Origin of the sequence: Leisingera aquaemixtae (genome assembly GCF_001458395.1) — a bacterium.
GTDB classification, from domain to species: domain Bacteria; phylum Pseudomonadota; class Alphaproteobacteria; order Rhodobacterales; family Rhodobacteraceae; genus Leisingera; species Leisingera aquaemixtae.
The window spans coordinates 221326-276003 of sequence record NZ_CYSR01000010.1 but is presented as its reverse complement, the minus strand read 5'-3'; the positions used below and the strand labels follow the sequence as shown (position 1 = coordinate 276003).

Below are 54678 nucleotides of genomic sequence, written 5' to 3'. Positions count from 1 at the left end.
TCCGGAAATGCGCCATTGGGACTGCCAAGGGCGCGCAGACAGCGCCGCTGCTGCCTTCCCTTTGCGGCTCGGCGCAGAAACGTCTAGCGCGGAAGTGAGCGTTCTCCGCGCGGCTTTCAAGATGCGGCGGCGGTCATTTCTGCAAGCGGGAGAGGCAAGGCCGCCACAGGATCCGGGAGCCTGCCCGGACGCTCAGAACCTGCGCGGAATTTACGTTTCCTTATCGGCACTCGTGTAACGGTTCCCGGCATCACGCCTCTCCCATTGGCGGTGCAACCGCGAAAAATTGTTCCTAACGCGTGCCGACGCCCGCGCCAGATAGAAAGACAGATACAGCTCATGGCAATGCCAGACTGGGTAAAAGACCTTATCGCCAGCAAGAAAGGCACAAAAGGCGACGATTTGATGGACGGAACCACCGGTGACGACACGATCGACGCGGGTGCGGGCCAGGACACCGTCGCCGGTGAAGAAGGCAGCGACATTATTGATGCCGGTAAGGGCGATGACGTTGTCTATGGGGACATGGGCGACGGATTCGAGCAGGGCGCGGACGCCTCGCCGCTGGTGCTGGACATCAACAACATCCAAACGGTGTCGCACGACGGCTATACCGGGTCGGCGGGCGACTACGCCGTCTTCAGCGATATCGCCGTTCTGGAAGACGGCACCAGTGTCTGGGGCAGGCTGGTTCTGGTCGAAAAGTCCAACGATTACATGTCGGTGCAATTCGGGTACGACACTGGCGCGGAAATCCTGCTGAACGGCGATTCTCCCGGGGACCGGGCCACGTTCCGGCTGGAGTTCTTCGATCCCGCCACCGGAGAGCCGGTCTACCTGAACTCTACCGCCACCTTCAACGACGTTGATGACAACAGCAGCTATGGCGATGCCGAGGCGGTCATCATTGACGGCAACAGCTTCACCAGCTTCGGGGTAGCGGAGGACACCTCGCTTGGCACGGCAATTGACGGCAGCATGGTCACGGCCACCGGATCGGAGAAGAATGACTACACGGATCAGGACGCCTGGTTCTCCGCCGCCTTCGAAGACCGGTCCTCGATCGAGTTCACGCTGCAGACGCGCGACGGCCTGGCCGGTTTCACGCTGTCCGGCGATGTGATCGAAGATGCCGTTGTCACGCCCATCGAACAGGGCAACGACACCGTTCTGGCGGGGGATGGCAACGATGTGGTCTACGGCCAGGGGGGCAACGATGTCCTGTATGGCGAAGACGGCGACGACAGCATGGAAGGCGGCGCCGGTGACGACATCCTGGAAGGCGGCGCAGGCGCCGACACGCTGATTGGCGGCGACGGCGGCGACACTCTCTCCGGCGGCGATGGCGACGACTACATCGAAGGCGGCGCCGGCAATGACAGCCTGACCACGGGCCTCGGCAACGACACGCTGATCGGCGGCGAGGGCGACGACACCCTCAGAAACTCTGCCGGCGACGACAGCCTGGTCGGTGGCGTCGGCAATGACAGCATCATCGCGACCGACGGCAATGACACGCTGGAAGGCGGCGACGGCAACGACACCATGTACGGCGGCAATGACAACGACCTGCTGGTTGGCGGCGCCGGCGATGACCTGATGTATGGCGAAGCCGATGCCGACACCTTCAAGATGTCGGACGGGTTCGGCAATGACACCCTGGAAGGCGGGGAGGCGGGGAACGACTACGACACCGTCAACTTGTCCGATGTCACCACCGGCGTGACCGTTACCTACACCGGGGATGAGGCCGGCACGATCACCGACGGCACCGACACGATCACCTTTTCCGAGATCGAGTTGCTGAACCTGACGGATCAGGGCGACATCGTGAATGCCTCGGCTGACAGCGCCGGGGTGACGATCGACGCCGGCAAGGGCGACGACACCATCACTATGGGCGCCGGCGACGACCTGATCACAGGCGGCGAAGGCTATGACCAGCTGATACTGACCGGCGGCGGCGGCACCGACACCGTCAGCGACTTCAGTGTTGGCGATGACGACGCCGACGGCTTTTACAACGACCAGCTTGATGTGTCCGGGCTGACCGGCGGCACCGGCCCCGGCGGCGCCATCCGCGCCTGGGACGTTTCCGTCACCGACGACGGGTTCGGCAATGCGCTGCTGACATTCCCCACAGGCGAGAAACTGGTTCTGCAGGGGGTTGCACCGGCACAGCTCTCCACCGCGCCGCAGCTTTACTCCGCGGGCATCCCCTGCTTCACACCCAATGTTCTGCTGGCCACCCGGCGCGGTGCGGTCCCGGCCGGGCAAATCCAAGTGGGCGACATGCTGCAGACCGCTGACAACGGGTTCCAGCCGGTCATCTGGACCGGCAAGCGCACCCTCAGCCCGGCGGAACTCGCGCTGCGCCCTCATCTGCGGCCCTATTGCGTCCGCCCGGGCGGTCTGCTGCGGCCGGAACGGCCGATGCTGCTGTCGCCGCAGCACCGCCTGCTGACGGGGCGGCAGGCCTTTGACCGGGAAACCCCGTTCGGCGAAAGCTTCCTGTCCGCGAAACTGCTGGCGGAGATCGACCCGAACTGCTCCCGGCAGCCGGTTGCGGACGGCCCTGTCACCTATGTGCATCTGATGACAGAGCGGCACGAGGTGATCTTTGCCGAAGGCATCGCAACGGAAACCTTCTGGCCCGGACCCGAGGCAATGCGCGGGTTGTGCGCTGCGGACAAACGGGAGCTGTTCAGCCTGTTCCCCGAACTGGCGGCAGTTCACGGCCTGACAGGCGAACAGGGCCGGGAGCAGGTGCGCGGTGTCTACGGCGGCCTTGCCCGCCTGCCGCTCAAGCGGCGCGACCTGAAGGATCTGCGGGCCGCCTGATCCCAAGCCTTCCGGAGCGCCTTGCGCTTTGCCAGGGCCGGAGCGCAGCGCCGCGCCCGGCCCTTTTTGCGCCCTGCCCCTCCTGCTTGACCTGCTCCGGCAGCCAAGGCGCCGGCGCCTTTCTGATGGCCGCCTCTGTGGTGGTTCAGCGGAGCGGCTGCGCGGCTTCTCCTTGCGAACAGCCTGCCCGATAACGGAAAAGGGCCGCCCGATGGGCAGCCCTTTCCTAGGTCTTCTGCAACCCGGTCCGGCTTATTCGCCGCCGCCCAGCTGGTGGACATAGGCCGACACGGCGCGGATCTGCGCTTCGGTAAGGCGGGTGTTCCAGGCCGGCATCACGCCATAGCGCGAGTTGCTCACGGTCTCGGTCAGGGTGGCGTAGTCGCCGCCATAGAGCCAGATCGCGTCGGCCAGGTTCGGCGCCCCCTGCGCGCGGTCGCCGGTGCCGTCTTCCATGTGGCAGGAGGCACAGTTGTCAGCGAAGACAACCGACCCGGCCTCAACCTTGGAGGCGTCCTGCGGCTCACCCGACAGCGACATCACGTAGTTGACCACCTGGGAGATTTCTTCCTTCTCCAGAAGCTCATCGCGGCCGAAGGCAGGCATCTCGGAATAGCGCGCTTCATCGCTGTCCTCGTTGCGGATGCCGTGGGCCACCGTGGCGTGGATGTCCTCCACCGAGCCGCCCCAGAGCCAGTCGTCGTCCAAGAGGTTCGGGTAGCCCTTGGCGCCGGCAGCACCGGAGCCGTGGCACTGGGCGCACCAGGTCTTGAACACGGCGGAACCGGCAGAGACCGCATAGGTGTTCAGTTCCGTGTCGTCCGCGATGGCGACCAGCTCAGCCGCTTCCAGCTTGGCGTTGACCGGCGCGTTGGCTTCTTCCACCGACGCGATTTCAGCCGCCACGTCGCCGCGGGTGGACCAGCCCAGGATGCCTGCCGTGGCCGAGTTGACCAGCGGCCAGGCCGGATAGGCGATGGTGTAAAGAACACCCCAGATGATGGTGGCGTAGAAGGTCCACAGCCACCAGCGCGGCATCGGGTTGTCGAATTCCTCGATCCCGTCCCACTCGTGGCCGGTGGTCTTCGGATCGCCCTCGAACTTTTGCGATTTCTTGCTCATACCCTCGCCTCCTTAGTCGCGGCGGGTTTGTCGCCCCTGCGGGGCGCGGCTGTCTCGTCGCCCTTGCGGGGCGCAGGTGCATCGACGTGGCGGAACGGGATGTTTGCGGTATCCTCGTAAGCCTTGGTGCTGCCTGGGCGGAACGCCCAGACAATGATGCCGATGAAGACGGTGAACAGGAACAGCAGCATCCAGCTGTCTGCGAATTCCCTGAGGAGCGTATAGAGTTCCATCCTATCCTCCCTTACCGGCTTGCATCCGGGGTGAAGGTCGAGAAGTCGACCAGCGTGCCCAGCATCTGCAGGTAGGCGATCAGCGCATCGGCCTCGGAGACCCCCGGCTGACCATCGAAGTTGCGCACGTTGACCTTGTCGCCATAGCGCTCCAGCAGCCCGTCATAGTCGCTGTCCGGATCCGCCTGGGCGCGGAAGTCGGCCTGTGCGGTTTCGATCATGTCCTCGCTGTAGGGCGTGCCCAGCAGCGCGTTGGTGGCCATGATGTCGCCGATGTATTTGCCGTCGATCTTCTTGTCTTCGAGGAAGCCGTATTTCGGCATCACCGATTCCGGCACCACGGCCTGCGGGTCGCGCAGGTGGTCGACGTGCCAGTCATCCGAGTAACGGCCGCCCACCCGGGCCAGATCCGGCCCGGTCCGCTTGGAGCCCCACTGGAACGGACGGTCGTACATTGACTCCGCCGCCAGCGAGTAGTGGCCGTAGCGTTCGACCTCGTCGCGCATCGGACGGATCATCTGGCTGTGGCAGACATAGCAGCCTTCCCGGATGTAGACCTCGCGGCCCGCCAGTTCGAGCGGGGTGTAGGGACGCATGCCCTCCACCTCCTCGATGGTGTTTTCCAGGTAGAACAGCGGTGCAATCTGCACCAGTCCGCCGATGGTCACGACCAGGAAACTGCAGATCAGCAGGAGGGTCGCGTTGGTCTCGAGGATCTTATGTTTGTCGAGAATAGCCATTGCTCCGGCCCTCCTTATTCAGCCGGGACCTGAACCGACAGGCTGGCCTCTTTGGCCGGGGCCCGGCGGACGGTCATCCACAGGTTGTAGCACATGATGAGGGAGCCCGCGAGGAACATGCCCCCGCCCAGACCGCGCACCACATACATCGGGAACTTCGCTGCCACGGTGTCGGCAAAGGAGTTCACCAGGAAGCCGTTGGCGTCCACTTCGCGCCACATCAGGCCTTCCATGATACCGGTCACCCACATCGACGCGGCGTAAAGAACGATGCCGATGGTGGCGAGCCAGAAGTGCCAGGACACGAGGCTCAGCGAGTACAGGCGCTCACGCTTCCACAGCACCGGCACCAGATAGTACAGCGCGCCGAAGGTGATCATGCCGTTCCAGCCGAGCGCGCCGGAGTGCACGTGGCCAATGGTCCAGTCGGTGTAGTGCGACAGCGAGTTCACCGCGCGGATCGACATCATCGGGCCTTCGAAGGTGGACATGCCGTAGAAGCCGACGGAGATCACCATCATCCGGATCACCGGGTCGGTGCGCAGCTTGTCCCAGGCGCCAGACAGCGTCATCAGGCCGTTGATCATGCCGCCCCAGCTGGGCATCCACAGGATCACCGAGAACACCATGCCCAAGGTCGAGGCCCAGTCAGGCAGCGCGGTGTAGTGCAGGTGGTGCGGACCCGCCCAGATGTACAGGAAGATCAGCGCCCAGAAGTGGATGATCGACAGCTTGTAGGAGAACACGGGACGTTCGGCCTGCTTCGGGATGAAGTAATACATCATGCCCAGGAAGCCTGCGGTCAGGAAGAAGCCCACGGCGTTGTGGCCGTACCACCACTGCACCATCGCATCTTGCACGCCCGGCCAGACGATCACGGACTTGGAGCCCCAGATCGACACCGGGATGGTCGCGTTGTTGACCAGGTGCAGCATGGCAACGGTGACGATGAACGACAGGTAGAACCAGTTCGCCACGTAGATGTGGGGTTCCTTGCGCTTGATGATGGTGCCCAGGAAGACGGCCAGATAGGCGACCCAGACAATGGTCAGCCACAGGTCAACGTACCATTCCGGCTCCGCGTATTCCTTGGACTGGGTGCCGCCCAGCAGGTAGCCGGTTGCCGCCAGCACGATGAACAGCTGGTAGCCCCAGAACACGAACCACGCGAGGTTGCCGCCCCACAGGCGCGCGGCAGAGGTCCGCTGCACCACATAGAAGGAGGTTGCGATCAGAGCGTTGCCGCCAAATGCAAAAATCACTGCGGAAGTGTGCAGCGGGCGCAGACGGCCGAAATTGGCAAACCCTTGCGCCCAATCGAAATTCAGCGCCGGAAAGGCCAGCTGGAACGCAATGAAGGTCCCGGCCAGAAACCCGACCACGCCCCAAAGGGCGGTTGCAATTGCACCAGCGCGCACAACGCTGTCGAAATACTCATTTTCCACACCTGCAACTGCCTTTTTCGGCTCATTGGTGTGGCGCAAAGTATAGAGGAACAGCCCGCCAGCCACGATCATCACGATGACCGCATGCACCTGGTAAGCCAGATCCCGCGCGTAATTGGTACCGATCATCGCAAACAGCGTGACCAGACCAAGCGCTATCAGCTTGATATAGTTAGACATCTTGCGTCCCTTTGCCGTGCCCCCGCGAATCCTGCGGATACGGGGACGTTAATAGACCGCGCTCTTCTTGCAAAACGCGCCTCTCTCCTGCCTTGATCTGCATCAAGACGCTTCCCGCCGACATGTGACACTTCTTCCCGTGCTTTGAAAATCCCTTCGCCGGGGCCATGGGGGCCCGCGGCGCAGACCCCGCCGGGAGGTGTCATGTCCTACAAATCCTTGCTTACTGTCCTTACGGCTGCGGAAACCGCAACTGCGCCTCTGGCGCAAGTTGCGGCTTTGGCAGAGGAATTCGGTGCCCATGCCGATGCGCTCTGCCTCGGCGTCGACCGCACCCAGACAGGCTATTACTATGCAGGCGCCAATGCGATGGTGCTGCAGGAAACCCTGGCCCGCGCCCAGGAAGAGGCCGAAGCGATCCAGGCCGGCGCCGTGGAAACGCTGCAGCGCGCAGGCGTGCCTTTTGCCACCGACAGCGGTGTTGCGCAGATCGCGGACCTTGGCCGCCACGTGGCGCGCCACGCGCGGTTCTCCGACCTGGTGGTGCTGGGCAAGCCCTATGGCAAGGAGAAGCGCGCCGAGGCCGAGCCGATTGTCGAATCGGCCCTGTTCGAGGGCCGCGCACCGGTGCTTGTGGTGCCGGACAAGGGCGAGCCCCTGCGCCGGCCCAAGACAGTGCTGGTGGCCTGGAACGAGAGCATCGAGGCGATGACCGCGATCCGCAGGTCGCTGCCCTTCCTGACCGGTGCCGACTTGGTGCGCATTGCGGTCATCGACCCGCCGCAGCACGGGCCGGAACGCTCCGATCCGGGCGGCATGCTGGCGCAGATGCTCTCCCGCCACGGCGTCACCTGCGAGATCGACGTGCTGAGCAAGACGCTGACCCGGGTGTCGGACATCCTGAACCGCCATGCGGCCGATACAGCCGCTGACCTGATCGTGATGGGGGCATACGGCCATTCCCGCTTCCGCGAGGCCATTCTCGGCGGCGCCACCCGCAACATGCTGGAACAGGCGGCGGTCCCGGTGCTGATGGCGCATTGACGCCCTGGCCTTTCCAGCCGGATGAAGCGGCAAAAGGCGCCCCCGCAGGGCGCCTTTTCCAGTTCCGTGCGCCAGCAGCCTAACGGGCCTTGCGGATGAGGCCGATCAGGAACAGCAGGATCACCGCCCCGATCGTGGCATGGACCAGCGACCAGAAAAATCCGCCTCCCGCCGCAAAGCCCAGCGCCGGAAAGATCATCCCGGCCAGAAAGGCGCCGACCACGCCGACGATGATATTGCCCAGGAGGCCAAACCCCCGCCCCTGCATGATTTTGCCCGACAGCCACCCGGCCAAGGCTCCGATGATCAGCATCCCGATCAGGCTTCCAAACTGCATTGCCGCCTCCGTTTTTGTGGTGCTGCCAGTAGATCACAGTCCTTTTGCCGGGTCACGCCCTGGCTTCAGGTTGCCGGAGTCCGGATTTCTGCCAAACGCACCCCGTAGCACTCCCGCCCGTCGTCTGCCCTTCCTGTTGGAAGGGCTTCCTCCCGTTGGGCATGGCACCGCTGCGCGGTGCCGGGCCCAAGGCCGCCAGCGGGTCCGGCTCAGCCGGGTATGCGCGGGCGCGGGAGATCCCCGCCTGCCCTCTTGCATCAAACGGCTTAGGTCACGCGGGTTTGGCCGCAGCGCAGACCCGCGCCGACGGGCCGCCCGCAACCGGCGGCAGGTGAATCAGGGAATGCTCAGAATGCCGCCCGCGCCCTTAGCCCAGGAAGCCGCCGTCGCTGTCGTCGCCGGCCTCTTCCATCAGGCGGCGCATGTCGGGCACGGTCACATGCCGCTTGCCCTCCAGTTCGATGATGCCGTCCTTCTTGAGCGCCGAGATCTGGCGGCTCACGGTTTCCAGCGTCAGGCCCAGGTAATCGGCCATCGCCTCGCGGGTCAGCGGCAGGTCGAACACCATCCGGTTGGTGGCGCCGCCCGGCGTCAGAGTGGCATCGCGCCGCGCAATGATCGCCAGCAGGCTCGCGATCTTTTCGCGCGCGGTCTTGCGGCCCAGCACCAGCATCCACTCCCGCGCCGCGTCCAGCTCGTCCAGCGTCATCTCCAGAAGCCGGTGCGCAATATGCGGCGTGCGCTCCATCAGCTCCTCGAACGGCTTCTTGCGGAAGCAGCACATCACCACATCGGTGGTCGCTGCCACATCGTAGGCCGCGCCTTCGCGGCCGGGGCGGCCGACAAAATCGCTGGGCAGCAGCAACCCCACCATCTGGGTGCGCCCGTCCTCCATTGTCTGGGTCAGAGACGCAATGCCTGACACCACCGAGCCGACGAAATTCATCACGTCGCCCGACCAGATGATCGGCTGCCCCGCCTCATAGGTGCGGTAGTATTTGATGGCGTCCAGCTCCTCCAGCTCATCCGCATTGCAACGCGCGCAGACGGCACGGTGGCGGATCGGGCAGTCCCCGCATCTGGACTGTGACAGGATAGGAGCGTTCATTTCGGGGGTCCGGTTGATCTGGGTCAAGGATTGGGCTCGCGCGTACCCTTAACGGTAATGGAATGGATCAGAAAGCTCAATTGGCCAAACTCGGATTGTTTGACGCCAGAGTGCCGCGCTATACGAGTTATCCGACAGCGCCGCATTTTGGCAAAGCAACCGATTCCGCACAATTTTCCAATTGGATATCCAGTGTTCGCGCGGGCAGCAAAATTTCCTTGTATGTGCATGTGCCTTTCTGCCGCAGATTGTGCTGGTTCTGCGCTTGCCGCACCCAGGGCACCCAATCGGACGCGCCTGTAGCGGCCTATGTGGAGGTTCTGAAGGCGGAGATCGCCTTGCTCCGCCGGCAGCTGCCAGAGGGTATCACCCTGTCGCGCCTGCATTGGGGCGGCGGCACCCCGACCCTGCTGAACGCCAGCCAGATCCGGGATCTGGCCGCAGCGATTACCGGCGCATTCCCGCTGGCGCCTTATGCCGAGTTCTCGGTCGAGATCGACCCGAACGAGGTCGGCGACCGGCGCCTGGATGCGCTGGCCGGGGCGGGCATGAACCGCGCCTCTGTCGGAGTGCAGGATTTCGACAGCACCATTCAGCAGGCGATCGGCCGGATCCAGAGTTTCGAGACCACCAAGCGGGCCATCGACATGCTGCGGGCACACGGGATCGGCAGCCTCAATGCCGATATCCTGTTCGGGCTGCCGCATCAGACCCCGGAGCGAATGACCGAAAGCGTGCAGAAGCTGCTGTCGCTCACCCCCGACCGGGTGGCCGTCTACGGCTATGCCCATGTGCCCTGGATGGCTGGGCGCCAAAGCATGATCCGCTCCGACACGCTGCCGACGCCGGAGGCGCGGCTGGAACTGTTTGAGACCGCCCGCCAGCTGTTCCTGTGGGACGGCTACCGGGAGATCGGCATCGACCATTTCTCGCGGCCCGCGGACGGGCTGGCCATTGCCCAGCGCAGCGGCCGGTTGCGGCGCAATTTCCAGGGTTATACCGACGATCCCTCAGACGTGCTGATCGGCATCGGCGCCTCCGCCATCTCAAGGTTCCCGCAGGGCTACGCCCAGAACGCCCCAGGCACCTCGGATTACATCCGGGCCATCCGCGCAGGCCAGTTTGCCACCGTCCGCGGCCACGTCTTTCAGGACGAGGACTTGCTGCGGGCGCGTCTGATCGAAGCGCTGATGTGCGATTTCCGGATCTGCCGCCAAGAGATCCTGTCCCGCTTCGGAGTTTCTCCGGACCGTCTCGACGCGCTGCTGCGCAGCACCGCAGAGGCGTTTCCCGGCATGCTGGAGCTGTCGCCTGCGGGTCTGGCCATCATGCGGGAGGCCCGGCCGCTGACCCGGATGATCGCCCGCAGCCTTGATGCCTATGAACTGAGCAAAGCAGGGCACAGCCCGGCGATCTGAGGTCCCGGCCAGAGGTCCATATCGGTATCGATAGCTGGCGCAGGCTGCTGTCTGATTGCATAATGGATTTGCGTTCCGGGATTCCCCATCGCAGCGCAAACGCAGGCCTTTCCGCGTTTGCAAGCGTTGTTCCTCCCGGAACGCGACGAGGCTGCAGACGCAGCCGTTTCCAGCGGGCCGTTTCAACCCGCTCTGGTACTCGGGTACGGGACGGGACCGGAATTTCAGAACCGAACCATTTGAGAAAGGCCGGGATGCCAGTCCCGGCCTTTTCAAAAGTCCAGAAGGCCGGACCTGACGGCAATCGCCAGCGCCTCCTCGCGCGTCTTCGCGCCCAGTTTGCGGCGGGCGGACAACAGGGTCTTTCGGACGGTGACCTCAGCGATTCCCAGTTCGTGCGCGATGCGGGTGTTCAGATAACCCGCGGCCAGCAAGGCCAGCATCTGTTTTTCCCGGCTCGACAGAGCGCTGCCTCGATCCTGAGCGGGGAAGGCCGGATACTCTTCCCCAAAGCCCGGCGCGCCGATAAAGGCAGCAACAGCCGTTCCTGCCTGCCGGATCTTCTCAAACTGCTCCGCGGTGAACTCCGATGCTGTTTCCCCAGCACAAAACACGACCGTCTTGCTGGTGCCCGGACAAGCCCCCGCAAACCGCATCGCATACCCCAAGGTGTAGCCCATATCCCAGGTCGTCCAATTGAAGTCCAAATGCCGCTGGCTTGGCGCCGTTGCGCGCTCCAGCGTGCCGGTTACGTGCAGCGACGGGTAGAACGGCAGACCGATTCCCGAAACAAACTGGTCCACCTCGTAGAATTTCTGCTGCGCATATTCGGCAAGGAATGCCCGGGTCATGCTGCTTCTCAGCCAAAGCAGCCTGCGGGTTTTTATTTCAACTTCCGCCACGTTCAGCGCAATAGCTCCGAGCGAGGCCATCACCTCGTTTGCAATACGCCACCTGTCAGCGCTGGTCCGTGCTGACATGAATCTTTCATAAAGATCCATTCCACTCTTTTGCATGGCGGTATTTTTGCATAATTTTACGCAGTTTTAAACTGATTATAATTTATGCACTCTATGCGCGCACCGTTAGCGCCGATTATACCCGCAACCCCAAGAGTTTATCCGGCGGCGGCCAAAAGCCTTCTGGTATAGTCCTGCTGCGGGTTGCGGAACAGGGAATCTGCAGGCCCGGCTTCGACCACATCGCCCTGGTTCATCACCAGCACACTGTGCGACATTGCCCGCACCACATTCAGGTCATGGCTGATGAACAGATACGCCAGCCCGTAGCGCGCCTGCAGATCGCGCAGCAGTTCGACAATCTGCACCTGTACCGTCATGTCCAGTGCCGAGGTCGGCTCATCCAGCACCACCAGCTTGGGCCGCAGCACCATGGCGCGGGCAATGGCGATGCGCTGGCGCTGGCCGCCGGAGAACTCATGCGGGTAACGGTCCATTGCCGCCGGGTCCAGCCCCACCTCGCGCATCACCTCGGCCACCAGTTCGCGGGTGTCGCGGTGCTGGTCCACCTTGTGGATCGCCAGCCCCTCCGCGATGATCTGGGCGCAGGTCATCCGCGGGCTGAGCGAGCCGAACGGATCCTGAAACACAATCTGCATATCCTTCCGCAGTTTGCGCAGGTCGCGGGTCGACCATTTCCGCAGGTCCTGGCCCTGAAAAGTGACCTGCCCCTCAGAGCCGATCAGCCGCATGATCGCCAGCGCCAGCGTGGTCTTGCCGGAGCCGCTCTCGCCGACGATCCCCAGCGTCTCGCCCGCGCGGACCGAGACTGTGACCGGGTTCACCGCCTTCACATGGCCCACGGTGCGTTTCAGCAGCCCCCGCTGGATCGGGAACCAGACCTTGAGATCACGGGTCGCAACCAGCTCTTCGGCGCCCTGCGGCACCGGCGGCGGGGTCCCGGACGGTTCGGCGGCCAGCAGTTTCTGCGTGTAGGGGTGTGTTGGGGCGGCAAAGATCTCCGCCGCCGGCCCCTCCTCGACAATCTCGCCGTCTTTCATCACGCAGACCCGGTCGGCAATGCGGCGCACGATGCCAAGGTCGTGGGTGATGAACAGCAGCCCCATGCCCTCGCTTTCCTTCAGCTCCGCCAGCAGGTCGAGGATCTGCGCCTGGATGGTCACGTCCAGCGCCGTGGTCGGCTCGTCCGCAATCAGGATGTCGGGCTTGTTGGCGAGCGCCATGGCGATCATCACCCGCTGCCGCTGTCCGCCCGACAGCTGATGCGGATAGGCGTTGAGCCGGCTTTCCGCATCGCGGATGCCAACCTTGTCCATCAGTTCCAGGATACGCACCCGCGCCGCTTTGCCGGTCAGCCCCTGGTGCAGCGCCAGCGACTCCTCAAGCTGCCGTTCGATGGTGTGCAGCGGGTTGAGAGAGGTCATCGGCTCCTGGAAGATGAAGCTGATGTCATTGCCGCGCACCCGCATCAGGTGCTTTTTACTGGCCCCGACCATCTCGGTGCCGTCATAGGTGACGGAGCCTTCGACGATGGCGCTGTCGCCCAGCAGAGAGACTGTGGACAGCGCCGAGACCGATTTTCCGGAGCCCGACTCGCCCACCAGCGCCACGGTCTCGCCGCGGCCCACCGAGAAGGACACGCCGCGCACGGCCGGGGTGATCTTGCCGTCCTGCCGGAAGGAGACGCGGAGGTCTTTGACGTTCAGGAGGGGGGCTTTGGGTGTGTTGCTCATTATGTTTTGCCTCTGGCACGCCGCTCGAAACCCGGGCCGCTTGCGGCCCGGGTCGCGCCTGCCTGCCCCCCGGCAGGCGCGACCCTGGTATTTTTCTCAATCATGAAAACGTCTTCCTCGGATCGAACGCATCCCGCACGCCCTCAAAGATGAACACCAGCAGCGACAGCATGATCGCGAAGGTGAAGAACGCGGTGAACGCCAGCCAGGGCGCTTCAAGGTTCTGCTTGGCCTGCAGCGTCAGCTCACCCAAGCTGGGCGCCGAGGACGGCAGGCCGAAGCCCAGGAAATCCAGCCCCGCCAGAGCCGAGATGGTGCCGGTCACGATGAACGGCAGCATGGTCAGCGTCGCCACCATCGCATTGGGCAGCATGTGGCGGAACATGATGGTCGTGTTGCCAACCCCCAGTGCCTTGGCCGCGCGAACGTATTCCAGATTGCGGGCGCGCAGGAACTCGGCCCGGACCACGCCAACCAGCGCGGTCCAGCCGAACAGCACCATCAGGAACACCAGCAGCCAGAAACTGCGCCCCAGGATCGCAAACATGATGATGATCACATAAAGCGTCGGAGTGGAGCTCCAGATCTCGATGATGCGCTGGAACACCAGATCCAGCCAGCCGCCGAAATACCCCTGCACCGCGCCCGCGAGGATGCCCAGCACCGTGGCGGCGCCGGTCACGATCAGGGTGAACAGGATCGACAGGCGGAAGCCGTGGATCACCCGCGCCAGCACATCGCGCTTGGTGTCATCGGTGCCCAAAAGGTTCTGGCCATTGGGCGGCAGCGGTGCCGCGCCGGGGCGGTCGACGGTGGTGTTGAAGCTGTAGGGGATCGGCGGCCAGAGGGTCCAGCCTTCCTCGAACCCATCGGCGGCATAGGTGCCTGTAGCAATCTCCTCAAGGATCACTTCAGGCTCATCAAAGCAGTCCTCGATCCCGCCGGAGCGGATCAGGCATTCCACTTCCGGGTCGCTGTAAATCGCCTCGGTCCGGAAGTCGCCGCCGAATTGGGTCTCCGGGTAGAACTTGAAGACCGGCGTGTAAAGCTCGCCACGGTAGCTTACGAGGATCGGCTTGTCGTTTGCGATGAACTCGGCAAACAGCGATAGCGTGAACAGCACCGAAAAGATGATCAGCGACCAGAAGGCGCGCTTGTTTTTGCGGAAATTGTTCCAGCGGCGCTGGTTCAGCGGGGAGAGCGCCATTCCTCAGCCCTCCCGCTTTTCAAAGTCGATGCGCGGATCGACCAGCACATACATCAGGTCGGAGATGATGCCGACAACCAGGCTCATCAGGCCGAAGATGAACAGCGTGCCGAAGATCACCGGGTAATCCCGCGCCACCGCGGCCTCGAACCCCAGCCGCCCCAAGCCGTCGAGCGAGAAGATCGTCTCGATGATCAGCGAGCCGGAGAAGAAGATGCCGATGAACACCGACGGGAAGCCCGCGATCACGATCAGCATCGCGTTGCGGAACACATGGCCGTACAGCACCCGGTTCTCGCTCAGGCCCTTGGCGCGCGCTGTCATCACGTATTGCTTCTTGATCTCATCCAGGAAGGAGTTCTTGGTCAGCAATGTCAGCGTCGCAAAGGCGCCGATGGTCGAGGCCAGCACCGGCAGCGCGATATGCCAGAAGTAATCGCCGATCTTGCCCAGCAGGCTCAGCTGTTCCCAATTGTCCGACGTCAGCCCGCGCAGCGGGAAGATCTGCCAATAGGAGCCGCCGGCAAACAGCACCAGCAGCATGATGGCAAACAGGAAGGACGGGATCGCATAGGCGGCAATGATCACGCCGCTGGTCCAGGTGTCAAAGCGCGAACCGTCCCCCAGCGCCTTGCGGATGCCCATCGGGATCGAGATCAGATAGGCGATCACCGTCGACCACAGGCCGAGCGAAATCGACACCGGCATCTTTTCCAGCACCAGGTCTGTCACGTCGATCTTGCGGAAATAGCTCTCTCCGAAGTCGAACTGCACATAGTTCCACAGCATCGTCAGAAACCGCTCCAGGGGCGGCTTGTCGAGGCCGAACTGCTGCTCCAGTTCCTTGATCAGCTCCGGCGGCAGGCCCTGGCGGCCGGCATAGTTCTCATTGGCGCTGATCGCCTCGGTGCCGGCGTCGCCGCCGCCGCCGGCAAAGCCCTCAAACACGTCGCCGCCGCCTTCCAGCTGGGCGATGATCTGCTCCACGGGGCCGCCGGGCACAAACTGCACCAGCGCAAAGTTCACCAGCAGGATGCCGAACAGCGTCGGTATCACCAAAAGCAGGCGTCGGAAGATATAAGCTGCCATGTCTGTGTCTTACCGCAGAGCGCCAGCGGCCTTAAGCTCGGCCTCCCGGGCGGCGTCGATCCACCACAGATCCAGCATCCCCGTGTTATACGGCGGCAGGTTTTCCGGGTGGCGGTACATGTCCCAATAGGCGATCCAGTTCACGTCCAAGTACCAGGTCGGCACCATGAACCGCTTGGCGCGCAGCACCCGGTCCAGCGCGCGGGCGTTGGCGCGCAGCTCCTCCTGGGTGGTGGCGTTGACGATATTGCCGATCAGCGTATCCACTGCCGGATCGGCCAGACCTGCCGGGTTGAACACGGAATACTCATGCGCCTCGGAGCCGAAGTACTGATAGAGACCGGTCGAGGGCTCCAGCGACATCGGATAGGCATGGGAGATCATGTCGAACTCTTTTTCCCGGCGGCGGCTGGTGTATTGGGCGTAGTCCACCCGGTTCAGCACCGCATCCACCCCCATAGAGCGCAGGTTGCTGATATAGGGCTGCACGATCCGCTCGATGGTCGGGCTGTCGGCGAGGAATTCGACCTTCAGCACTTTGCCTTCGGCGTTGCGGCGCACCCCGTCATCGCCAACCGTCCAGCCGGCCTCTTCCAGCAGCTTCATCGCCCGGCGCAGGTTCTTGCGGTCGCCCGGACGCGACTCCATTGAGCTATGCGCCATCACCGGTTCCGAGGTCAGGACTGACGGGTCGATCTGATCGCCCAGCGCCTCCAGCACCTCTTTCTCGCGGCCTTCCGGAAGCCCCTTGGCCGCAAGCGGAGAGTCCTGCCAGAAGGACGAGCGGTGGCGGAACAGCCCGTATTGCAGGCTATCGTTGGTCCATTCGAAGTTGAACGCCAGCTGCAGCGCCTCGCGCACGCGGATGTCCTGGAACTTGGGTTTCAGCAGGTTCATCACAAACCCGTTCGCGGCCGGCACGTTGCCGTCGGGGATTTCACCCTTGACCACCTGGCCCTTTTCCACCGCGGCAAAATCATAGGCGGTTGCCCAGCTCTTGGAGTTGTTTTCCGGCCGCAGGGTATAGACCCCCGCCTTGAACCCTTCCATCGCGGCAATTGCGTCGCCGAAATACTCCACCCGGATGCGGTCATAGTTGTGGCGGCCCGCATTCACGTTCAGGTCCGCGCCCCAATAATCGGGGTTCCGCTTGTAGGTGATGCGCTGGTTCACCTCGGCGCTTTCCAGCATGTAGGGGCCGGAGCCGATGCCCGGATCCAGCCGCGGCTCATCCAGGCGGCGGTTCTCCGGGTCAGCCTCGAACCAGGCCTTGGAGAACACCGGCGTGCCGCCCACCTGGGTGATCATCGCCCGGCGCGGGAAGTCCGGGCTGAAATGGAACTTCACCCGGTGCGGGTCCAGGGCCTCGGCCTTGGGAATGCGTTTGCGCACCGCCTCGGCATAGGATTTCAGCCCCTGGTCCAGCAGGATGTTGTGGGAAAACACCACGTCATCGGCAGTGACCGGGGTGCCGTCGGAAAATTTTGCTTCAGGCCGCAGGTTGAAGATCACCCAGTCCTGGCTCTCGGGGTATTCCAGGCTCTCGGCAATCAGCCCGTAGTAGGAGCCCGGCTCATCATAGGATTCCACCAGCAGGCTTTCGAAATGGTCCGAAGACAGCGCCCCGGCCCGCCCCTTGCGGGTGAAGGGGTTCATGCTGTCAAACGTGCCGACAGCAGAAATCGACAGCTCGCCGCCCTTGGGCGCCTCCGGGTTCACGTAATCGAAACGGGTAAAGCCTTCCGGGTATTTCAGCTCACCGAATTCGGCGAAGCCGTGGCTTTTGATGACGGTTTCTTCCGCCTTGGCCAGCGTGGCCGCCGCCAGTGCCAGAACAAACCCCAAGGCCAGCGCCGCCGCGGCCTGCAGCGGGTTCGCCCTGTCTTTCACGCGCACGCGTGCCGCAGCTCGAGCGGTTTTCATCTGCCATGACCTCCTTTGCCCGGAACTTCGGCCCGGATTTCTGCCCTCAAGCTAATGTCCGGGGGCGGTAACATTCAAGTTGAGAATGGGTGATTGGCAAAGTGTTCTGGGCATAAAGCAGCCGAAACAATGACCTGCGCGCGCCCTTGCTTGCGCGAAATAAAATTACCTGCCAGCCTCATATCACAATTGCGTTAAAGAACGAGGGAGTCTGCCGATGCTGAAATCAATGAAATTTGCTGCTCTTGCGGTTGCCGGAGCCGCCGCGCTCAGCGCCTGCGCCCAGCAGGAAGAGGAAGTGGTCTATACCAGCCCGGAAGAGGCCTATTGCGTGCAGGCCGGCGGCCAGTACGTGCTGCGCAGCGGCAAGTCCGGCACGATCGGCGTCTGCATTCTGCCCGACGGCCAGGAGCGCGATGCGCTGGCCTATTACCGGGAAAACAACCCGGCCTGAGCCGGCCCCGCCCTGCCAGGCGCGAAAAAAGCCGCTGCAAATCGCAGCGGCTTCTTTTTGTGGATAGCTGGGACAGCGGTCCGGATCAGTCGTCCAGGCTGTCCAGATAAGCGATAAGATCCACCCGGTCGCTCTGCTTCTTCAGGCCGGAGAACGACATGGTGGTGCCGGAGGCATAGGCCGACGGCTTGGCCAGAAACGCGTCCAGTTCTTCCGGGGTCCAAGCGCCTTCGAGGCTGGTCAGCGCGCCGGAATAGCCAAAGCCCGCCGCGGCGGCGATGTCGCGGCCAACCACGCCGTACAGATACGGGCCGGTTGCGTTGGCGCCATCTGCCAGCTTGTGGCAGGCGGAGCATTTCTTGAACACCTTGGCGCCTTTGGCGGGGTCGGCGGCGGCCATCAGCTCTGCAAAGCTGACTTCCGGCTCATCGCTGCCGGCGCCATCGTCTGTGGCAACTTCGATCACATAGGAAGCCTCACCGTGGCTGTCCATGTGATACAGTACTTCTGCGCCCCATTTGCCCAGAAGGAATACCAGGAACGCGCCGCAGACGCCTGCGGTCGCTTTGGTGAGGGTCATCGTGTCAAACATGATCGCGAGTCCATTTAGCTGTCTGCTGGGGTGTCTAAGGCTTCCCCTTGCAAGTGGCAAGGTATAGACAGCGCGACGAAACGCCCAAATCTTGAAGTTTTGCACGGGGAACACACCCATGAGCCGCAAAATCGCCATTCAGGGGGAGCTTGGCTCCTATAGCCACGAGGCTTGCCGCATTGCCCGCCCCGGCATGGAGGTGCTGCCCTGCCGCACGTTCGAGGACATTCTGGAGGCCGTGCGCAGCGGCGAGGCGGAACAGGCAATGCTGCCGGTGGAGAACTCCACTTATGGCCGTGTCGCCGACAGCCACCGGCTCTTGCCGCACAGCGGGCTGCACATCGTCGACGAGGCCTTTGTGCGGGTGCATATCAACCTGCTGGCAGTGCCGGGGGCCAAGCTGGAAGACATCCGCGAGGCGCATTCGCATCTGGTGCTGCTGCCGCAATGCGCCAGCTTCCTGCGCGAGCATGGCATCCGGGGCCGCGTCAGCCCCGACAATGCCCGCGCCGCCCGTGACGTGGCCGAAGCCGGCGACATCCACTCTGCCGCGCTAGCGAGCGAGCTGGCGGGCGAGATCTACGGGCTGGACGTGCTGGCCCGCCATATCGAGGACAACGGCGACAACACCACCCGCTTCCTGATCATGGCGAAAGATATTGATTACACCCGCCGCGGCGCCCACAACATGATCACCAGCTTTGTCTTTCAGGTGCGCAACATCCCGGCGGCGCTGTATAAGGCGATGGGCGGCTTTGCCACCAATGGCATCAACATGACCAAGCTGGAGAGCTACATGGTCGACGGGTCGTTCACCGCCACCCAGTTCTATGCCGACATCGAAGGCCACCCGGATGATGCCAATGTGCAGCTGGCGATGGATGAGCTGAGCTATTTCACCACCAATGTGGAAATCCTCGGCGTCTACCCGGCAGACAACGGCCGGTTCTGAGCGCAAAAAAGGCTGAGGGGCTTTGCCCCTCTTGGCCTCACGGCCAATTCACCCCAGGATATTTTCAGCCAGATGAAGCAGCGGACCCCGCCGCGCGGCAGCGCGGCGCCGGGCCCAACGGCGGCGGTGCAATCTTTGATTGCGCCGTAGCGGGCGGGAGCGGTTCCGTTCTGCATTCTGTGCGGGGGAGTAAAGTGAGAGGCTGGACATCGACCCAAGCGGGGCTCGTTGTGGCTGCTTCCTTCCGGACCTGACCAGGTTGGCGAGGCGCCTGCCCGCGCCAACCTCTCGAATCCCGATATAAGGACCGCCGCCGGGATTGGCAAGGGCCGTGCCCGGCCTGCGGTCACAGGCTCAAAGGTTCAGTTCAATCTCCCAGAAGCCGCCGCTGCCGAACCCGCGCGGCTCTGCCAGCCCGGCGGGCAGCTCGTCCAGATGCGCAGCCGCGCCCGGCCCGGTCACAGCCACCGCGCTGGTGCCGGGCATCGGCGCCAGCTGCCAGGGATAGGGTGCCTCCGCCAGCGGGTCCGCAGGCAGCTGCCCGGCGATATAGTCGCGCACCGCCTGGCGGATCCGCATCGGCGCCAGCGGCAGCTCCTCCACCGCGTGCAGCATCCGGAAGCTGCCGCCGCCGCTGACCCGGTAACTGTTGGCGGCAACCGCAAAGCACTGCTCCGGTGCCACCGGACGGCCGTTCCAGCTGAGATCCAGGATCCGCTGCGCCGAGGGATTGATGCACTCTCCGCTGGCGGAATAGCGCGGCGGCTGCGACAGGCAGATCTGATAGGTCAGCCCGAAGATCACATCGAAATGGTGCCCCGCCCGCTGCGGATCGGCCAGCAATGTGCCGCGGCTGCCGGGCGCGACCCGGTTGAACAGCCCCGCCGACATCTCCAGCCACTCCCGCAGCTGCGCGCCGGTGACCGCAACCACCCGCAGCTCGTTCGGGAACACCTGCAGATCGGCAATATTGCGGGCGCACAGATCCCCGGCTGCTATGTCGGTATAATAGTGTGGGCCGGAGCGGCCGCCGAACTTGCACGGTGCCGCGGCAGACAGCAGCGGCAGGGCTTCCGCCGCGGTGCCCCGCAGCAGCGGCCGCACCGCAGCCGCCTGGGCGCTGGCGACCAGCGCGAGCCCCCGGTCGGGCGCAAAGAAGGTGAAATAGGAATGCATCGCCACCGGGCTGTAGCCCGCGGGCTGCCGCATCCGCTCCAGGGTGCGGGCATGATCCGCGGCCAGCGCCCGGGTGAAGCTTGGCTCCTCCTCCGCCAGCGGCACAGCAGCACCGGAGCGCCCCGTCTGCGCCACCGGCCGCAGGCTGGCGCTGCCGCCGGCGGGCCGCCAGCCCGCATCGCCGTACTCCAGCTCCAGGCTGATCACCCCCAGATGCGATCCATGCGCCCCCGGCATCACCACCGGTTTGGCAAAGGCGTGCTCCGGTCCGGGCAGCGTCAAATGGGTATGGCCGCCCACCACCGCGTCAATCCCGGGCAGTGCCGCCAGCTGCTCCAGCGCGTTCTCGCTGCTGTCCGCACCGGTCCCGGCAGCAATCCCGGTGTGCGCCAGCGCCAGCACCAGATCGCAGCCCTGCTCCCTCAGCCGCCGGGCCTCCCCCTCGGCGGTCTCCACGATGCCCGTTGCGGCCAGTTGAACCTCCAGCGCCCGGCCGCACCAGATCAGCGTCTGCGGCGGCAGCACCGACAGCAGCCCGATCCGCACCGGCGGCAGCCCGGGGCAGCCCGGGATCTGCCGCTCCAGCACCGCCGTTTTCGCAAACGGCAGGTCAATTTCCGCCTGCACGGCGGTCAGGTTGGAGCACAGCACCGGGCACGGCATGTCCCGCAGCACCCCCGCCAGCGCCGCAAGGCCAAAGTCAAAGTCGTGATTGCCCAGGCCCGCCGCGTCATATTCCAGTACCTGAAAGGCCCGCGCCAGCGGATGCGGCCCCGGGGCTTCGGGCACGATGTCCCCCAGCGGCGACCCCTGCAGGCCATCGCCGTTGTCGACCAGGATGCAGGCCGCGCCCTGTTCCGCCGCCTCGGCCCGCGCCCGGCGGATCAGGCTGGCCACCCGGGACAGGCCAATGGCCGGATCCGGACGGTCGGCATAGTAATCGTGGCTCAGCAGGTTGCAGTGCAGGTCCGTGGTCGCCAGCACGCGCAGCACCCCAGCGGGCCGGGTCTCCGGAGCCCCTGCCCCGCCTGTCATGTCCGAATCTCTGCTGACACCGCCTGCCCGCCGCTCCTGTCGCACCATTCGGCGCCATTCTTGATTAGCGGCTATTTGAATCAGCGATTTAAGGATTTGCAATAACTCCTTTAAGCGCTCTGTTAACTTTTTCCGCTCGCCCATGCGCTGCGGCTCGGTTGCACCATGGTTTGCTGGCAATAGCCCCCGCGGCGGCCGGGCAGGTGTGGCGGTGCAGCGACAGGCAAGCGCAGATCGCAGCGGAATGCTGGCACCGCCTGCGGCACACTGTCATGGATTGGATCATTTCACCCGGCAGCCACGGCGCCCTGCCGCCAGCCAAAGGAGAGCCGCCATGAAACGCGCAGAACAGGTGACTTTCGGCGGCGGCGGCGGGCTGGACCGCGCCGCGCATCTGCGCACCGACGCCGCCGCGCTGGACGCCGCCTGGACCAGCCCGCAGGCCCAGGTGCTGCTGATGTGGCGCGGCAAACCACTGGCCCGGCGCGCAGAAGACGCAAACCTGCCCTGCGGCCTGGCCTGGACCGCGCCGGACCATCCGCTGGCCGCCAGCCGCCGGGACACGGCGCTGTTCCTTGGCCTCACCCCCGGCGGCGCCCCCTGCTTTGCCTGCGATCTCAGCGGCTGGCAGCCCGAAGGACTGGACCCGGACGCGCTCAACAGCTTTGCCGATGCCAGCGAACAGCAGCACCCGGATCTGCCGCCCGCCCATGTGTTTGCCGAGCTGCGCCGGGTGATGACCCGCCTGACGCCGCTGGAGGCCGAGTTGGCCTCCACCGCCAAGGCGATGCTGGCCTGGCACCGCAGCCACCGGTTCTGCGCCTGCTGCGGTGCGCCCAGCGATGTGGCGCAAGCAGGCTGGCAGCGCATCTGCCCGGCCTGCAAGGCACCGCATTTCCCGCGCACCGATCCGGTTGTGATCATGCTGATCACCCATGGCGATTCAGTGCTGATGGGCCGCTCGCCCGGCTGGCCCGAAGGGATGTATTCGCTGCTCGCAGGCTTTGTCGAACCCGGCGAGACGCTGGAGGCAGCGGTGCGCCGCGAGGTGCTGGAGGAAACCGGCGTCAAAGTCGGCCGCGTCAGCTACCTCTCCTCGCAGCCCTGGGCCTTTCCGATGTCGCTTATGTTCGGCTGCGCAGGCGAGGCGCTGAGCCGCGGCATCACCATCGACCCGTCCGAGATCGAAGACGCGCTGTGGGTCAGCCGCCAGGAGATGATGACCGTCTTTGCAGGCGAACATCCGGTGCTGAAGCCCGCGCGGGAAGGGGCGATTGCCCATTTCCTGCTGAAGAACTGGCTTGCGGACACGCTGGACTAGGGCGCATATTGCCCCAAACCGCAGCCGGACGGCGCAGCTGAGGCAGGCAGACATGAAGATAAAAAGCAAAGAAGATATCGAAGCCCCGATTGCAGAGGTGTTCGGCGCAATCTCCGATTTTGAGCTGATGGAGCGCTCCGCCCTGCGCCGCGGCGTCGAGCTGCAGCGCACCGGCGACCTCTCACAGCCTGAGAACGGGCTGGCCTGGGATCTGAATTTCAGCTTCCGCGGCAAGCCGCGCGAGATCCGGCTGACGCTGGCGTCCTATACGCCGGAGACCGGGCTGGCCCTGACCGGCAGCGGCAGCGGCATCGACGGCCGGATGGAGATCGAACTGCTGGCGCTGTCGCCGCAGCGGACGCGGATGGCGGTACAGCTGGAGCTGTCACCCACCAATCTGACTGGCCGCCTGCTGGTGCAATCGCTGAAGCTTGCGCGCAGCAAGCTGACCAGCCGGTTCAAGCTGCGGCTGGCGGAATTCGCCAAATTCACCGAAGAGCGGCTGAAACGCACCGCCTAAGCCGCTGCGCCGCGCCGCAACAGGTCAGGGCTGCGGCAGCAGCCGCGGCCACAGCGCGGCATTCTCGCGGGCAAACGCGCCCAGATGGCCGATTGCCTTCAGCCCCAGATCCCGCGGCGCCAGAACCGTGCGGCGCTGGTTTGCGCCGCCAAAAACCTCGCCCAGCCGCCAAACGGCCGGCGGCGGCACGACGTCATCATCTGCCAGCGCAAACAAATCCACCGGGATGCCGGTCTCTGCCCAGCGGGGCAGCGGCAGGCTTTGGCCGGTCTCCGGCAGATAGCTGCCCCGGGTGGTGCACCAGCGCCGCCATTGCCAGTAAACCCCCGCCGGCAAATCGGCCCCGAACCCCACCGCACGCCCGGGAAGATACCCCAGGGCACGGACCGCCAGCGGCACATGGCCGAACCAGAAAGCCAGTGCCAGCGCACGGTAGGGCCAGGGATGATCGTGGTGATGCACCAAGCCGCCCGCAACCACGATCATGCGGGCGACGTCCTCAAGATCATTCTGCAGGGGCATCAGCATCGCCCCCAGCGAATGGCCGATCACCCACAACGGCACGCCCGCATAGTGCCGCCGCATTTCGGCCCGGGCAGCAGGCTGATCCGCCAGCGCCCAATCGGCCATTGTGATCTTGGACCGGCGCGGATGTCCCCGCGCCGAGTCCCCGAAATCCGTGTAGTCAAAGGTCAGGCAGGCAATCTGCTGCTCCGCTGCCAGCCAGCGCGCAAAATGCCGGTAAAACCGCTGCGGCACCCCGGTTGCGCCGTTCAGCACCACCGCCGCCCGCGCCGTCCCGCCCGGATGGTACAGCTGCCCCGCCAGCACGGCCTCCCCGGACGCAAAGCGCAGCGCTTCCTCCCGGATACCGGCGGTATGTTCTGCGTGTCTGTCCAGCATGGCAGCCTCCTAGACCAATTGGTCCACTTCCTGACTGGACCAATTGGTCTAATGCTGTCAAGCTGCCGCCATGACTGACGTAACGACAGCCAGCCCGCCTGCCAGCAGCCAGGCCACGGCCCCGACCCGGGACCGGCTGATCCGCGCTGCGGCCGAACTGTTCCGCAACAAGGGCTACAACGGCACCGGCCTGGCGGAGCTTCTGGCCGTAGCCGGGGCGCCCAAGGGCTCGCTCTACCACCATTTCCCCAACGGCAAATCCGACCTTGCGCTGGCGGCGTCCACCTGGGCCTCGGATCAGATGCTGGCATTGATCGACGCCGCCTTCGCCCCGGCGCCCAGCTTTCGGGCCGGGGCCACGACGGTCTGCTACAAACTGGCCAAACTCTTTGACAAGCAAGGCAAGTGGAGCGGCTGCCCGGTCTCTGCAACCCTGTTCGCCGGGCCGGAGAACGACGCCTTCCGCCAGCACGCCGCGGATCTGTTCGAAAGCTGGATCGCCGCCACCGCCCGCCACGCCCAGCGCCTGGGCCTGCCGCAGGAGGAGGCGCGCGCGGCGGCGGAGAATTTCTATATCCTGCTGCAGGGCGGCTGGCAGCTGGCGCGGGTGCGGCGCGACTCGGATGTGATCCGCGCCCTGCACACCCAGATGCAAATGCCGCCGCAGAAAACCGATTGACGACTCAGGGAACCAACCGCTACCGCTTGTGGTGATGGTTCCCGTGCCACAGAATCTTGTGTCCGGGATGAAAAGGGAACACGGTGCGGCCCCGCCCCAGGCAAGGCCAATTCCGCGACTGCCCCCGCAACTGTAAGCGGCGAGCGACCCCGATAGAGCCACTGGCCCGTAAAGAGGCCGGGAAGGATCGGGACAGCGACGACCCGCAAGTCAGGAGACCTGCCATCGAACGTGTAACTCGAACCCGGGCGGGGTGTCCGGACAGGGTCTGATGGCACCGCGGGACTCCCGCTTTCTCATCCGGTCTCTTGTCTTCTGCCCCCGCACCACGCGCGGAGGGCGCAAATATGATGTGGACGGACACAACGCATTTCTATGCGGCAACGGATTGCAAGTATCTGGGGCGCCCCTGCCCCGCGGCAGAGCGGATGATCGGCAAGCTGGCCGAGGCGATGACCAAGGCCAAGCCCCTGACCCAGGAGGATTTCGAGATCGCCGGCACCACCGCGCTGGATGGCTGCCCGCGCAATTGCCCGGCGCAGTTCGTGGCCAGCCACGACCGGATCCGCCTGTTCTGCGGCGTTGGCGAGGACGCCCCGCGCGAGGGCCTCGACCGTTTTGCCGATGCCATCCTCAACCGCGACGGCACCGGCTTTGCGGCGTCCAAACTGGACGCCCGCCCCTGCGCGCTGATGGAAGCGCTGCCGAAACCCGCAGAGGCGCAGCAGGCTGAGCAGATGAGGCGTTTTGAGCACAAAATTATCTAAGCTCTAAGGGCTGCGCCCAAGCCTGTGAGGGGGCGGCTGCGCCCTCCCGTGCGGAAGCTCGGTTGCAGCCCGGCCTATCGGCCGGGCGAAAGTCAATTTGGATGACCCTGCGATCTAACCTGCCACCTGCCCCGCGCAGGCCCAATCCAGCTGCGCCTCGGTCTCCACCGCACAGGGCCTGACCGCCCGCAGCCGCGTTAGCGCCAGCGCCGGATCCTCGCCGCATTCGATCATCAGCCGCAGCACCGCCATGCCGGACCGCCCGCAGCCGCCCCGGCAATGCACCAGCACCCGGCCGCCGCCCGCCAGCGCCTGCCGCGCCGACTGGCTGGCCGCAGGCCATTTCGCCGCCACCGCAGGCGGCGGCACCTGGAAATCCGGCACCGGCAGATGCACCCAGCGGCAGGCCATGCTCTGGATATCCACCCCCAGCCGCGGCGCACCGGCGGCCACGTGCTCGGCCTCGGTGGTCATTGAAAACACCAGCCCCGGCTTCCATTGATAGATCTGGATCAGGTCGCCCCGGTAATCGCCCTCCGCGCCGGGCAGCCGGCACAGCGCCAGAATGCCGCCGCCCGCAGACAGCGCGTGGATGGTCAGCCCGACCGGCGCCGCCGTGTCCGGCGCTGCTGGTTCAGAGGTTTCTTCAGATCGCATACCGCCTCCTTAGCCGCTGCGCTCCTGCTGTCCCCCGCGTTGCCCCGCCCCAGCAGCCTAGCCGTTAACCGCGCAATGCCAAAGCCCTTTTGCGGCCCCGGATTGCGCCCTTCTGCGGTGGACGAACGGGCTGCGGTTCAATACCCTGCGCGCAACGCGGGGCGCCCGCAATCCGAATCCGGCACGAGAGATCATGAACGACATCCCCAGCGGCACCACCGGCGGCACCGGCCAATCCCAGTATCAGGTTCTGGCCCGCAAATACCGGCCCGAGACCTTTGCCGATCTGGTGGGCCAGGACGCCATGGTGCGGACGCTGAAAAACGCCTTTGCGGCCGACCGCATCGCCCAGGCCTTCATCATGACCGGCATCCGCGGCACCGGCAAAACCACCACCGCGCGGATCATCGCCAAGGGCATGAACTGCGTCGGCGAGGACGGCCAGGGCGGCCCCACCACCGACCCCTGCGGCAAATGCGAGCATTGCACGGCGATCATGGAAGGCCGCCATGTGGACGTGATGGAGATGGACGCCGCCAGCCGCACCGGCGTCAACGACATCCGCGAGATCATCGACTCGGTGCAGTACCGCGCGGCCTCCGCCCGCTACAAGATCTACATCATCGACGAGGTCCACATGCTGTCGACCTCCGCCTTCAACGCGCTGTTGAAGACGCTGGAGGAGCCGCCCGCGCATGTGAAGTTCATCTTCGCCACCACCGAGATCCGCAAGGTGCCGGTGACGGTGCTCAGCCGCTGCCAGCGCTTCGATCTGCGTCGGATTGAGCCGGAGGTGATGATTGCACTCCTGCACAAGATCGCCACGGCTGAGGGTGCCCAGATTGCCGACGACGCGCTGGCGCTGATCACCCGCGCTGCCGAAGGCTCCGCCCGCGATGCGACCTCGCTGCTGGACCAGGCGATTTCCCACGGCGCCGGTGAGACCACCGCCGATCAGGTCCGCGCCATGCTGGGCCTAGCCGACCGCGGCCGGGTGCTGGACCTGATGGACATGATCTTGCGCGGCGACGCGGCAGCAGCGCTCACCGAACTCAGCGGCCAGTACGCCGAAGGCGCCGACCCGCTGGCGGTGCTGCGCGATCTGGCCGAGATCACCCATTGGGTCTCAGTGGTGAAAATCACCCCCGACGCGGCGGAAGACCCCACCGTCAGCCCGGATGAGCGTGCCCGCGGGCAGGCGATGGCCGGCGCGCTGCCGATGCGCGTCCTCACCCGCATGTGGCAGATGCTGCTGAAAGCGCTGGAGGAAGTCGCCGCCGCCCCGAACGCGATGATGGCGGCGGAAATGGCGGTGATCCGCATCACCCATGTGGCCGACCTCCCCTCGCCCGAGGAACTGATCCGCAAACTGCAGGACACCCCGCCCCCGCCGCTGCCGCCATCCGGTCCCGGCGGCGGTGCGCCGATGCAGGGCATGGGCGCTCCGGCGCTTGGCGGCACCGCGCCCGCCAGCGCCCAAGGCGGTCCGGCCGGCGGCGCGCCAATGGCCCGTGGCGGCGGCGGCACGGTGATGGCGCTGGCGCCGCAGGTCAGCTCCGCGCTGGCCCGCTACCCGAGTTTTGAGCATGTGGTCGAACTGATCCGCACCAACCGCGATGTGAAACTGCTGGTCGAGGTCGAAACCGGCGTGCGGCTGGTCTCTTACCAGCCTGGCCGGATCGAATTCACCCCTTCGGCACAGGCGCCGCGCGATCTGGCTGCCCGGCTTGGTTCCGCGCTGCAGAACTGGACCGGCGCCCGCTGGGTAGTCTCCATCGCGCCGGATGGCGACGCCCCCACCATTGCCGAAATCCGCGACGCCGCCGAGAACGCCCTGCGCGAGAAGGCCACCGCGCATCCGCTGGTGCAGGCGGTGCTGGAAAGCTTCCCCAAGGCCAAGATCACCCGCATCCGCACGCCGGAGGAACTGGCCGCCGAAGTCGCCGCCGACGCCCTGCCCGAGGTGGAGGATGAATGGGATCCGTTCGAGGAAGAGTAACGGTTTGCCTGACGGCCCTCTGGCTCACCTTGCCGGCGGCCGCCTTCGCCAGCACCTGCTATGCACCGGACGAAACCATTGAAAGCGCGCGGGAAGTGCTTCTGCGGCTCTCGGCCAAGCCTGTTGCATTGACCCTTTTCGCCCTTGCCGGATTCGCGCTGTACAGCAGAAAGCGCCTGCCGTTTGCACTCGCGGGCGCGTTTTGGGGCGTTCTGGCATTCGTCATAGCCGTCGATAATCATGAGCTTTTCTTTGACGATAAGAACGTCCTCGGCATAATCCAGGACTGCACAGCCTCCCCCCACTTGTTCATTGCGCTCGCAATTGCGATATGTGCGGGGATGACTTACGGCGCCCTGCGCCCCCGCACTTAGGAGAACACAGATGCTTAAAGGCCTCGGCGGTCTTGGCGACATGGCCAAGATGATGAAATCGGCACAGGAACTGCAGACCAAGATGGCGCAGATGCAGGAAGAGCTGCACAACGTCATGGTGACCGGCGAGGCCGGCGCGGGCCTGGTCAAGGCAACCGCGTCCGCCAAGGGCGACCTGAAAGGCTTGGACATCGACCCGTCGATCTTCAACGGCGACGACAAGGAAGTGGTCGAGGACCTGATCCTGGCCGCGATCAAGGACGCTCAGGCCAAAGCGGCCGAGAAAGCGCAGGAAGAGATGACCAAGCTGACCGAAAGCATGGGCCTGCCCAAGGACATCAAGCTGCCGTTCTAAGCGGCACAGATATCCATTTGCAAAAGGCGGCCCGGCGACCCGGAGCCGCCTTTTCTTTTGCCTGTACAGGCCCGCCTCACCGCGTCTCCAGCCGGAACTTCAGGAACTGCTGCCCCTGGTACTGGACTTCCCCGGTCTGCACCGCGCCCAGCCGCGCCAGCGGGCGCATGTGGCGCCGCGTCGGCGGCAGCAGGAAGGTGACAAAGGGGATACGCGGATCCTGACGGGCAAACGCCAGCGCCTTGCGGGCAATGGCCGGCCCCAGTCCAAAACAATCCGCCCGCAGCACCAGACCGAAATCCCACTCGGCTCCTTCTTTCTGAAACCCGCCCCAGCCGAGGTAATCCTCGCCGCGCAGAAACGCCCAATGGCCCAGCCCGTCGCGCCGCCAGCAGGATTCCTTCGCGGCCACGAAATCCCTGGCAGCGGCGGCGTCCCAGGCCCCTGTCAGCAGCGGCATATGCTCTGCCATCCGCGGGTCGCTCATATGACGGGCAATCTCCTGCGGCGGCACTTCCGTCAGCCGGGCAAACCGCAGCTGCCGGACCCCGTTATCCTCCCACGATTTGCCGTTTTCCATGCCGCCCCTCCCTCAGTCATGCTAGGGCATAGACCCGACCCGCGGAAAAACAAACCCCGAACATTTTCCTGCCCGGCCCTTGCGCTTCCCTGCCCCGATCAGCCTATATGGCTGGGAAGAAAAGGGCCCGCGGCATGATCAAGAACTCCACCAGCGAAATCGAAGACCTGATTGCCCTGATGGCCAAGCTGCCGGGGCTGGGGCCGCGCTCGGCCCGGCGCGCGGTGCTGCATCTGATCCGCAAGCGGGCACTGCTGCTGACCCCCCTGGCCGACGTGATGAGCGAGGTGGCGGCAACGGCGCGCGAATGCCTCAACTGCGGCAATGCCGGCACCAGCGAGATCTGCCCGATCTGCACCGACGAACGGCGCGCCAACGGCGAGCTGTGCGTGGTCGAGGATGTCGCCGACCTCTGGGCGATGGAGCGCGCGGGCGTGTTCAAGGGCCGCTACCATGTGCTGGGCGGCACCCTGTCGGCGCTGGATGCGGTGGGGCCGGAGGATCTGCGCATTCCCCGGCTGGTGGACCGGGTCGCCACCGAAGGCGTCAGCGAGGTGATCCTGGCCTTGAACGCCACCATCGACGGCCAGACCACCGCCCATTACATCGCCGACCAGCTGCAGGGGCAGGTGAAACTGACCTCGCTGGCGCAAGGGGTGCCGATCGGCGGCGAGCTGGATTACCTGGACGACGGCACCATCTCCGCGGCTCTCAGCGCGCGTAAGGAAATCTGACGGCGCGGGAGCGTCCTGCGCGCAGCACCACGGCACTGCGGATCAGCCCACCCTTTAACGGAACAGCGCCTTGTACAGCTTTTCCTTGGTGAAGGGCTTGTCCAGCACCTGCACATCCGCAAGGTCCGGAAACCCGGCCGCTGCTGCGCTGATTGCAAAACCGCTCATCATCACAGCCATCAAGCCGGGCTGCGCCGCCCGCAGGCCCGCCAGCGTTTCCCAGCCGCCGCGCCCCGGCATGCTCATGTCGATCACCGCACCGTCAAACGGCCCCTTCGCGTCCAGCAGGGCCAGCGCCGCGTCATACCCGTCTGCCTGCGCCACCTCGCAGCCGCGCAGCTGCAGCAGCCCCGCCACCGCGCGGCGCACGGTGTCCTCGTCATCCACCACCAGAATCCGCCGCACCGCGGCAGCACGCCCTGCCGCAGCCGGCGGCACCGCCGCCGCTGCCGCCGCACAAGCCGGGAAATAGCAGCGGATGACACTGCCCGCGCCTTCGCGGCTCTCCACCGACAGCCCGCCCTGATGGCGGCCGATGATGCCCAGCGCCACTGCCATGCCCAGGCCGCGGCCGCCGGGCTTGGTGGTATAGAACGGGTCAAAGATCCGGGTGAGCATGTCCGGCCCCATGCCGCCGCCGGTGTCGCTAACCTCCAGCAGCAGGCAGTCGCCCGCCGCCATCCTGCGCCCCTTCAGCAGCCGCCGCCGCTCAGCGGCGTCCAGGCAGGTGCGCCGGGTTTTTACCGTGATGGTGCCCGCGCCTGGGCCGATGGCCTCCGCGGCGTTCAGCACCAGGTTCAGCAGCAGCTCGCGCACCTCCTCCGGGTCCAGATGCGCCGCCTGCACGCCTTCGGCCAGATCCAGCACCACCGCCTTGCCCTTCCGGCACGCCAGGGGCACCAGCTCCATCGCCTCATGCACGATAGCGTTGAGATCACAGGGCGCAGGCACCGGACCGCTGGCGCCCCTGACAAAGCCTGTCAGCTGCCGCACCAGCCCGGCTGAGGCCCGCAGGCCCTGCTCCACCGCCTGCAGATGCTGCTCCGCCGGATGCGCGGCCTCCAGATTCGCCATCGCCAGCTCAGCCCTGCCCTGCATCCAGGCCAGCAGATTGTTGTACTCATGCGCGATGGCCCCCGCCAGCCGCCCCAGGCTCTCGGCCTTGTGCCGGACCAGCTGTGCCGCCGCCGCCTGCTGGCGCCGCTGCCGGGCGGCGCTGCGGCGCAGCTCCTGGCCGCAGCGGGCGGCAATCAGCGCCGTCAGATCCGGCTCCAGCGCCTCCGCCCCGATGCCGCGGTCATGCAGCAGCCCAAGCCATCCCGTCACCGCGCCGTCCGCATCCCGCAGCAGATAGCCAAAACAGAATTGCAGGGAACGAGCCCGGTTCTGCGGCTGTTGCGGCAGCGCCTGCCGCAGACCCTCGGGCAGCTGAACGGCCTCCCAGCCATTCGGCAGCCGCGCTCCGGCGGCATCATAGCGCACAGCCCGGCCTTCAGCCGCATCCGCCAGCCGCCCGCCGATGCAGCACGCCGCCACCCGGCCTCGGTCCGGCCTGCCCGCGGTGCATTCAGCAACAAAAGCCCCGCGCACCCGGAGCGCGCCCTGCAACACCTGTGCAATCTGCCGCACGGCCGCCCGCGGACAGCTGCTGCCCGGCCCCGCCGCCAGCGCCGCCAGGGCTGCCAGCCGCCGCAGGCCCGCAATCTCCGCGCCCAGCCGCGGTGCAAACTGCTGCATCACCGCCACCGCCTGCTGCGCCAAACCGTCGCCGATGTTTTCGCGCCAGGCTGCCTGCACCAGGCCGCAGGCCGCGCCGTCCGGATCCTTCAGGGCCACCCCCGCATAGCTGCGCAGGCCTTCCTCGATGAACATCCCGCCGTCGGGATACAGCTCCGGCACCCGGCCAGGATGCACCTGCGGCGCAGCGCTCAGCACCACGTCGCGGCACGGCGCCCCGCGCATGTCATATTCGAAATCCCCCAGCGGCAGCCCGTCGAAACTGCTGGCCAGCACCCTGATGCGCCGGCTCTCCCGGACCCTCAGCTCGCCGACGGTCACCAGATCCGCGCCCGTTCCCCGGGCCAGCTGCCCCGCAAATTCCTGGCAGAAATCCAGCCCGTGCAGGCCTGCCAGCGCCCCCAGATTCAAACCGCAGCTGTCCCCCAGCTGCGGTACCCCCGATGCGTCCATATCCCGTACTCCTGCCATCCCCGTGCAGGCTGGCGTCCTGCACCGGCCCGCTGGCAACACTCGTTAACATTCGTCCCTGACACAGTGGGAAACCGCCCTTTTTGGCGAGGGCGCCCCCAGACTTCACTGACCGCAGGCAACCTGGAACACGATTGCCCCGCAACATCATGCTGCGCAAATCGGCAGCGCATAGTCAACATCTTGTAACTTAGAGACTCGATTCTAACAGAAAAAGCCGCAAATCCGGAGCACCGGATCTGCGGCTTTTTAATGATTTTCCCGAACCGGGGCGCGGAGCCCCCGCAGGATCAGAGACGGGAGTCTTCGTCCTCATCCTCGTCGTCGCCGCCTGAGGGCAGGTTGAAGAAGCTGTCGGCGTCGCGGATATCCTCTTCCTTCTTCTCGTCCTCATCGGAGGAGCCGCCGCCCAGGGTGAAGGTCTCCAGCCCTTCGATGGCGCTCGGAATCTTCGGCTCCGCGTCCATTTCCAGCGACTGCTCGGTGGACACCAGCTTGCGGCGCTCGTCGTCGCTCATAACGCCGCCTTCGGCTGCTTTCTTGGCCGCCGCCTTCTGCACCGCGGCGTCCAGCTCGGACTGCTTGCACAGGCCCAGCGCCACCGGGTCGATCGGCTGCATGTTGGCGATGTTCCAGTGGGTGCGCTCGCGGATCGACTGGATGGTCGGTTTGGTGGTGCCCACCAGCTTGGCAATCTGACCGTCGCTGAGTTCCGGGTGGAACTTGACCAGCCACAGGATCGAGTTCGGGCGGTCCTGGCGCTTGGACAGCGGGGTGTAGCGCGGGCCGCGGCGCTTTTCCTCGCCGGCCGCCGCCGGGTTGAACTTGAGGTTCAGCTTGTGCAGCGGGTTGCCTTGCGCCTTGTCGATCTCGTCCTGGGTCAGCTGGTTGTTAGCCACCGGGTCAAACCCCTTGACGCCCACCGCCACTTCGCCGTCGGCGATGCCCTGGATCTCCAGCTCGTGCATGCCCACGAAATCGGCGATCTGCTTGAAGCTGATCGTGGTATTGTCCACCAGCCACACGGCGGTTGCCTTGGCCATCAACGGTTTTGCCATGTGCTCATCTCCTTAAAACACCTTGATCCCCGGATACATCTCTCCCGCCGCCTGAAAGGGCGTCCCCGGCTGGCGGGGCAGGTTTCCGTTGTCGGGGAACTTCTGCCCTATATAGTCAGCTTGATTTCATAAGGAAAGAGGCCAATGCGCAAGTTATTGCTGGGTTTGGCGGCTGTTTTGACCGGTTTTGCCGCCCTTGCGGCGGCGGAGGGCGAGCCGGCGGGAGAGTTCGACTATTACGTGCTGGCGCTCAGCTGGTCGCCGAACTGGTGCGCGCAGGAGGGCGACGCCAAAGGCGCGGACCAATGCGATGCCCGCCACGATCACGGATGGACCCTGCACGGGCTCTGGCCGCAGTACCACCGCGGCTGGCCCAGCTATTGCCGCACGGCTGAGGCGCCGCCGAGCCGCGCCATGAGCCGGGAGATGGCGGACATCATGGGCAGCGCGGGCCTGGCCTGGCATCAGTGGAAGAAACACGGCACCTGCTCGGGCCTCAGCGCGCGGGACTATTACGGCGCGATGCGCGCGGCTTATGCCGCTGTCACCCGCCCCGCCGTGTTCCGCAAGCTGGACAAACCCGTCAGCCTGCCCGCATCGGTGGTTGAAGATGCGTTTCTGAAAGAGAACCCCTCCCTGTCGCGCGACAGCCTGACCATCACCTGCCGGGACGGCGCCATCCAGGAGGCCCGCATCTGCCTGTCCAAAACGCTCTCCCCCGTCCCCTGCGGACGCGATGCGATCAAGGACTGCACTCTAAAAAACGCCCGCTTCGCGCCGGTACGCTGACCCTGCGTGCAGGCCAGGCAGGGGCGCTGCCCCTCTTGGCCTTTCGGCCAATTCACCCCGGAGTATTTCGGCGAAAGATGAAGCTGGCGCCGCAGTGCTGCAGGGCGAGCGGCCTGAGCCGCCGCCGTTTCATCTTTCCGCAAATACTCCCGCCGGAGGCCGGCGCCGCAAGGCGCCCTTCTTCTCGCGCCGCAGTAAAGGCGCTGTGAAGCGGACTTTGCCGCGTTTCGTGCTACAATAAACCCACGTGCCGCGCCCGGCCCTGCCTGAACGGCACTTCCGTTTTGGTCAGCGAGGAGGAGGAAGCGCATGGCAAAGACAATCGGTAACCCGCTCAGCTGGCTTCTGCAGGGTGCAGAAACCACCGGGCACCATATCAGTGAAACGGTTGGCGAAATGGGCAGCGACGGTGTCCGGGAGCTGCCGCAGGCGCGCGACCTGAGCATGGATGACATCATCCATTCTTTGGCCGCGGGTCTGGAGGACTTTGCCGCCTGCCGCAGCGACGCGATGTTCCTGGTGCTGTTTTATCCGCTCATCGGCATCGCGCTGATCGTGATGAGCCTGTCGATGAACTTGCTGCCGCTGATCGTGCCCATGATCATGGGCTTTGCGATCCTCGGGCCGGTCGCAGCGATCGGCCTCTATGAAATGTCCAAGCGCCGCGAAGAAGGTTTGGAGCCGCGCTGGGTGGATGCCTTCAGCGTCATCCGTTCACCGGCCTTTGGCGCCATTCTGGTGCTCGGGCTGTATCTGGCGGCGCTGTTCGTCATCTGGCTGGTGGCGGCGGACATGATCTACAGCCGCACCCTGGGGCCGGAGCCGCCGGCCTCGATCGCAAGCTTCGCCACCGACGTGCTGACTACCCGCGCAGGCTGGATCATGGCCATCGCAGGCGGAGCTGTGGGCGCAGTGTTTGCCTTTGCCGCACTGGCGATGAGCATCGTGTCCTTCCCGCTGCTGCTGGACCGCCACGTGGGCCTGCCGGTGGCGGTGGCCACTTCGATCAGGGTGATGCGCAAGAACCCCGTGGTCTGCATGACCTGGGGCGCGCTTGTCGGATCCGCGCTGGTAATCGGCGCGATCCCGTTCCTGGCCGGGCTGATCATCGTGGTGCCGGTGCTGGGCCATGCCACCTGGCACCTGTACCGGCGCGCCGTGCAGTAACTGCCGCGCAGACTAAAAGGGCCGGCAGATCTGCCGGCCCTTTCGCGTGCCCCCAGGGCATCACCCGGCTTTCAGAACGATCTTGCCGATATGGCCGGAGCTTTCCATCCGGGCGTGCGCCGCGGCCGCGTCCTCCAGCGCAAATTCGCTGTCCATCACCGGCGCAACCTTGCCCGCCTCAATGAGCGGCCAGACCGCCTCGCGCAGATCCTGCGCAATCCGCGCCTTGGCCAGGTCGCTTTGCGGCCTGAGCGTCGAGCCGGTCAGCGTCAGCCGTTTCACCATCATGAGGGCAAAGTTCAGTTCCACCTTCGGCCCCTGCAAGAAGGCAATCTGCACCAGCCGCCCGCCCTCGGCCATGGCCTTGACGTTGCGCGGAATGTAATCGCCGCCGACCATGTCCAGCACCAGATCGGCACCGCCCGCGCTTTGCATCACCTGGACGAAATCCTCATCGCGGTAGTTGATCGCGCGCTCTGCGCCCAGGTCCAGGCAGGCCTGGCACTTTTCATCCGAACCGGCCGTGGCAAACACCCGCGCCCCGAACTCCCGCGCCAGCTGGATCGCGGTGGTGCCGATCCCGGAAGAGCCGCCATGCACCAGGAACCGCTCGCCCGCCTTCAGGCCGCCGCGGGTGAAGACATTGGACCAGACGGTAAAGAAGGTCTCCGGCAGGCAGGCCGCCTGTTTCAGGTCCAGCCCTTCCGGGACGGCCAGGCAATGCGCCGCAGGCGTCGCCACATATTCCGCATATCCGCCGCCGGGCAGCAGCGCACAGACCTGATCGCCTTCGCTGATACCGCCAACGCCCGCGCCCACGGCCACCACCTCGCCCGAGGCTTCCAGCCCCGGCAGGTCGCTGGCGCCCTTGGGCGGATCGTAAGCGCCCGCGCGCTGCAGCGCGTCGGGGCGGTTCACCCCGGCATAGGCCACCTTGATCACCACCTCGCCATGCCCCGCCCGCGGCACCGGGCGTTCACACAGCTGCAGCACCTCCGGCCCGCCGGGCTTGCTGATCTCCACCGCGCGCATCATCTCTGTCATCGGAAACATCCTCCTGATCCTTGCCCCTTGCCTAGCACCCGCCCGGGTATGCGCAAACAGCAAAGGCGCCGCAGCCGGCGCGCTTTGCGGACAGGTCCGTCCGGCCAGTCAACCTGTGTCCGGCTCAGCGCCGCGGGTTCAGCGACCCCGGGAGATCATCGCGGTCTTTCGGCGGCTTGATCTGCTCCGCCAGCCAGTTCGGCCCCACCAGGAACGGCTTCAGCAGCGGGTTCTTCTGCAGCCCGGCCTTCAGCTTCTCGAAATCCATCACATTGTCGATGCGCCGGTCCAGGAAATCCCAGGTTGCCTGGTGGTTCAGGCTGTCGTCGCCCAGCCAGTAGAGCACCGTGGCGGAATAGACCCCTGCCAGCGAGGCGCGCTTGGTGTACCAGTTCAGATCGTCCGAGCCGTCGCCCAGCGCCTCCCAGATCAGGTCGCAGGTGTTCCAGATCGCCTTGACCCCGTCGCCGGCATACTGCGGCAGCGTCAGCAGCGTGGTGCCGCGGCGCACCGCCTCCTTGTCGTCAACCGCCTCCAGCCGGAAGCGCACCGCCGCCGCCACCTTGTCACGGAACCGCAGGCCGGACAGATCCTCGGCCGCCAGCCGTTCCAGCATCCGCGAATCGCCGCGCGCGTGATAGGCCAGCGCCAGCTCCACTCCGCCGCGCGGGCAGACCGCATGGGCCAGCACCTCCGGCACATCCGCGTCCTGGCAGGCGGCGCGGAACGTCACCTCCGTCCAGCCGTCAAACGGCACATGCAACAGTGCCGCATCCAGCAGTTTTTCCCTGATATCGCCCTGCGCGTGATCCTGGTCTTCGGTCATCTCACCCTCCAGATGGCAGTGTTCTGACACCCTACTAGACAAAATAAGCGCGCTTTGCTATACGGCCACTTCCTGCAAATCCTTGCAACTCAACTTAGAAAGGTGGTGAAAACCACATGCAGGTTAGTGTTCGCGACAACAACGTCGATCAGGCGCTTCGTGCCCTGAAGAAAAAGCTGCAGCGTGAAGGCGTCTTCCGCGAAATGAAGCTCAAGCAACATTTCGAGAAGCCGTCCGAGAAAAAAGCGCGCGAGAAAGCTGAAGCGATCCGCCGTGCCCGTAAACTGGCACGCAAGAAAGCCCAGCGCGAAGGTCTGCTGTAAGCATACCTTGCTCTCCAGCTTTGGACAGCACTACGGCGGTCCCCGGACCTGCCGGAACATAAGATCAGACGACCCCCGCGGCCCCGCCCGGGGGTTTGTCATTTGTACCGGCTGCACGCACGGCCCGCGCAATTTGCAGCACACGCAAAAATCGTGAGATATTTCAGATTACATCTTTAGGGTGTATTTCTTCTTTCCGTTCTGCTATACAGGGACTGCGGCCGGGCAAGTCTGATGCGTTTCCCTAACTTTGCTCCCGCCGCCCGGGACTGGAACACCCGGAACTCTGAAACCCGGGGCAGGCTGCGTCCCCCCCCTTAATACCGGCGCCCGTCTTGGTCCCTGCAAACAAGGCACGCCTCTCCGGGTTTCCATAGATGCCGGGCGCCGCCAGCTTCCCCCGCCGGCGCCCGGCCTTCCTGTTCCCTCCGCTGGAAAATCCCCCTCTGCTCGACCGCCCGGCAGCCAGAGGCCGAATCCCCTGCCGCACCCCGCCCCTCCCCGGCCCCGTCCGGCGGCGGGATGGCGCCTGCGGCGGATGCGGACCGCTCGCCAGTGCTTCACGCGCAGGTTTCCGCGTATCGCGCCCCGCGCTTCGGGCAGAGCTTTGCCGCAAACCCGCCTCTGCCCCCTGCCGCCCTTTCAGCCCTCTTGTTTTCCGTTAACCGGTTGGCGCACCGCCGCACAGCCGGCACACTCACGGAGCAGTACACGATGTCACAGGCAAGCGAACTCGAGCGCCAGATGCTCGACCTGATCAACGCTGAGCGCACTTCGCGCGGGCTCAATCCAGTGCAGCTGGAGCTGCGCCTCAACGATTCGTCGGAAGATCACAGCGATTGGATGCTGCAGCAGGACGTGTTCTCCCACACCGGCGCTGGCGGCTCCAGCGCGGGCGACCGGATGAAGGACGCAGGCTTTGTCTTTTCCGGCAGCTGGACCTGGGCCGAAAACATCGCCTGGCAAAGCGAGCGCGGCGCCGCCGGTCTCGCCGATGACGTTGTCGACCTGCACAATTCGCTGATGAACAGCCCCGGCCACCGCGCCAACATCCTGAATGGCAATGTCGAGGTGATCGGCATCGGCATCGAACAGGGCAGCTTCAACGGCTGGGACGCCGTCATGGTCACCCAGAACTTCGCCAAGACCAGCGCGCCGCTGCAGCTCGACAGCGGCAATTCCGGCGGCGGGTCCGGCGGCAGCACCGGCACCGGCGCCACCGCCGGCGATGACATCCTGACCCTCAGCAGCGCGGGCAGCCTGGACGGTCTGGGCGGCAATGACACCCTGACCGGCAGCGGCGGCAGCGACAGCCTCAGCGGCAATGGCGGCCGCGACAAGCTGCTTGGCCGGGCCGGCAGCGATGGCCTGGATGGCGGTGCCGGCAACGACGTTCTGCGCGGCGGCGGCGGCGCGGACGATCTGAACGGCGGCGGCGGCAGGGACAAGCTGATTGGCGGCAGCGGCTCCGACACCCTGGACGGCGGTTCGGGCAATGACCGGCTGGCCGGCAAAAGCGGCGCTGACATCTTTGTCTTCAGCAGCGGCAACGACACCGTCACCGATTTCAACCCGAATGCCAGCGGCGAGCGCATCGACCTGGGCGCGGCGGATGGCATCACCAGCTACTCCGACCTGATGAACAGCCACACCAGCCAGACCGCAAACGGCCTGCTGATCACCGATATTGACGGCGACAGCATGCTGTTGGCAGGCATCACCTCCCAAGACCTCAGCGCAGGCGACTTCCTGTTCTGATCCCCACCGGGCAAACCGCGAAAGGGCGCGCTGCGGCGCGCCCTTTTTTCATGTGCGGGCTGCGGCGCCCGGGGCTTCAAGCCTCAATAAATTTTCGGCACGTACAGCTCATCCGGCAGCACCTGGCGCTCGTAATCCGGATTGTACTTGCGGTCCGGCAGCACCACCTTCTCGCCCGGCACCTCCTCATAAGGAATCTTGGTCAGCAAGTGCTCGATGCAGTTCAGCCGCTCGCGCTTCTTGTCGTTGCCCTCGACGATATACCAGGGCGCCTCGGGGATGTTGGTGCGTTTGAACATCTCCTCCTTGGCCTTGGTGTACTGCTCCCAGCGGATCCGGCTCTCCAGATCCATCGGCGACAGCTTCCACTGTTTCATCGGGTCGTGAATGCGCATCATGAACCGCAGCTGCTGCTCCTCGTCGGTGATCGAGAACCAGTATTTCAGCAGGATGACGCCCGACCGCACCAGCATCCTCTCGAATTCCGGAACGTCCTGAAAGAACTGCTCGACCTGGTCGTCGCTGGCAAAGCCCATCACCCGCTCGACGCCCGCGCGGTTGTACCAGGAGCGGTCGAACAGCACGATCTCGCCGCCCGCAGGCAGATGCGGCACGTAGCGCTGGAAATACCATTGGCTCTGCTCGCGGCGGTTCGGGGCCGGCAGCGCCACCACCCGCGCCACCCGCGGGTCCAGCCGCTGGGTGATCCGCTTGATCACCCCGCCCTTGCCGGCCGCATCGCGGCCCTCGAACAGAATGCAGACCTTGGCGCCGGTGTGCTGCACCCAGTCCTGCACCTTGATCAGCTCCGCCTGCAGCCGCAGGAGGTTGCGGAAATAGACCTGCCGGTCGAGCATCTCCGGGTGCTGCTCACGATAAATCTTGCGGATCTCCTGGCTCAGCATCGGCTCGGAGAACTCGATCTCGATATCCTCGTCCAGCGTGTCCTGCAGCTCCGCTTCCAGCCAATCCAGGGATGCGGTTTCAAATTCGCGGGTCACGGGCAGGGTTCCTTCCTTGTCAGGTGGTGCAAACGCCGCCTTTTACCGGCAGCATGTGAATGTTTGATGTCATCCCGCCGGAACAGCCGCGGAATACCTGGCTGCGCGCAACGGAAAACCATCTGCCGTTTGCGCCTCCGGACCGGAGACCGCGGGTTGGCAGCTTCCTTTAAGGCAACCGGAAATCCCGCCGGGATTCAAGCCAAAAGCCCGGACCCGCCCGCGCAACCGGCTGGCGCATCAACTGCCCCCTCTGGCGCGGAGGGCACTCAGGGGGTGCACAGAGGGTGTACAGAAGGTGCACGCAAATCACCCCCGCCAGCGCCTCAGACCGGCAGTGCCGTGGTCTTGAACACGGTGCGCAGCGCAAAGCTCGACTGCATCTGCGCCACCCCCGGCAGCCGCGCCAGATGCTGGCGGTGGATGCGGGCGAAATCCTCGGTGTTTTCCGCCACCACCTTCAGGATGTAATCCGCCGTCCCCGCCATCAGATGGCACTCCAGCACATCCGGGATTCTGGACACCGCCTTTTCAAACGCGTCCAGCACTTCATCCGCCTGGCCGGACAGGGTGATCTCGACAAACACCGTCGACGGCACATTCATCTTGCGCGCGTCCAGCAGCGCGACATAATCGCGGATATACCCCTCCGCCTCCAGCCGCTGCACCCGCCGGTGGCAGGCCGAAGCAGACAGGTTCACCCGCTCCGACAGGTCCGCGTTGGAGATGCGTCCCTGCTTTTGAAGTACCGAGAGTATGCGACGATCTGTTTCGTCCAGCGGCATTATGCGAAGATCCTTGCTGTGTTCGACCATATTACGCGAAGAATCTTCGAAAGGCATGTTTTTAATCCGCCCAAAAAAGCAGCACATTCCGGGCTGCCTGCGGCATTATGACCGCAGAGAGTTTTGAGGAGATACTCAGATGAAAATCGGCTGCCCCACTGAAATCAAACCGCAGGAATTCCGCGTCGGCATGACCCCGGACGCCGCCCGCGAGGCCGTCCTGCGCGGCCACGAGGTTGTGATCCAGCAAGGCGCCGGCCTGGGCGCAGGTTTCACCGACGAGGATTATGTCTCTGCCGGTGCCGCGATCCTGGACACCGCCGAGGAAATCTTTGCCACCGCCGACATGATCGTGAAGGTGAAGGAGCCGCAGGCGGTTGAGCGCAAGATGCTGCGCGAAAACCAGCTGCTGTTCACTTACCTGCACTTGGCACCCGATCCGGAGCAGACCAAGGACCTCCTGGAAAGCGGCTGTACTGCAATTGCCTACGAGACCGTCACCGACGACCGCGGCGGCCTGCCGCTGCTGGCGCCGATGTCGGAAGTGGCCGGCCGCCTGGCCCCGCAGGTTGGCGCTTATACCCTGCAAAAGGCCAACGGCGGCCGCGGCGTGCTGATGGGCGGCGTCCCCGGTGTGGCCCCGGCCAAGGTTGTGGTGATCGGCGGCGGCGTCGTCGGCACCCACGCAGCCAAGATTGCGGCCGGCATGGGCGCGGATGTCACCATCCTCGACCGCTCGCTGACCCGCCTGAAGTACCTGGACGACGTCTTCGGCCGCTCCTTCAAGAACCAGTACTCCACCGCCGGCGCCACTGCCGAGCTGGTCCGCGACGCCGATATGGTGATCGGTGCGGTTCTGGTTCCCGGTGCGGCTGCGCCGAAGCTGGTGTCCCGCGCACAGCTGTCCGAGATGAAGCCGGGCGCGGTTCTGGTGGACGTTGCCATCGACCAGGGCGGTTGCTTCGAGACCTCCAAGGCGACCACCCACGCCGACCCGATCTATGAGGTCGACGGCATCATGCACTACTGCGTGGCCAACATGCCGGGCGCCGTGGCGCGCACCTCGACCCAGGCCCTGGGCAATGCGACCCTGCCCTTCATGCTGAACCTGGCCAACAAGGGCTGGCGCCAGGCGTGCGAGGACGACCCGCATCTGCTGAACGGCCTGAACGTGCACGCAGGCCAGCTGACCTACTACGCGGTCGGCGAAGCCCTGGGTCTGGACGTGCTGTCGCCGAAACTGGCGCTGAAGCAGTAAGGCCTAGACCCGAAAGCACTGCGAAAATGGGAAAGCCCCGCCCAACCGGCGGGGCTTTTGCTTATCTGGACGTCCAGCGCGTCACCCGCAGGCAGCCGTGCACCCGGTCCAGCCGCTGTTCACCTATTGGAGACAATCGGTAAAATCTGTTCCCGGCTGAGCGGTTTTTAGCCCCCGCAAATTTTGTTAAAAATATGGCGAATTTGTGAAAATGCGGCATTTCTGAACAGCAACGGCCGGCGGGCAAGGCCGCTCAGCCATTTCCGGTCATGAGTGAAAGCACCCCTATGCCTGAGAGTTCAAAGATCTTTACCTATGTGGTGGAGGGCCTCTCCTACACCGTCACCGTCTACGAGGAGAACGGCGACTTCTTTGCCGATATCGCGGTCGATGAAGGCGCCATGGACGTGAACGCGGTCTACTTCGGCGATGACGACTTCTCCGGCTCCAGCGAATCCCTGGGCGGCCCGCTGAACATGAACGGCGCCAGACTGGACGGCGAAAAGGTGCAGTGGGACGAAGCCACCGAGCTGAGCAGACCCGGCCTTGGCCCGGAGGGGGAAACCAAGGAAACCTACTTGCAGGCCGGGGATACGATGACGGTTGCCCTGGACATCGAAGACTTGGATGAAATCGACGTTTTCGGCATCCGAGCCACCTCAACGACCACCGGCGCAGGTTCGATCAAGGCCGTCAGCAGCGACCCCGAGGAGCCGGAGGAGCCGGAAGATCCCGTCTATGGGAAGGTTTTCTTCGGGGAGGTGTTTTCCGAAACCGGCGAGCCGCTTGGGGGCACCTACATTCTGGACGAAGAACCCGATCCGAACCCCTACAGCGTGCCTGCGCTTCCCGAGGGAACCGAGCCCACCTTTGAAAGCTACCTGTCTTATTACCTGTCGGATGAGATGGGCGGCAATCTGGCCGCGGTGGAGGGCGTCGTCTTTTACGGCCCTGGCGAGGACGGCTCCCAAGGGGAGCTGTTCCGCATTGCAGCGCCGGAGGGCGGTTTCGCGGACGCCGATGCGCTGCTGGCGGCCTATGACGATGCGCTCAGCGGCACCGAAGAGCTTTCCGGCCAGGATCTGATAGCGGCGCTGAGCCTGGACGATTACGCCCTGCCAGAGCCGGAATCCGCTGAGGAAATGGACGCGGACGAGTTCGACCTGGCCTGATCAGCGCCCGGCCTGTTGCCTGACGTCACTTGTGTTTCCCGGCGGACAGGCCCCGCCGCACCAGAAAGGCCCCCCCTTCGTTGGCGGGGCCTTTTGATGTGCTGCGGAGTGCAGTCAGGCCCCGCAGAAACCACCCCCTCCACCGCCAGCCCTTGCACTGCGCTGGCAGCGCTTCACACCGCCCGCGTCAGTTGAGCCTTCACCGCCCGAACTTTCCCCGCTGCGCCCTATTGCCACAGCCCGGCTCTTCCTCGACAGTCCGGCGCAATGAATGACAGTGCGGAGGGACAGCGCAGATGGAACAGATGATGCAAGAGGCAGGCGCCTATTGGCCCCTGATGGTGAGCGGCGCCAAGGCGCTGGTGGTGCTGATCCTCGGCTGGATTGCCACCGGCTGGATCAGCAGCGTGGTGCGGCGGCGGATCAACAGCACGCCGCAGATCGACCCGACACTGGGCAATTTTGCCGCCAGCACAGTACGCTGGGTGCTGCTCCTGGTGGTGCTGGTTGCCGTCCTCAACATCTTCGGGATTGAGGCCACCAGCCTGGTCGCCATGCTGGGTGCAGCCACCCTGGCGATCGGTCTGGCGCTGCAGGGAACGCTCAGCGATCTGGCCGCGGGGGTCATGCTGATCCTGTTCCGCCCCTACAAGATCGGCCAGTTTGTCGACATCGGCGGCACCTCGGGCACCGTGAAGGATCTGAACCTCTTCGTGACCGAGCTGGCGACGCCGGACAACGTGCAGATCATTATGCCCAACGGCAAGGCCTGGGGCGCGATCATCACCAACTTCTCGCATCACCCTACCCGCCGCGCCGATCTGGTGTTCGGCATCGACTACGGCGACAGCGCCGAGGCGGCCAAGGCGATCATCCTGGAGCAGGCGAACGCCGACGCCCGGGTGCTGCAGGATCCCGCACCCTGGGTCCGGGTCACCAATCTGGGCGACAGCTCCGTCGATCTGACCGCACGGCTCTGGTGCAAGGCCGAGGATTACTGGGAGCTGAAATTTGCCCTGATGCAGGGCGTGAAAGAGGCGTTTGACGCCAAGGGCATCTCGATCCCCTACCCGCACACAGTGGAAGTCAAAAAGGAAGGCTGAGGCTCTCCCGCCCGTCTTCGGCCCCTGCGGGCCTCATCCCGTTGGGCCCGGCGCCCCGCCTGCGGCGGGGCGTTCTGCGTTGCGGCAGCGGCCGGCTCAGCGCGCCCGGGCGGCGGTGGCGGCACTCGCGGCGGCCTGGCGCGCCCGCGCCGCACGGCCCCGCTCCAGCCGCCTGTCCTGCGGCTGTTCGGGCGGCCAGCCGCAGACAACCGTTCTGCCGTCCAGATCGGTAAAGGCCCATTGCGCAGCCAGCAGCTGATAGCTTTTGACCTCCCATCCGGAGGCATCGGGTTCAAACCGCAGCCGCCAGGTGCCGCGCACCTGGACCGGCAGCCGCAGCTGCTGAATCCGGACCATCGCGTCATGCCCGGTCATCGCCGCGCGCACCCCCTGCGCCCGCAGTTTCTTCATCCGCTCCACCAGCGCTGCCGCTTCACGCATCCGGCGGCCGGCAAATACCACTTCAATCTCAGTCCCCGGCCGGACGATCCCCGTCACCACCAGATCGCGGCGGTTGTTGCGGCTGAACACCGGCACCAGCTCCACCGGAACGTCGCGCACCTCGCGTTTGAACAGGCCCGCATCCTCAATCTGCGGGGTGATTTGCGAGGGTGGTCTGCGGCGGTTCGTCATGGAATTTCCCGGCATCGCCCGGTTAAGCGAGCGGCTGCCCTGTCAACTGTCTGGTGTCGTTTCCATCACCCTAGGCCACCGCGCTTAACGAAGCGTTGAATGACCGCAAAAAGGGAAAACCGCCGTAAAAAACCAGCGGCGCCCGAGCGGGCGAGCCACCGCCGCGCCCAACGCTGCATGGCGCTTCCTTCGAAGCGCCTTCAGGGGCGGGAGACCCCCGCCTCAGACGCGCGCGACCGGCCGTTTCATGACCAGCGCCGGGGCGTCCTTGTACACCGCTTCGCCTGCAGGGGTGTATCCCAGCTTGCGCGCCACCCGCTGGGACGCCGCGTGAGAGGGATCAAGGATACAGGCGGTCTCCGCCCAATCCGTGGCCTCCGCAGCCCACTGATGCATCCGGCGCACCGCTTCGGTTGCCAGCCCCTGGCCCTGCATCTGCGGCGCCAGCACCCAGCCCGCTTCGGGGATGCCGTCCAGCGGCGGCTCCATCGCGCGCCGGAAATCGGCAAACCCCGCCTCGCCGATGAACTTGCCGCTGCCGCGCAGGGTCACCGCCCAATAGCCATAGCCCAGCGCCTGCCAATGGCCGATATAGCGCAGCAGCCGGGTCCAGCTTTCCTGCAGGGTCGAGGGCTGGCCGGAAATGAACCGCACCACCTCCGGCTCCGCCCAGAGCGCCGCGACGGCAGCAAAATCCTGCACCCGATGCGGGCGCAGGACCAGCCGCTCCGTCTCCAGAACCGGACAGCTCATCCAGGCAGGGTGCCGGTCAGCACATAGCGCAGGATTTCGACCACCTGGCGCGGCTCCTCTGCCACCGCCAGCGCCGCCGCGTGGACTTCCTTCAGCGCGTGCTGATGCTCTGGCGGACTCAGCACAATCACGGATTTGCCCAGGGCAGCGGCATAGCCCGCGTCAAAGGCCGCATTCCACTGCTTGTATTTGTCGCCGAACCGCACCACGACCACATCGGCGTCCGAGATCCCCTTGCGGGTGCGGATCGCATTCACCATCGCGCCCTTGTGGTCGTGCCAGTACTTGTTCCCCTCAGCCCCGAGGATGGCCACGCCGCAATCGTCGCTGGCATCATGATCGGTAACCGGCGCGCTGAAGCTCACCTCCAGCCCTTGTGCTTCGTCGATGATCTGCTCCCGCCAATCGGTGTGAATCTCGCCCGAAAGATATACCTTCAATGCCACGTCTTGTCCTTTCCTGCGCCAGCCTGCGGGGCCGCAGCCAAGGCAGCCGTGACCTCATCATCACTGGTCTGTGCAAAATCCCTGTAATGCGCGCCGACCGCCCAGAATTCCCTGGGGCTCAGCAGGCAGACCACAGTATCCACCAGCGGGCGCAGTTCGTCCACCGCTTCCGGCGGCGCCACCGGCACCGCCAGGATCACCTCTGCAGGCTTGCGCTCCTTGAGCCAGAAATGCGCCGCCATGAAGGTCGCGCCGGTGGCGATGCCGTCATCCACCACGATAACGGTGCGGCCCTCCAGATCCACAGGGTCGCGCCCCTGCAAATAGCTGGCGCGGCGGGCGGCATTCTCCTTGCGCGCCTCGGCAACCTGAGAGGCAAAGTCCTCCGGCTTCATGCCCATGGCCTGCAGCAGGGCGTCGTTGAAAATGGGTTTGCTGCCCTCCGCCAGCGCGCCGGCCGCCAGCTCCGGGTTGGCGGGCATGCCGATCTTGCGGATCAGGATCAGGTCCAGGGGTGCGTTCAGTTTCTGCGCAATGGGCAGCGCCACGGGGACCCCGCCCCGCGGCAGCGCCAGCACCACGGGGTCTTGCATCTCCAGTTCAGCCAGTCTCTCGGCCAGCTGAAGCCCGGCAGTGATCCGGTCCTCAAACATCCGGGACGCCTCCACCCCGTAACCTAGCGCGCCGGCGCAAAAGGCAACGCCTCAGCGGCGCCGCGCCACCAGGTAGCGCCCGGGCGTGTCCGCCGGGTAGTTGCCGGTCTCGATGATCTCAAAGCCTGCGCGCTGCACTGCGGCCTCCAGCGTGCGGATATCCAGGAAATCCACATGGCCGGGCGCCTTGCCCGCCAGCCGCATCAGCGGAATCGCAATGCTGTACATCCAGTACTTCCAGGACCCCCGCGCCTCGCCCAGGCAGGGTGTCTTGGATATGAACAGTCCGCCCGCGGGCAGTTTGGCCGCGATCGAGGCCAGCGCCGCCTCCAGATCCGGCAGCAGATGCAGCAGGTTGAAGGCCATCACCGCATCAAACGGCCCCTCCGGCGCGTCCAGCACGCCGCAGCAGCGGAATTCGACATTGGAAGCTGCCGCATTCCAAGCCCGCTCCTGCCCCACCTTCAGCATCCCCTCCGACAGGTCGGTGGCAGTGATCTCGGCCGCGCTGGCGGCCAGCGCAATCGCAGTGGAGCCGGTGCCGCAGCCCAGCTCCAGCACCCTGTCGCTGTCTTTCAGATAAGACCGGGTCCGCTCCAGCGTGTAGCGGTAGGCATCGAGGTCCCGGATCGGGGCATTGGCGTATTTCGGGGCGATTCTGTCCCAAAAGCGGGCGTCGGCTGTCATGGCGGCTCTCCTTGCTGACCCTTAGCCTATCCATGCAAGGACCACAGAGAAATTGCCGAAATCCGCAAGGTTGTTATACATATTTGCATGGAAAACCCAGACTGGAACCATATTCGCGCGTTTCTGGCCACTGCCGAGACGGGATCGCTGTCCGCAGCCGCGCGCCAGCTTGGCCTCACCCAGCCGACACTCTCGCGCCAGGTCGCGGCGCTGGAGGCGGAACTGGGCGTGCTGCTGTTTGAACGCCTCGGCCGTGCCCTGGCGCTGACCAAAGCCGGGCACGAGCTGCTGTCCCACAGCCGCAAGATGGGCGAGGCCGCGAACGGTCTGACCCTGGCCGCCTCCGGCCAGGCCCAGTCCATCGAGGGCACGGTGCGGATCACCGCCTCGGATGTGATGTCGGCACATGTGCTGCCGCCGGTGCTGCACCAGCTGCGCCAGCGGGCGCCGAAGCTTACCATCGACGTGGTGGCCGCCAACGATATCCGTGACCTGATGCGGCGCGAGGCGGACATTGCCATCCGCCATGTCCGTCCCGAACAGCCCGAGCTGATCGCCCGCCTGGTGCAGGAGGCCACCGGGCATTTCTATGCTGCCAAAAGCTATCTGAACCGGCGCGGCCGGCCAGCGTCCTTCGCGGAGCTGGGGACCCATGATTTCGTTGGATTCGGCGATACGGAGCGGATGATTGGTTATCTGGACCCGATGGGTATCCCGGTCACGGCGGAGAACTTCCGCATCGGTTCCAACAGCGGCCTGGTGGCCTGGGAGCTGGTCCGGCAGGGGTTCGGCATCACCCCGATGTCGGACGAGGTCGCCGCCGCCGCGCCGGAGGTGGAGCGGCTGCTGCCCGGCAGCGATGCCATCACCTTCCCGGTCTGGCTGACCACCCACCGCGAGCTGCATACCAGCCGCCGCATCCGGCTGGTGTTCGACCTGCTGGCGGAGTTCTTTGCCGCCAGGTGAAACGGAAAAGGCAGCGCCCCAACGGGTGCGCTGCCCAAAAGTTTTCCCAAAACTTTTGCCAAGACTTTTCAAAAAGTCTTGGGCCCGCCGTCACCCCCGCAGGGTGCCGCCGGTGGCCTTGGTGACCTTGGCGATGATCTTTTCGCTCACCGCCTCGATATCCTTTTCTTTCAGCGTCTTATCGCTGGGCTGCAGCCGCACCGTGATCGCCAGCGACTTCTTGCCCTCGCCCAGGGAGCCGCCGATGAACTCGTCAAAGACGCGCACATCCTCGATCAGCGCCTTATCGGCACCGGCAGCGGCATTGACCAGCGTCAGCGCCTCGACATCCGCATCGACCACAAAGGCGAAGTCCCGCTCCACCGCCTGCAGGTCGCTGATCGCCAGCGCCGGGCGGGTGGCGCCGGATTTGCGCGGCAGCGGCACCTCATCCGGGAAGATGGTAAAGGCCACGGCCGCACCCTTGATCCCCATCTCTTTCAGCACCTTCGGATGCAGCTCGCCAAAGACGCCGAGGGTCTTCTTCGGACCCAGGCAGATGCGGCCATGGCGGCCCGGGTGCCACCAGGCAGCACCGTCTCGCAGGATCTGCACCTTGGCCGGAGCGCCGATGGCCGCCAGAACCGCCTCAGCATCCGCCTTGGCATCATAAAGGTCCACCGCGCGCGAAGCACCATGCACGTCTTTGGGTCCGGTGCGCCCGACCAGCAGGCCCGCGATCTGGTTGACCTGCTCGCCCGGCTCGCCGCCGGTAAAGGCAGGCCCTGCCTCAAACAGCGCCAGATCCATGAACCCGCGCGCCTGATTGCGGGCCGCAGCCTGCAAGAGGCCCGCCAGCAGGTCCGGACGCATGTGCGACATCTCGGAAGAGATCGGATTGGCCAGCATGGCGGCATCATCGCCGCCGCCGAACAGCGCCGCCGAGGCCTTGTCGATGAAGCTGTAGCTGACGATCTCGTTGTAGCCGAGGCTGGCGCAAGTGCGGCGCGCCATCTGCTGGCGGCGCTGCTGCGGCGTCATCACCGGCTTCGGAATCCCGTCGGTCAGCCGCGGCAGGGGCTTGCCCTGAAGCTTGGTCAGCGAGGCAATCCGCGCGACTTCTTCCACCAGGTCGGCCTCGCCCTGCACATCAGGCCGCCAGCTGGGCACATGCGCCATGTTGCCCTCCAGGCGGAAGCCGAGGCGGGTCAGGGTCTGGCGCTGGTCGCTTTCCGGGATCTCCATCCCCACCAGTGACTGCACCCGGCCGCTGTCCAGCTTGTAGGCGCGCGAATGATCCGGCACGTCGCCGGCAATCACCATCTCCGACGGCTCGCCGCCGCAGATATCCAGGATCATCTGGGTCGCCCGGTGCAGGCCCTCGATGGTGTATTCCGGATCCACACCGCGCTCGAACCGGTAGCGTGCGTCGGAGTTGATCTTGAGCGCCCGGCCCGCCATCGCGATCTGCACATGATCCCAGAACGCGCTCTCCAGGAACACATCCACGGTTTCCTCGGTACAGCCGGTCGCGGCGCCGCCCATGATACCGCCGATGCTCTCCACGCCGTTTTCGTCGGAGATCACCATATGGCCCGCGCCCAGGGTGTATTCCTTCTCATCCAGCGCCACCAGCGTCTCGCCGCCCTGGGCGCGGTGCACCCGCAGGCTGCCGGACACTTTGGCCGCATCGAACACATGCAGCGGGCGGTTCTGGTCGAAGGTGAAGAAGTTGGTCACGTCCACCAGCGCCGAGATCGGGCGCAGGCCGATCGCTGTCAGCCGGTCCTGCAGCCACTGCGGGCTGGGACCGTTCTTGACGCCCTTGATCACCCGGCCCGCAAACAGCGGGCAGCCGTCCAGGGTGTCTTCGTCGATGGTGACCTTTATGGGGCTGTCGAAATCGCCCGGGATCGCCTCGAACGCGCGGGTCTTCAGGGTGCCGAGACCGCGCGCCGCCAGATCGCGGGCGATGCCATAGACGCCCAGCGCATCGGGACGGTTCGGGGTGATCGCAATCTCGATCACCGGATCAACCTTGGCCGGATCGTTCTCCGCCAGCCAGTCCACGAACTTGTCGCCGACCGCGCCCGAGGGCAGTTCGATGATGCCGTCATGCTCCTCCGACAGCTCCAGCTCGCGCTCGGAGGCCATCATGCCAAAGCTCTCGATGCCGCGGATCTTGCCGATGCCGATGGTGATATCCAGGCCCGGAACATACATGCCCGGCTTGCAGACCACCACGGTGATGCCTTCCCGCGCATTCGGCGCGCCGCAGATGATCTGCAGCTCGCCCTCGTCGGTGTCCACCTTGCACACCCGCAGCTTGTCGGCATCCGGGTGCTTCTCGGCGTGCTTCACATAGCCGAGGGTAAAATCCTTCAGCGCATCGGCCGGATTGACGACCCCTTCGACCTCAAGGCCCAGATCGGTCAGGGCGTCGGTGATCTCCTCCACCGAGGCGTCGGTGTCGAGGTGGTCTTTCAGCCAGGAAAGCGTGAATTTCATCGGTCGGGGACCCCTTGGCAGACATGCGTGTTTGACCTCAGGCAATGGCAAAGAATACGCCAAGGTTCAAGGGTTCAGCGCTGGGGGAATCAAGGATGGCGCTCAGTGAGGTGGAAAAGCCCGTACCGGGGGAGCGTGGAGCCGCGCCATCGCCTGACCGCGGGGAGGCGAACGACGGTGGTGTCTGGCAGTTTATGCCGGCCCAGTCCGTAGAACTTCAAGCTGATGTGCCTGCGTCACCAAATCGCCTGCCCGTGCGGGCGGTCAGGCGATGGCGCGGCGGCCTCTCGGCCTTGGTTCCGCGCTGGGGGGGGGCGGGTCGGGCGCGATGCGGGGCTGCGCCCTGAGTTTTAAAAATTGGCTCTCGCCTCTAAAAGGTGATGCCCAGCTTTTCTGACGCTTCTTGCTTTAGATATGCAAAAGCCAAATCACGCATCATTCCCAATGTCATGCCGCCAACTTTTGCCGCCCCATCCTTTGTCTTTTGCCAAACCGTATCGCTTCTGATGGCTTCAATATAGTCGTGCCCCATGTTTGTAAGCCTGAAGCCGGTTTCAGAAACTTGCGTAACCAGCCCAGCGTCTGACAGCAAAGACACATGATGGTTCCTCTCGATTTGCTCCTGCGGCATGCTGAGAAACTTCCGAAAATGCAGCACCCCAGATTGATCCGCCTCAAACTCAAATAGCATCTCTCGCAACAAGTCATCATTGCGCTTCATAAGTAACTCCTAAATGCAAAAGGCCCGCCAAAAGAGGCGAGCCTAGCTACTTAGTTTGCAACCTCAAGCAATTTCACCTGCTCAAACCGCCATGCAGCGCCGGCATGTCCAGGCTCTGGAAGCCGTAGTGGCGCAGCCAGCGCAGGTCGCTGTCGAAGAAGGCGCGCAGGTCCGGGATGCCGTATTTCAGCATCGCCAGACGGTCGATGCCAATGCCGAAGGCAAAGCCCTGGTAGATCTCCGGGTCGATGCCGCCGGCCGCGATCACCTTCGGATGCACCATGCCGGAGCCGAGGATCTCCATCCAGTCGTCGCCCTCGCCGATCTTCAGCGCACCGCCCTCCCAGGAGCAGCGGATGTCCACCTCTGCCGACGGCTCGGTGAAGGGGAAGTGCGAGGCGCGGAAGCGCAGCTCGACGCCGTCCACCTCGAAGAAGGATTTGACGAATTCCTCCAGCACCCACTTGAGGTTCGCCATCGAGATGTCCTTGTCCAGCGCCAGACCTTCGACCTGGTGGAACATCGGCGTGTGGGTCTGGTCATAGTCGGCGCGGTAGACGCCGCCCGGGCAGATGATGCGCAGCGGTGCGCCCATCTTTTCCATCGAGCGGATCTGCACCGGGCTGGTATGGGTGCGCAGCACATGCGGCGGGCGGTTGTCGCCTTCGGCGCGGTGCATGTAAAACGTGTCCATTTCGGCGCGCGCCGGGTGGTGTCCGGGGATATTCAGCGCATCGAAATTATACCAGTCGGTGTCGATCCGCGGCCCTTCGGCGACCGAGAAGCCGAGTTCGGCGAAGATCGCGGTGATCTCTTCCTGCACCTGACTGATCGGATGCAGGCTGCCTTGGCGGGAGGGGCGCGACGGCAGTGTCACGTCCAGCCATTCGGTGCGCAGGCGCTCGTCCAGCGCGGCATCTTCCAGCCCGGCTTTCTTGGCCGCCAGGGCGGAGTTGATCTCATCCTTCAGCGCGTTCAGCGCCGGGCCGGCCGTCTGGCGCTCCTCCGGGGTCATCTTGCCCAGCTCGCGCATCTTCAGCGCCACTTCGCCCTTCTTGCCGACGGCGGCAAGACGGATCGCCTCCAGCGCCGCCTCGTCGGCGGCCTCTGCAATCTGACCCAGGTATTTGGCTTTAAGATCGTCCATCACGGCCCCTCGAATTCTGCTTGTGTCCTGCTACCACAAGAGCGGCTGAAAGCAAGAGGGCGGCGGCGGAAGGCGCGCGGCTGTGTCGCCGCCCTGCGCCGGGCCGGTTCCCGGCCTGAATTGATGCCCGTTTTGTGATACACTCCGCGCACATCTTATCAGCTGCACCGGAGGACACAGCCATGGCACATGCGGATTGGTACATCGAAGGCCGCAGCTTCGGGAACTGCAACTGCAACTACGGCTGCCCCTGCCAGTTCGAGGATCTGCCCACCCACGGGCATTGCACCGGGTTTGAGGTGATCCATATCGATAAGGGCCATTTCGAGGAAACGGACCTCGCAGGCACCCGCGCCGCCCTGCTCTACGCCTGGCCCGGGCCGATCTTCGAAGGCAAGGGCGCTTTGCAGGCGATCATCGACGACCGCGCCACAGATGCTCAGCGCGCGGCGCTTGAGACCGTGCTTCTGGGCGGTGAAACGGAGGAGGAAGCCACCCACTGGTGGGTGTTCCGCGCCATGTGCGACACCGTGCATGAGACGCTCATCAAGCGGATCGACTACGAGGCCGACATCGATAACCGCACCGCCACGGTGGAGATCAAGGGGCTGCTCAGCGCCTCAGGCCGCCCGATCCAGGCCCCGCATGGCGGCGGCGAGCACCGGGTCCGCATCGACATCCCCGGCGGCATCGAGTTCACCCTGGCCGAAATCGGCAGCGCCTCCAGCAAATCCACCGCGGCGATCAAGCTGGATCTGGACGACACCTATGGCCAATGGGCCATCATCCGCCACGGCCCGCACGGGATCGCAGCCTAGGCGCCCTCAGCTCAGCAGCATCCAGGCGCCCATACCCGCCATCATCAGGTTCTCGGTAAGCGAGACAAAGCCGAGCGGCACCGCGCTGCTGCCGCCCATGCAGGCGCATTTCAGCTCGCGCTTTTCGATATAGGCCGCCTTGAAGACCGACACCGCGCCAACCGTGCCGATCACCAGCGCCAGCGGCGCCGCCAGCCAGATCAGCACGCCCGCCAGCATCAGAAGACCCGCCAGCCCTTCGGCAAAAGGGTACACATAGGCGTAAGGAACAAACCGGCGGGCCAGCAGGTCATAGTTCAGGAACATGCTGGAAAAGCTTTCCACATCGCGCAGTTTCTGCAGCGCCAGCAAGCACATGGAAACGGCGACAAACCACT

General features: G+C 65.0%; 53 protein-coding genes, 1 other RNA gene and 1 riboswitch (1 of these 55 only partly in view). Of the genes, 22 read left to right on the top strand and 32 right to left on the bottom strand.

What is annotated here, in order from left to right; all coding sequences use genetic code 11:
- The first annotated feature begins 339 nt into the window (after positions 1 to 339).
- On the top strand, positions 340 to 2841 hold the full coding sequence (locus PHA8399_RS05060) for a Hint domain-containing protein (RefSeq protein ID WP_058285095.1): 2502 nt from the start codon (positions 340 to 342) through the stop codon (positions 2839 to 2841).
- A gap of 252 nt (positions 2842 to 3093) precedes the next feature.
- Here the strand turns inward: PHA8399_RS05060 and ccoP are convergent, their stop codons facing one another.
- Genes ccoP through ccoN form a run of 4 tightly spaced genes read right to left on the bottom strand, consistent with a single transcriptional unit; the run spans position 3094 to position 6561 of the window.
- Positions 3094 to 3963: a cytochrome-c oxidase, cbb3-type subunit III gene (gene ccoP, locus PHA8399_RS05055; RefSeq protein ID WP_058285094.1), complete on the bottom strand. Its 870-nt coding sequence runs from the start codon at positions 3961 to 3963 to the stop codon at positions 3094 to 3096.
- The gene (locus tag PHA8399_RS05050) at positions 3960 to 4196 is read right to left on the bottom strand and encodes a CcoQ/FixQ family Cbb3-type cytochrome c oxidase assembly chaperone (protein ID WP_058285093.1); all 237 of its coding nucleotides are present in this window, start codon (positions 4194 to 4196) and stop codon (positions 3960 to 3962) included. The genes ccoP and PHA8399_RS05050 overlap by 4 nt, the downstream gene beginning before the upstream one ends.
- 11 nt (positions 4197 to 4207) lie before the next feature.
- Complete coding sequence (gene ccoO / locus PHA8399_RS05045) at positions 4208 to 4936, bottom strand: cytochrome-c oxidase, cbb3-type subunit II (RefSeq protein ID WP_058285092.1); 729 nt, start codon at positions 4934 to 4936, stop codon at positions 4208 to 4210.
- Positions 4937 to 4950: 14 nt separating this feature from the next.
- A complete protein-coding gene (gene ccoN / locus PHA8399_RS05040) occupies positions 4951 to 6561 on the bottom strand; it encodes a cytochrome-c oxidase, cbb3-type subunit I (protein ID WP_058285091.1) in 1611 nt (536 codons plus the stop codon).
- 204 nt (positions 6562 to 6765) lie between these two features.
- Between ccoN and PHA8399_RS05035 the strand changes: the two genes are divergently transcribed.
- Positions 6766 to 7605 (top strand): universal stress protein, encoded by an 840-nt coding sequence (locus PHA8399_RS05035; RefSeq protein ID WP_058285090.1) that lies wholly within the window; start codon positions 6766 to 6768, stop codon positions 7603 to 7605.
- A 79-nt stretch (positions 7606 to 7684) separates the two neighbouring features.
- On the opposite strand, the gene PHA8399_RS05030 is transcribed toward PHA8399_RS05035, so the two are convergent.
- Together PHA8399_RS05030 and fnrL are read right to left on the bottom strand one after the other, a co-directional pair.
- Positions 7685 to 7942 carry a GlsB/YeaQ/YmgE family stress response membrane protein gene (locus PHA8399_RS05030; RefSeq protein ID WP_058285089.1) on the bottom strand — a complete coding sequence of 86 codons (258 nt, stop codon included), beginning with the start codon at positions 7940 to 7942 and terminating at the stop codon, positions 7685 to 7687.
- Positions 7943 to 8309: 367 nt separating this feature from the next.
- On the bottom strand, positions 8310 to 9050 hold the full coding sequence (gene fnrL, locus PHA8399_RS05025) for a transcriptional regulator FnrL (protein ID WP_058285088.1): 741 nt from the start codon (positions 9048 to 9050) through the stop codon (positions 8310 to 8312).
- 62 nt (positions 9051 to 9112) lie between these two features.
- Here fnrL and hemN point away from each other — a divergent pair, with 62 nt between their 5' ends.
- Complete coding sequence (hemN, locus tag PHA8399_RS05020; protein WP_058285087.1) at positions 9113 to 10468, top strand: oxygen-independent coproporphyrinogen III oxidase; 1356 nt, start codon at positions 9113 to 9115, stop codon at positions 10466 to 10468.
- Positions 10469 to 10740: 272 nt separating this feature from the next.
- On the opposite strand, the gene PHA8399_RS05015 is transcribed toward hemN, so the two are convergent.
- The 5 genes from PHA8399_RS05015 to PHA8399_RS04995 all read right to left on the bottom strand — a co-directional run bounded on the left by PHA8399_RS05015 (position 10741) and on the right by PHA8399_RS04995 (position 17400).
- Positions 10741 to 11469 (bottom strand): helix-turn-helix domain-containing protein, encoded by a 729-nt coding sequence (locus tag PHA8399_RS05015; RefSeq protein WP_058285086.1) that lies wholly within the window; start codon positions 11467 to 11469, stop codon positions 10741 to 10743.
- Positions 11470 to 11585: 116 nt separating this feature from the next.
- A complete protein-coding gene (locus PHA8399_RS05010; RefSeq protein ID WP_058285085.1) occupies positions 11586 to 13181 on the bottom strand; it encodes an ABC transporter ATP-binding protein in 1596 nt (531 codons plus the stop codon).
- Positions 13182 to 13281: 100 nt separating this feature from the next.
- Positions 13282 to 14388, bottom strand: a complete 1107-nt coding sequence (locus PHA8399_RS05005; RefSeq protein ID WP_058285084.1) for an ABC transporter permease — start codon at positions 14386 to 14388, stop codon at positions 13282 to 13284.
- A 3-nt stretch (positions 14389 to 14391) separates the two neighbouring features.
- Positions 14392 to 15477, bottom strand: coding sequence for a microcin C ABC transporter permease YejB (locus PHA8399_RS05000; protein WP_058285083.1), 1086 nt, complete (start codon positions 15475 to 15477; stop codon positions 14392 to 14394).
- A 9-nt stretch (positions 15478 to 15486) separates the two neighbouring features.
- Entirely contained in the window at positions 15487 to 17400 is a 1914-nt protein-coding gene (locus tag PHA8399_RS04995) for an extracellular solute-binding protein (protein WP_058285082.1), read from the bottom strand.
- Between the two features lie 229 nt (positions 17401 to 17629).
- On the opposite strand from PHA8399_RS04995, the gene PHA8399_RS04990 reads away from it, so the two are divergent.
- A complete protein-coding gene (locus tag PHA8399_RS04990; protein ID WP_244270153.1) occupies positions 17630 to 17854 on the top strand; it encodes a putative hemolysin in 225 nt (74 codons plus the stop codon).
- A gap of 85 nt (positions 17855 to 17939) precedes the next feature.
- Here PHA8399_RS04990 and PHA8399_RS04985 read toward each other — a convergent pair whose 3' ends face one another.
- The gene (locus tag PHA8399_RS04985) at positions 17940 to 18446 is read right to left on the bottom strand and encodes a c-type cytochrome (protein WP_058285080.1); all 507 of its coding nucleotides are present in this window, start codon (positions 18444 to 18446) and stop codon (positions 17940 to 17942) included.
- Positions 18447 to 18564: 118 nt separating this feature from the next.
- On the opposite strand from PHA8399_RS04985, the gene PHA8399_RS04980 reads away from it, so the two are divergent.
- Positions 18565 to 19398, top strand: coding sequence for a prephenate dehydratase (locus tag PHA8399_RS04980; protein WP_058285079.1), 834 nt, complete (start codon positions 18565 to 18567; stop codon positions 19396 to 19398).
- Positions 19399 to 19590: 192 nt separating this feature from the next.
- Here PHA8399_RS04980 and ffs read toward each other — a convergent pair.
- Both ffs and PHA8399_RS04975 read right to left on the bottom strand, forming a co-directional pair.
- Positions 19591 to 19689: signal recognition particle sRNA small type (ffs, locus tag PHA8399_RS21835), an RNA gene on the bottom strand.
- Positions 19690 to 19752: 63 nt separating this feature from the next.
- A complete protein-coding gene (locus tag PHA8399_RS04975; protein ID WP_058285078.1) occupies positions 19753 to 21609 on the bottom strand; it encodes a 5'-nucleotidase C-terminal domain-containing protein in 1857 nt (618 codons plus the stop codon).
- A gap of 334 nt (positions 21610 to 21943) precedes the next feature.
- Here PHA8399_RS04975 and nudC point away from each other — a divergent pair, with 334 nt between their 5' ends.
- Positions 21944 to 22930 carry an NAD(+) diphosphatase gene (nudC, locus tag PHA8399_RS04970; RefSeq protein ID WP_058285077.1) on the top strand — a complete coding sequence of 329 codons (987 nt, stop codon included), beginning with the start codon at positions 21944 to 21946 and terminating at the stop codon, positions 22928 to 22930.
- A 52-nt stretch (positions 22931 to 22982) separates the two neighbouring features.
- Entirely contained in the window at positions 22983 to 23450 is a 468-nt protein-coding gene (locus tag PHA8399_RS04965) for an SRPBCC family protein (protein WP_058285076.1), read from the top strand.
- A 24-nt stretch (positions 23451 to 23474) separates the two neighbouring features.
- Here PHA8399_RS04965 and PHA8399_RS04960 read toward each other — a convergent pair whose 3' ends face one another.
- Positions 23475 to 24353, bottom strand: coding sequence for an alpha/beta hydrolase family protein (locus PHA8399_RS04960; protein ID WP_058285075.1), 879 nt, complete (start codon positions 24351 to 24353; stop codon positions 23475 to 23477).
- Between the two features lie 70 nt (positions 24354 to 24423).
- On the opposite strand from PHA8399_RS04960, the gene PHA8399_RS04955 reads away from it, so the two are divergent.
- Together PHA8399_RS04955 and PHA8399_RS04950 are read left to right on the top strand one after the other, a co-directional pair.
- On the top strand, positions 24424 to 25032 hold the full coding sequence (locus tag PHA8399_RS04955; RefSeq protein WP_058285074.1) for a TetR/AcrR family transcriptional regulator: 609 nt from the start codon (positions 24424 to 24426) through the stop codon (positions 25030 to 25032).
- Positions 25033 to 25050: 18 nt separating this feature from the next.
- A riboswitch (cobalamin riboswitch) is annotated at positions 25051 to 25273 on the top strand.
- Between the two features lie 106 nt (positions 25274 to 25379).
- Positions 25380 to 25799: a hypothetical protein gene (locus PHA8399_RS04950; RefSeq protein ID WP_058285073.1), complete on the top strand. Its 420-nt coding sequence runs from the start codon at positions 25380 to 25382 to the stop codon at positions 25797 to 25799.
- Positions 25800 to 25913: 114 nt separating this feature from the next.
- On the opposite strand, the gene PHA8399_RS04945 is transcribed toward PHA8399_RS04950, so the two are convergent.
- Positions 25914 to 26456 (bottom strand): protein-tyrosine phosphatase family protein, encoded by a 543-nt coding sequence (locus tag PHA8399_RS04945; protein WP_058285072.1) that lies wholly within the window; start codon positions 26454 to 26456, stop codon positions 25914 to 25916.
- A gap of 193 nt (positions 26457 to 26649) precedes the next feature.
- Here PHA8399_RS04945 and PHA8399_RS04940 point away from each other — a divergent pair, with 193 nt between their 5' ends.
- From PHA8399_RS04940 to PHA8399_RS04930, 3 genes are read left to right on the top strand one after another with little or no spacing between them, the layout of a single operon-like run.
- The gene (locus tag PHA8399_RS04940; protein ID WP_058285071.1) at positions 26650 to 28455 is read left to right on the top strand and encodes a DNA polymerase III subunit gamma/tau; all 1806 of its coding nucleotides are present in this window, start codon (positions 26650 to 26652) and stop codon (positions 28453 to 28455) included.
- Entirely contained in the window at positions 28431 to 28829 is a 399-nt protein-coding gene (locus tag PHA8399_RS04935) for a hypothetical protein (protein ID WP_058285070.1), read from the top strand. The genes PHA8399_RS04940 and PHA8399_RS04935 overlap by 25 nt, the downstream gene beginning before the upstream one ends.
- A 10-nt stretch (positions 28830 to 28839) precedes the next feature.
- On the top strand, positions 28840 to 29184 hold the full coding sequence (locus PHA8399_RS04930) for a YbaB/EbfC family nucleoid-associated protein (RefSeq protein WP_058285069.1): 345 nt from the start codon (positions 28840 to 28842) through the stop codon (positions 29182 to 29184).
- Positions 29185 to 29260: 76 nt separating this feature from the next.
- Here the strand turns inward: PHA8399_RS04930 and PHA8399_RS04925 are convergent, their stop codons facing one another.
- Positions 29261 to 29764 carry a GNAT family N-acetyltransferase gene (locus tag PHA8399_RS04925; RefSeq protein ID WP_058285068.1) on the bottom strand — a complete coding sequence of 168 codons (504 nt, stop codon included), beginning with the start codon at positions 29762 to 29764 and terminating at the stop codon, positions 29261 to 29263.
- A gap of 134 nt (positions 29765 to 29898) precedes the next feature.
- On the opposite strand from PHA8399_RS04925, the gene recR reads away from it, so the two are divergent.
- Positions 29899 to 30498, top strand: a complete 600-nt coding sequence (gene recR / locus PHA8399_RS04920; RefSeq protein WP_058285067.1) for a recombination mediator RecR — start codon at positions 29899 to 29901, stop codon at positions 30496 to 30498.
- A 54-nt stretch (positions 30499 to 30552) separates the two neighbouring features.
- Here the strand turns inward: recR and PHA8399_RS04915 are convergent, their stop codons facing one another.
- Both PHA8399_RS04915 and PHA8399_RS04910 read right to left on the bottom strand, forming a co-directional pair.
- Complete coding sequence (locus PHA8399_RS04915; protein WP_058285066.1) at positions 30553 to 32688, bottom strand: ATP-binding response regulator; 2136 nt, start codon at positions 32686 to 32688, stop codon at positions 30553 to 30555.
- Between the two features lie 308 nt (positions 32689 to 32996).
- Positions 32997 to 33764, bottom strand: a complete 768-nt coding sequence (locus tag PHA8399_RS04910; protein ID WP_058285065.1) for a DUF1013 domain-containing protein — start codon at positions 33762 to 33764, stop codon at positions 32997 to 32999.
- A 144-nt stretch (positions 33765 to 33908) separates the two neighbouring features.
- Here PHA8399_RS04910 and PHA8399_RS04905 point away from each other — a divergent pair, with 144 nt between their 5' ends.
- Entirely contained in the window at positions 33909 to 34553 is a 645-nt protein-coding gene (locus PHA8399_RS04905) for a ribonuclease T2 family protein (protein WP_058285064.1), read from the top strand.
- Positions 34554 to 34862: 309 nt separating this feature from the next.
- Positions 34863 to 35720: a DUF2189 domain-containing protein gene (locus PHA8399_RS04900; protein ID WP_058285063.1), complete on the top strand. Its 858-nt coding sequence runs from the start codon at positions 34863 to 34865 to the stop codon at positions 35718 to 35720.
- A gap of 60 nt (positions 35721 to 35780) precedes the next feature.
- Here PHA8399_RS04900 and PHA8399_RS04895 read toward each other — a convergent pair whose 3' ends face one another.
- Positions 35781 to 36764: an NAD(P)H-quinone oxidoreductase gene (locus tag PHA8399_RS04895; protein WP_058285062.1), complete on the bottom strand. Its 984-nt coding sequence runs from the start codon at positions 36762 to 36764 to the stop codon at positions 35781 to 35783.
- Positions 36765 to 36888: 124 nt separating this feature from the next.
- Positions 36889 to 37590: a COQ9 family protein gene (locus PHA8399_RS04890; protein WP_058285061.1), complete on the bottom strand. Its 702-nt coding sequence runs from the start codon at positions 37588 to 37590 to the stop codon at positions 36889 to 36891.
- A 116-nt stretch (positions 37591 to 37706) separates the two neighbouring features.
- Here PHA8399_RS04890 and rpsU point away from each other — a divergent pair, with 116 nt between their 5' ends.
- Both rpsU and PHA8399_RS04880 read left to right on the top strand, forming a co-directional pair.
- Positions 37707 to 37913, top strand: a complete 207-nt coding sequence (gene rpsU / locus PHA8399_RS04885; protein ID WP_005614280.1) for a 30S ribosomal protein S21 — start codon at positions 37707 to 37709, stop codon at positions 37911 to 37913.
- A 714-nt stretch (positions 37914 to 38627) separates the two neighbouring features.
- Positions 38628 to 39671: a CAP domain-containing protein gene (locus tag PHA8399_RS04880; RefSeq protein ID WP_058285060.1), complete on the top strand. Its 1044-nt coding sequence runs from the start codon at positions 38628 to 38630 to the stop codon at positions 39669 to 39671.
- A gap of 83 nt (positions 39672 to 39754) precedes the next feature.
- Here the strand turns inward: PHA8399_RS04880 and ppk2 are convergent, their stop codons facing one another.
- Together ppk2 and PHA8399_RS04870 are read right to left on the bottom strand one after the other, a co-directional pair.
- A complete protein-coding gene (ppk2, locus tag PHA8399_RS04875; RefSeq protein ID WP_058285059.1) occupies positions 39755 to 40672 on the bottom strand; it encodes a polyphosphate kinase 2 in 918 nt (305 codons plus the stop codon).
- Between the two features lie 326 nt (positions 40673 to 40998).
- Complete coding sequence (locus PHA8399_RS04870) at positions 40999 to 41457, bottom strand: Lrp/AsnC family transcriptional regulator (RefSeq protein ID WP_058285058.1); 459 nt, start codon at positions 41455 to 41457, stop codon at positions 40999 to 41001.
- A gap of 139 nt (positions 41458 to 41596) precedes the next feature.
- Here PHA8399_RS04870 and ald point away from each other — a divergent pair, with 139 nt between their 5' ends.
- From ald to PHA8399_RS04855, 3 genes are all read left to right on the top strand, one after another.
- Entirely contained in the window at positions 41597 to 42715 is a 1119-nt protein-coding gene (ald, locus tag PHA8399_RS04865) for an alanine dehydrogenase (RefSeq protein WP_058285057.1), read from the top strand.
- A 287-nt stretch (positions 42716 to 43002) separates the two neighbouring features.
- Complete coding sequence (locus PHA8399_RS04860; protein WP_058285056.1) at positions 43003 to 43887, top strand: hypothetical protein; 885 nt, start codon at positions 43003 to 43005, stop codon at positions 43885 to 43887.
- 296 nt (positions 43888 to 44183) lie between these two features.
- Complete coding sequence (locus PHA8399_RS04855) at positions 44184 to 44990, top strand: mechanosensitive ion channel family protein (RefSeq protein ID WP_058285055.1); 807 nt, start codon at positions 44184 to 44186, stop codon at positions 44988 to 44990.
- A 96-nt stretch (positions 44991 to 45086) separates the two neighbouring features.
- Here PHA8399_RS04855 and PHA8399_RS04850 read toward each other — a convergent pair whose 3' ends face one another.
- The 5 genes from PHA8399_RS04850 to PHA8399_RS04830 all read right to left on the bottom strand — a co-directional run bounded on the left by PHA8399_RS04850 (position 45087) and on the right by PHA8399_RS04830 (position 48162).
- The gene (locus tag PHA8399_RS04850) at positions 45087 to 45623 is read right to left on the bottom strand and encodes a hypothetical protein (protein ID WP_058285054.1); all 537 of its coding nucleotides are present in this window, start codon (positions 45621 to 45623) and stop codon (positions 45087 to 45089) included.
- 222 nt (positions 45624 to 45845) lie between these two features.
- The gene (locus PHA8399_RS04845; protein ID WP_058285053.1) at positions 45846 to 46376 is read right to left on the bottom strand and encodes a GNAT family N-acetyltransferase; all 531 of its coding nucleotides are present in this window, start codon (positions 46374 to 46376) and stop codon (positions 45846 to 45848) included.
- Positions 46373 to 46822, bottom strand: coding sequence for a YtoQ family protein (locus PHA8399_RS04840; protein WP_058285052.1), 450 nt, complete (start codon positions 46820 to 46822; stop codon positions 46373 to 46375). The genes PHA8399_RS04845 and PHA8399_RS04840 overlap by 4 nt, the downstream gene beginning before the upstream one ends.
- The gene (locus PHA8399_RS04835; RefSeq protein WP_058285051.1) at positions 46813 to 47475 is read right to left on the bottom strand and encodes a phosphoribosyltransferase; all 663 of its coding nucleotides are present in this window, start codon (positions 47473 to 47475) and stop codon (positions 46813 to 46815) included. The genes PHA8399_RS04840 and PHA8399_RS04835 overlap by 10 nt, the downstream gene beginning before the upstream one ends.
- A gap of 51 nt (positions 47476 to 47526) precedes the next feature.
- A complete protein-coding gene (locus PHA8399_RS04830; RefSeq protein ID WP_058285050.1) occupies positions 47527 to 48162 on the bottom strand; it encodes a class I SAM-dependent methyltransferase in 636 nt (211 codons plus the stop codon).
- A gap of 87 nt (positions 48163 to 48249) precedes the next feature.
- Between PHA8399_RS04830 and PHA8399_RS04825 the strand changes: the two genes are divergently transcribed.
- A complete protein-coding gene (locus tag PHA8399_RS04825; protein ID WP_058285049.1) occupies positions 48250 to 49128 on the top strand; it encodes a LysR family transcriptional regulator in 879 nt (292 codons plus the stop codon).
- Positions 49129 to 49218: 90 nt separating this feature from the next.
- Here the strand turns inward: PHA8399_RS04825 and pheT are convergent, their stop codons facing one another.
- The 3 genes from pheT to pheS form a co-directional block, all read right to left on the bottom strand.
- Positions 49219 to 51615 (bottom strand): phenylalanine--tRNA ligase subunit beta, encoded by a 2397-nt coding sequence (pheT, locus tag PHA8399_RS04820; protein WP_058285048.1) that lies wholly within the window; start codon positions 51613 to 51615, stop codon positions 49219 to 49221.
- Between the two features lie 370 nt (positions 51616 to 51985).
- Positions 51986 to 52336 carry a DUF2513 domain-containing protein gene (locus tag PHA8399_RS04815; protein WP_058285047.1) on the bottom strand — a complete coding sequence of 117 codons (351 nt, stop codon included), beginning with the start codon at positions 52334 to 52336 and terminating at the stop codon, positions 51986 to 51988.
- Between the two features lie 73 nt (positions 52337 to 52409).
- Positions 52410 to 53483, bottom strand: a complete 1074-nt coding sequence (pheS, locus tag PHA8399_RS04810) for a phenylalanine--tRNA ligase subunit alpha (protein ID WP_058285046.1) — start codon at positions 53481 to 53483, stop codon at positions 52410 to 52412.
- A gap of 182 nt (positions 53484 to 53665) precedes the next feature.
- On the opposite strand from pheS, the gene PHA8399_RS04805 reads away from it, so the two are divergent.
- Positions 53666 to 54301, top strand: a complete 636-nt coding sequence (locus PHA8399_RS04805; RefSeq protein WP_058285045.1) for a DUF1326 domain-containing protein — start codon at positions 53666 to 53668, stop codon at positions 54299 to 54301.
- 6 nt (positions 54302 to 54307) lie between these two features.
- Here PHA8399_RS04805 and PHA8399_RS04800 read toward each other — a convergent pair whose 3' ends face one another.
- Positions 54308 to 54678, bottom strand: the 3' portion of a protein-coding gene (locus tag PHA8399_RS04800) for a MauE/DoxX family redox-associated membrane protein (protein WP_058285044.1). 394 nt of this gene lie beyond the right edge of the window; 371 of the gene's 765 nt are visible here — the last part of the coding sequence; the start codon falls outside the window, past its right edge; its stop codon occupies positions 54308 to 54310.

What these genes read in the sequence shown, in the direction of transcription:
- PHA8399_RS05060 (WP_058285095.1), top strand. Translation starts at nt 340, where the DNA reads ATGGCAATGCCAGACTGGGTAAAAGACCTTATCGCCAGCAAGAAAGGC.
- ccoP (WP_058285094.1), bottom strand. Translation starts at nt 3,963, where the DNA reads ATGAGCAAGAAATCGCAAAAGTTCGAGGGCGATCCGAAGACCACCGGC.
- PHA8399_RS05050 (WP_058285093.1), bottom strand. Translation starts at nt 4,196, where the DNA reads ATGGAACTCTATACGCTCCTCAGGGAATTCGCAGACAGCTGGATGCTG.
- ccoO (WP_058285092.1), bottom strand. Translation starts at nt 4,936, where the DNA reads ATGGCTATTCTCGACAAACATAAGATCCTCGAGACCAACGCGACCCTC.
- ccoN (WP_058285091.1), bottom strand. Translation starts at nt 6,561, where the DNA reads ATGTCTAACTATATCAAGCTGATAGCGCTTGGTCTGGTCACGCTGTTT.
- PHA8399_RS05035 (WP_058285090.1), top strand. Translation starts at nt 6,766, where the DNA reads ATGTCCTACAAATCCTTGCTTACTGTCCTTACGGCTGCGGAAACCGCA.
- PHA8399_RS05030 (WP_058285089.1), bottom strand. Translation starts at nt 7,942, where the DNA reads ATGCAGTTTGGAAGCCTGATCGGGATGCTGATCATCGGAGCCTTGGCC.
- fnrL (WP_058285088.1), bottom strand. Translation starts at nt 9,050, where the DNA reads ATGAACGCTCCTATCCTGTCACAGTCCAGATGCGGGGACTGCCCGATC.
- hemN (WP_058285087.1), top strand. Translation starts at nt 9,113, where the DNA reads ATGGATCAGAAAGCTCAATTGGCCAAACTCGGATTGTTTGACGCCAGA.
- PHA8399_RS05015 (WP_058285086.1), bottom strand. Translation starts at nt 11,469, where the DNA reads ATGGATCTTTATGAAAGATTCATGTCAGCACGGACCAGCGCTGACAGG.
- PHA8399_RS05010 (WP_058285085.1), bottom strand. Translation starts at nt 13,181, where the DNA reads ATGAGCAACACACCCAAAGCCCCCCTCCTGAACGTCAAAGACCTCCGC.
- PHA8399_RS05005 (WP_058285084.1), bottom strand. Translation starts at nt 14,388, where the DNA reads ATGGCGCTCTCCCCGCTGAACCAGCGCCGCTGGAACAATTTCCGCAAA.
- PHA8399_RS05000 (WP_058285083.1), bottom strand. Translation starts at nt 15,477, where the DNA reads ATGGCAGCTTATATCTTCCGACGCCTGCTTTTGGTGATACCGACGCTG.
- PHA8399_RS04995 (WP_058285082.1), bottom strand. Translation starts at nt 17,400, where the DNA reads ATGAAAACCGCTCGAGCTGCGGCACGCGTGCGCGTGAAAGACAGGGCG.
- PHA8399_RS04990 (WP_244270153.1), top strand. Translation starts at nt 17,630, where the DNA reads ATGAAATTTGCTGCTCTTGCGGTTGCCGGAGCCGCCGCGCTCAGCGCC.
- PHA8399_RS04985 (WP_058285080.1), bottom strand. Translation starts at nt 18,446, where the DNA reads ATGTTTGACACGATGACCCTCACCAAAGCGACCGCAGGCGTCTGCGGC.
- PHA8399_RS04980 (WP_058285079.1), top strand. Translation starts at nt 18,565, where the DNA reads ATGAGCCGCAAAATCGCCATTCAGGGGGAGCTTGGCTCCTATAGCCAC.
- PHA8399_RS04975 (WP_058285078.1), bottom strand. Translation starts at nt 21,609, where the DNA reads ATGACAGGCGGGGCAGGGGCTCCGGAGACCCGGCCCGCTGGGGTGCTG.
- nudC (WP_058285077.1), top strand. Translation starts at nt 21,944, where the DNA reads ATGAAACGCGCAGAACAGGTGACTTTCGGCGGCGGCGGCGGGCTGGAC.
- PHA8399_RS04965 (WP_058285076.1), top strand. Translation starts at nt 22,983, where the DNA reads ATGAAGATAAAAAGCAAAGAAGATATCGAAGCCCCGATTGCAGAGGTG.
- PHA8399_RS04960 (WP_058285075.1), bottom strand. Translation starts at nt 24,353, where the DNA reads ATGCTGGACAGACACGCAGAACATACCGCCGGTATCCGGGAGGAAGCG.
- PHA8399_RS04955 (WP_058285074.1), top strand. Translation starts at nt 24,424, where the DNA reads ATGACTGACGTAACGACAGCCAGCCCGCCTGCCAGCAGCCAGGCCACG.
- PHA8399_RS04950 (WP_058285073.1), top strand. Translation starts at nt 25,380, where the DNA reads ATGATGTGGACGGACACAACGCATTTCTATGCGGCAACGGATTGCAAG.
- PHA8399_RS04945 (WP_058285072.1), bottom strand. Translation starts at nt 26,456, where the DNA reads ATGCGATCTGAAGAAACCTCTGAACCAGCAGCGCCGGACACGGCGGCG.
- PHA8399_RS04940 (WP_058285071.1), top strand. Translation starts at nt 26,650, where the DNA reads ATGAACGACATCCCCAGCGGCACCACCGGCGGCACCGGCCAATCCCAG.
- PHA8399_RS04935 (WP_058285070.1), top strand. Translation starts at nt 28,431, where the DNA reads ATGGGATCCGTTCGAGGAAGAGTAACGGTTTGCCTGACGGCCCTCTGG.
- PHA8399_RS04930 (WP_058285069.1), top strand. Translation starts at nt 28,840, where the DNA reads ATGCTTAAAGGCCTCGGCGGTCTTGGCGACATGGCCAAGATGATGAAA.
- PHA8399_RS04925 (WP_058285068.1), bottom strand. Translation starts at nt 29,764, where the DNA reads ATGGAAAACGGCAAATCGTGGGAGGATAACGGGGTCCGGCAGCTGCGG.
- recR (WP_058285067.1), top strand. Translation starts at nt 29,899, where the DNA reads ATGATCAAGAACTCCACCAGCGAAATCGAAGACCTGATTGCCCTGATG.
- PHA8399_RS04915 (WP_058285066.1), bottom strand. Translation starts at nt 32,688, where the DNA reads ATGGACGCATCGGGGGTACCGCAGCTGGGGGACAGCTGCGGTTTGAAT.
- PHA8399_RS04910 (WP_058285065.1), bottom strand. Translation starts at nt 33,764, where the DNA reads ATGGCAAAACCGTTGATGGCCAAGGCAACCGCCGTGTGGCTGGTGGAC.
- PHA8399_RS04905 (WP_058285064.1), top strand. Translation starts at nt 33,909, where the DNA reads ATGCGCAAGTTATTGCTGGGTTTGGCGGCTGTTTTGACCGGTTTTGCC.
- PHA8399_RS04900 (WP_058285063.1), top strand. Translation starts at nt 34,863, where the DNA reads ATGGCAAAGACAATCGGTAACCCGCTCAGCTGGCTTCTGCAGGGTGCA.
- PHA8399_RS04895 (WP_058285062.1), bottom strand. Translation starts at nt 36,764, where the DNA reads ATGACAGAGATGATGCGCGCGGTGGAGATCAGCAAGCCCGGCGGGCCG.
- PHA8399_RS04890 (WP_058285061.1), bottom strand. Translation starts at nt 37,590, where the DNA reads ATGACCGAAGACCAGGATCACGCGCAGGGCGATATCAGGGAAAAACTG.
- rpsU (WP_005614280.1), top strand. Translation starts at nt 37,707, where the DNA reads ATGCAGGTTAGTGTTCGCGACAACAACGTCGATCAGGCGCTTCGTGCC.
- PHA8399_RS04880 (WP_058285060.1), top strand. Translation starts at nt 38,628, where the DNA reads ATGTCACAGGCAAGCGAACTCGAGCGCCAGATGCTCGACCTGATCAAC.
- PHA8399_RS04870 (WP_058285058.1), bottom strand. Translation starts at nt 41,457, where the DNA reads ATGCCGCTGGACGAAACAGATCGTCGCATACTCTCGGTACTTCAAAAG.
- ald (WP_058285057.1), top strand. Translation starts at nt 41,597, where the DNA reads ATGAAAATCGGCTGCCCCACTGAAATCAAACCGCAGGAATTCCGCGTC.
- PHA8399_RS04860 (WP_058285056.1), top strand. Translation starts at nt 43,003, where the DNA reads ATGCCTGAGAGTTCAAAGATCTTTACCTATGTGGTGGAGGGCCTCTCC.
- PHA8399_RS04855 (WP_058285055.1), top strand. Translation starts at nt 44,184, where the DNA reads ATGGAACAGATGATGCAAGAGGCAGGCGCCTATTGGCCCCTGATGGTG.
- PHA8399_RS04850 (WP_058285054.1), bottom strand. Translation starts at nt 45,623, where the DNA reads ATGACGAACCGCCGCAGACCACCCTCGCAAATCACCCCGCAGATTGAG.
- PHA8399_RS04845 (WP_058285053.1), bottom strand. Translation starts at nt 46,376, where the DNA reads ATGAGCTGTCCGGTTCTGGAGACGGAGCGGCTGGTCCTGCGCCCGCAT.
- PHA8399_RS04835 (WP_058285051.1), bottom strand. Translation starts at nt 47,475, where the DNA reads ATGTTTGAGGACCGGATCACTGCCGGGCTTCAGCTGGCCGAGAGACTG.
- PHA8399_RS04830 (WP_058285050.1), bottom strand. Translation starts at nt 48,162, where the DNA reads ATGACAGCCGACGCCCGCTTTTGGGACAGAATCGCCCCGAAATACGCC.
- PHA8399_RS04825 (WP_058285049.1), top strand. Translation starts at nt 48,250, where the DNA reads ATGGAAAACCCAGACTGGAACCATATTCGCGCGTTTCTGGCCACTGCC.
- pheT (WP_058285048.1), bottom strand. Translation starts at nt 51,615, where the DNA reads ATGAAATTCACGCTTTCCTGGCTGAAAGACCACCTCGACACCGACGCC.
- PHA8399_RS04815 (WP_058285047.1), bottom strand. Translation starts at nt 52,336, where the DNA reads ATGAAGCGCAATGATGACTTGTTGCGAGAGATGCTATTTGAGTTTGAG.
- pheS (WP_058285046.1), bottom strand. Translation starts at nt 53,483, where the DNA reads ATGGACGATCTTAAAGCCAAATACCTGGGTCAGATTGCAGAGGCCGCC.
- PHA8399_RS04805 (WP_058285045.1), top strand. Translation starts at nt 53,666, where the DNA reads ATGGCACATGCGGATTGGTACATCGAAGGCCGCAGCTTCGGGAACTGC.